Origin of the sequence: Haloferula rosea (genome assembly GCF_016595525.1) — a bacterium.
GTDB lineage: Bacteria > Verrucomicrobiota > Verrucomicrobiia > Verrucomicrobiales > Akkermansiaceae > Haloferula > Haloferula rosea.
Map to the genome: position 1 here is coordinate 115344 of NZ_JAENII010000011.1, position 50106 is coordinate 165449.

The 50106-nt window shown below is 59.8% G+C and carries 39 protein-coding genes (1 of these 39 cut by a window edge); 3 read left to right on the forward strand and 36 right to left on the reverse strand.

Annotation, left to right across the window (positions count from 1 at the left end):
- From JIN81_RS14160 to JIN81_RS14205, 10 genes are all read right to left on the reverse strand, one after another.
- Positions 1–1164 carry the 5' portion of a porin family protein gene (locus JIN81_RS14160; RefSeq protein WP_200281083.1) on the reverse strand. Its footprint begins 150 nt before the window's first position, so the window shows 1164 of its 1314 coding nt (coding positions 1–1164); its start codon is at positions 1162–1164; its stop codon lies off the left edge, out of view.
- Positions 1165–1173: 9 nt separating this feature from the next.
- A complete protein-coding gene (locus tag JIN81_RS14165; RefSeq protein ID WP_200281085.1) occupies positions 1174–2700 on the reverse strand; it encodes a tetratricopeptide repeat protein in 1527 nt (508 codons plus the stop codon).
- Entirely contained in the window at positions 2697–3350 is a 654-nt protein-coding gene (locus JIN81_RS19510; protein WP_200281087.1) for an energy transducer TonB, read from the reverse strand. Before JIN81_RS19510 ends, JIN81_RS14165 begins: the two co-directional genes overlap by 4 nt.
- Positions 3351–3761, reverse strand: coding sequence for an ExbD/TolR family protein (locus tag JIN81_RS14175; protein ID WP_200281089.1), 411 nt, complete (start codon positions 3759–3761; stop codon positions 3351–3353).
- Between the two features lie 11 nt (positions 3762–3772).
- The gene (locus tag JIN81_RS14180) at positions 3773–4369 is read right to left on the reverse strand and encodes a MotA/TolQ/ExbB proton channel family protein (RefSeq protein WP_200281091.1); all 597 of its coding nucleotides are present in this window, start codon (positions 4367–4369) and stop codon (positions 3773–3775) included.
- A gap of 6 nt (positions 4370–4375) precedes the next feature.
- Positions 4376–5809, reverse strand: coding sequence for a MotA/TolQ/ExbB proton channel family protein (locus JIN81_RS14185; protein ID WP_200281093.1), 1434 nt, complete (start codon positions 5807–5809; stop codon positions 4376–4378).
- Positions 5806–6591 (reverse strand): DUF3450 family protein, encoded by a 786-nt coding sequence (locus JIN81_RS14190; protein ID WP_200281096.1) that lies wholly within the window; start codon positions 6589–6591, stop codon positions 5806–5808. The genes JIN81_RS14185 and JIN81_RS14190 overlap by 4 nt, the downstream gene beginning before the upstream one ends.
- Positions 6592–6770: 179 nt before the next feature.
- Positions 6771–9758: a hypothetical protein gene (locus JIN81_RS14195; RefSeq protein ID WP_200281099.1), complete on the reverse strand. Its 2988-nt coding sequence runs from the start codon at positions 9756–9758 to the stop codon at positions 6771–6773.
- Between the two features lie 44 nt (positions 9759–9802).
- Complete coding sequence (locus tag JIN81_RS14200) at positions 9803–13444, reverse strand: outer membrane beta-barrel protein (RefSeq protein WP_200281102.1); 3642 nt, start codon at positions 13442–13444, stop codon at positions 9803–9805.
- A gap of 214 nt (positions 13445–13658) precedes the next feature.
- A complete protein-coding gene (locus JIN81_RS14205; RefSeq protein ID WP_200281105.1) occupies positions 13659–14006 on the reverse strand; it encodes a P-II family nitrogen regulator in 348 nt (115 codons plus the stop codon).
- A gap of 214 nt (positions 14007–14220) precedes the next feature.
- Between JIN81_RS14205 and JIN81_RS14210 the strand changes: the two genes are divergently transcribed.
- Positions 14221–15552, forward strand: coding sequence for a radical SAM protein (locus tag JIN81_RS14210; RefSeq protein ID WP_200281108.1), 1332 nt, complete (start codon positions 14221–14223; stop codon positions 15550–15552).
- A gap of 30 nt (positions 15553–15582) precedes the next feature.
- Here JIN81_RS14210 and JIN81_RS14215 read toward each other — a convergent pair whose 3' ends face one another.
- From JIN81_RS14215 to JIN81_RS14295, 17 genes are all read right to left on the reverse strand, one after another.
- A complete protein-coding gene (locus JIN81_RS14215; RefSeq protein WP_200281110.1) occupies positions 15583–16149 on the reverse strand; it encodes a ribonuclease H-like domain-containing protein in 567 nt (188 codons plus the stop codon).
- 98 nt (positions 16150–16247) lie between these two features.
- Positions 16248–21383: a DNA repair ATPase gene (locus JIN81_RS14220; protein WP_200281113.1), complete on the reverse strand. Its 5136-nt coding sequence runs from the start codon at positions 21381–21383 to the stop codon at positions 16248–16250.
- Between the two features lie 41 nt (positions 21384–21424).
- On the reverse strand, positions 21425–21799 hold the full coding sequence (locus JIN81_RS14225) for a GxxExxY protein (protein ID WP_200281116.1): 375 nt from the start codon (positions 21797–21799) through the stop codon (positions 21425–21427).
- A 60-nt stretch (positions 21800–21859) separates the two neighbouring features.
- Positions 21860–23935: a flotillin family protein gene (locus tag JIN81_RS14230; protein ID WP_200281118.1), complete on the reverse strand. Its 2076-nt coding sequence runs from the start codon at positions 23933–23935 to the stop codon at positions 21860–21862.
- 5 nt (positions 23936–23940) lie between these two features.
- Positions 23941–24507, reverse strand: coding sequence for a hypothetical protein (locus JIN81_RS14235; RefSeq protein ID WP_234044929.1), 567 nt, complete (start codon positions 24505–24507; stop codon positions 23941–23943).
- Between the two features lie 174 nt (positions 24508–24681).
- Complete coding sequence (locus tag JIN81_RS14240; RefSeq protein ID WP_200281122.1) at positions 24682–26307, reverse strand: FtsX-like permease family protein; 1626 nt, start codon at positions 26305–26307, stop codon at positions 24682–24684.
- Between the two features lie 57 nt (positions 26308–26364).
- A complete protein-coding gene (locus JIN81_RS14245) occupies positions 26365–27531 on the reverse strand; it encodes a class I SAM-dependent methyltransferase (protein ID WP_200281124.1) in 1167 nt (388 codons plus the stop codon).
- Positions 27532–27721: 190 nt separating this feature from the next.
- Positions 27722–28258: an RNA 2'-phosphotransferase gene (locus tag JIN81_RS14250; protein ID WP_200281126.1), complete on the reverse strand. Its 537-nt coding sequence runs from the start codon at positions 28256–28258 to the stop codon at positions 27722–27724.
- Positions 28255–28749 (reverse strand): O-acetyl-ADP-ribose deacetylase, encoded by a 495-nt coding sequence (locus JIN81_RS14255; RefSeq protein ID WP_200281128.1) that lies wholly within the window; start codon positions 28747–28749, stop codon positions 28255–28257. The genes JIN81_RS14250 and JIN81_RS14255 overlap by 4 nt, the downstream gene beginning before the upstream one ends.
- Positions 28746–29843 (reverse strand): ADP-ribosylglycohydrolase family protein, encoded by a 1098-nt coding sequence (locus JIN81_RS14260; RefSeq protein ID WP_200281130.1) that lies wholly within the window; start codon positions 29841–29843, stop codon positions 28746–28748. The genes JIN81_RS14255 and JIN81_RS14260 overlap by 4 nt, the downstream gene beginning before the upstream one ends.
- Complete coding sequence (locus JIN81_RS14265; protein WP_234044931.1) at positions 29840–30805, reverse strand: ADP-ribosylglycohydrolase family protein; 966 nt, start codon at positions 30803–30805, stop codon at positions 29840–29842. The genes JIN81_RS14260 and JIN81_RS14265 overlap by 4 nt, the downstream gene beginning before the upstream one ends.
- Positions 30802–32007, reverse strand: coding sequence for a hypothetical protein (locus JIN81_RS14270; protein WP_234044933.1), 1206 nt, complete (start codon positions 32005–32007; stop codon positions 30802–30804). The genes JIN81_RS14265 and JIN81_RS14270 overlap by 4 nt, the downstream gene beginning before the upstream one ends.
- Positions 32004–32963: a bifunctional nicotinamidase/pyrazinamidase gene (pncA, locus tag JIN81_RS14275; protein WP_200281134.1), complete on the reverse strand. Its 960-nt coding sequence runs from the start codon at positions 32961–32963 to the stop codon at positions 32004–32006. The genes JIN81_RS14270 and pncA overlap by 4 nt, the downstream gene beginning before the upstream one ends.
- Before the next feature lie 12 nt (positions 32964–32975).
- Entirely contained in the window at positions 32976–33665 is a 690-nt protein-coding gene (locus tag JIN81_RS14280) for an NUDIX hydrolase (protein ID WP_200281179.1), read from the reverse strand.
- 208 nt (positions 33666–33873) lie between these two features.
- Entirely contained in the window at positions 33874–34305 is a 432-nt protein-coding gene (locus JIN81_RS14285; protein ID WP_200281136.1) for an NUDIX domain-containing protein, read from the reverse strand.
- The gene (gene nadE / locus JIN81_RS14290) at positions 34302–36242 is read right to left on the reverse strand and encodes an NAD(+) synthase (RefSeq protein ID WP_200281139.1); all 1941 of its coding nucleotides are present in this window, start codon (positions 36240–36242) and stop codon (positions 34302–34304) included. Before nadE ends, JIN81_RS14285 begins: the two co-directional genes overlap by 4 nt.
- A complete protein-coding gene (locus tag JIN81_RS14295; protein ID WP_200281142.1) occupies positions 36239–37603 on the reverse strand; it encodes a nicotinate phosphoribosyltransferase in 1365 nt (454 codons plus the stop codon). The genes nadE and JIN81_RS14295 overlap by 4 nt, the downstream gene beginning before the upstream one ends.
- Positions 37604–37883: 280 nt before the next feature.
- Here JIN81_RS14295 and JIN81_RS14300 point away from each other — a divergent pair, with 280 nt between their 5' ends.
- Entirely contained in the window at positions 37884–38732 is an 849-nt protein-coding gene (locus JIN81_RS14300) for a sugar phosphate nucleotidyltransferase (protein WP_200281145.1), read from the forward strand.
- A gap of 12 nt (positions 38733–38744) precedes the next feature.
- Positions 38745–42077, forward strand: coding sequence for a UTP--glucose-1-phosphate uridylyltransferase (locus JIN81_RS14305; protein WP_200281148.1), 3333 nt, complete (start codon positions 38745–38747; stop codon positions 42075–42077).
- Positions 42078–42080: 3 nt separating this feature from the next.
- Here the strand turns inward: JIN81_RS14305 and JIN81_RS14310 are convergent, their stop codons facing one another.
- From JIN81_RS14310 to JIN81_RS14350, 9 genes are all read right to left on the reverse strand, one after another.
- Positions 42081–42926 (reverse strand): hypothetical protein, encoded by an 846-nt coding sequence (locus JIN81_RS14310; RefSeq protein ID WP_200281151.1) that lies wholly within the window; start codon positions 42924–42926, stop codon positions 42081–42083.
- Between the two features lie 128 nt (positions 42927–43054).
- Complete coding sequence (locus JIN81_RS14315) at positions 43055–44497, reverse strand: outer membrane protein assembly factor BamB family protein (RefSeq protein WP_200281154.1); 1443 nt, start codon at positions 44495–44497, stop codon at positions 43055–43057.
- A 111-nt stretch (positions 44498–44608) separates the two neighbouring features.
- Complete coding sequence (locus JIN81_RS14320) at positions 44609–45946, reverse strand: S1 family peptidase (protein ID WP_200281157.1); 1338 nt, start codon at positions 45944–45946, stop codon at positions 44609–44611.
- 131 nt (positions 45947–46077) lie between these two features.
- Positions 46078–46326 (reverse strand): hypothetical protein, encoded by a 249-nt coding sequence (locus JIN81_RS14325; RefSeq protein ID WP_200281160.1) that lies wholly within the window; start codon positions 46324–46326, stop codon positions 46078–46080.
- Positions 46327–46414: 88 nt separating this feature from the next.
- A complete protein-coding gene (locus JIN81_RS14330; protein WP_200281163.1) occupies positions 46415–47446 on the reverse strand; it encodes a metallophosphoesterase family protein in 1032 nt (343 codons plus the stop codon).
- 76 nt (positions 47447–47522) lie between these two features.
- Positions 47523–48023 carry a hypothetical protein gene (locus JIN81_RS14335; RefSeq protein WP_200281166.1) on the reverse strand — a complete coding sequence of 167 codons (501 nt, stop codon included), beginning with the start codon at positions 48021–48023 and terminating at the stop codon, positions 47523–47525.
- Positions 48024–48163: 140 nt separating this feature from the next.
- Positions 48164–48646: an arsenate reductase/protein-tyrosine-phosphatase family protein gene (locus JIN81_RS14340; RefSeq protein WP_200281169.1), complete on the reverse strand. Its 483-nt coding sequence runs from the start codon at positions 48644–48646 to the stop codon at positions 48164–48166.
- A 291-nt stretch (positions 48647–48937) separates the two neighbouring features.
- Positions 48938–49207 (reverse strand): PEP-CTERM sorting domain-containing protein, encoded by a 270-nt coding sequence (locus tag JIN81_RS19665; RefSeq protein WP_200281171.1) that lies wholly within the window; start codon positions 49205–49207, stop codon positions 48938–48940.
- 139 nt (positions 49208–49346) lie between these two features.
- Positions 49347–49772, reverse strand: a complete 426-nt coding sequence (locus JIN81_RS14350) for a hypothetical protein (protein ID WP_234044935.1) — start codon at positions 49770–49772, stop codon at positions 49347–49349.
- Positions 49773–50106 lie beyond the last annotated feature (334 nt).

A 50106-nucleotide genomic window follows, 5' to 3' on the forward strand; every position in this document is an offset into this window, starting at 1 on the left:
ATGGAACTCGTCTCCAATGAAGACCGGCGAGGCATCATAGAACGGATCACTCCCCGCACCCAGGCCACCCACCAAACCGCCCGCCTGGTCGGTATCCGCGTAGTGGTAACGCCCCACCACCTGCAGCGTACCCGGAATGGCCCAGTAGCTCGGTGTCAACGTCATGCCCCAGGCATTCAGATCACCGTTCGCCAGCTGGAAGTCACCCTCAAAGGCAAACCGATCCGCCTCAAGCTCCACACCGGTGGAGACCATGTGACGGAAGGCCGGATTCCGGTTGATCCGCTGTGCTCCGTTCGAAGCAAGCCGACCCGCCATCTGATAACGCGGAATCGAACGGCTCTCGTCCCCGTCCATGTTGTAGATGTAATCCAGATGCCAGCGCGTGCGCATCGCGCTTCCATCCTCAAGCCGCTCCGCGGACTCATAGGCCAGATTGGCCACCAGGAAGCCATTTCCCTGGATGCCCGGGATATACCGGTCCTGCGCACCCGAGAACCAACCCAGCCCCCAATCCCATGGCGCGCAATCCTGGGAGAAGGTCACGCCCAAGGTGCTCGCAGGCATCAACATGCTGCTCAGCAAACTGCGCTCCGGCGTCAACAACTCCTGAGGGTCCTTCGACTGCTCAATCCCGAACGTTGGCCGGAACTTACCGTAGTCGACGTAGTGGTTCGGCATCACCCGGGTCCGCCCCTTCAACCGCTCGATGCGCTGGAAGTTCGCATCTCCCGCGAACTCACCCACCGCCTCCAACTCGGTATTGCCGAAAATCTTCATTCGTGCCCCAAGCCGTGCACGACGGGTTCTCGTGGTGTCGAGGTTCACATTCGGCGCACCCTCCACCTCCGCCGTCCCCCAAGAGCCGCTCCAGTGAAACATTCCCATCACCGCCAACTGCTGCACCCAGGGGTTCGTCTCGTCCTCAAACAAGACGGCCCGTGACCAGACATCATCCAGCACCGGACTTTCCTGCCATGTCGGCGGGACGAAAACCGCAGGCTTCTCCTCCAGCAGCTCGTCCTCTTCCCCTTCAGGGGCAGGAGGCAACTGGATCTCACTGACATCCTTGTTGCCTTCGAGAATGTCGAGAGCCTCGTTGGCCGCGGCCTTCCCACCAAGCGAGCATACGCATGCTCCCGTCAAAATCAGAATTGTTCTCATCCGTATCAATCAGTTGGTTTTCCCTGCTTCTTCAGCCTTGGCAGCCTCCTTGGCGGCACGCTCTTCAGCTTCGCGCTCCTCGCGTTGCTGCTGCCTGTCAGCGGCGCGTTGTACCTTGCCGACATATCCCTTCAGATTCTCGCTGGGTTTGATCTCCAGAGCCCGCTGCAGGTGAGGCATCGCCTTCACGTACTGGAGTTCCCTAACAAACAATTGCCCAAGGGCGAGACTCGCTCCATACGAGACTCCCTCATCATGATTCCCGGATGCCAGCTGAAGCCGCGTCTTCGCTTCCATCAGCAGTTCGCCCTTCTTCTTCTCATCCTCTTCCAGCTTCGCCATCGAATCGTAGTGACGCCCCAGTTCAAGCAGGACCTCGCCATTTGAAGGGTCACCATCCGCAAGCACCTCAAGCAACCGGCCCACGCGCTCCATCTCGCCTGCCGTCCGGGCAATCTGAACTTCCACCAGATCCAGGTCAGTCTTCTCTTCCGCACTCAAGCCAGCTCCCGCACGCGATCGAAGTTTCTCGACGAATGCCTCCGCCTTCTCCGGATACCCATAATCGTTGAGAATCTTCGCCGACTTGAGCGTTCGTGCGATGTCGAGTTTCTCACTCTTGTCCATCGCTGCAAGGTAGGCAAACAAGGCCAACTGAGGCTCCCCCTGATCCATATAAAGGTTACCCAGCAGATTCAGTTCAGCCTCTCCCGCCAGCCCCTTCATGCGCAGCACTTCGAGATTCACTGCCGCCTCCATCTTCCGTTCCTGTCCAAGCAACGCATTCGTCTGCTGCAGCCACAGCTGACTGTCTTCGGGATACGCTTCGATCAAGGTATCAAGCAATGCCGTCGCTTCAGCCAATTTCTCCTGCTGCAGGAGTGCTTGAGCAAGACCCAGCTTCCAATCGCGGGACTCAGGATCCAGCAGATACGCCTGCCGGTAGGCATTCTCCGCAGCGAGGGCGTTCTTCTTGAGAAGATAGCAGTATCCCAGAAGCCCGAACACCCGGGGATTCCCCTCGCCCAATGAAACCGCCTCTTGGAAATGGCGCATCGCCTTGTCGAACTCCTCCTTCGAAATGTAGAGGTAGCCAAGATTCACGTGGGCCCGACGGAACTTCGGAAACCGCCGAATCGCCTCCAGAAACGCTCGACGCGCCTCATCCGTCCGCTCCGCGGAAAAATACAGATTGCCGAGCACGAATACCATGGCCGCACTGATCTCACGTGGCTGCTTCTCCGGATCACTTGGAGCTTCCGTTTCCTTGATGAATCTCACCAACTGCTGCTCCGCAGCAGAGAACTGATTCTTCTCAAACAACTCCCGGATCTTCACCAGCTCCCGACCTTCCGCCGCACTCACCTTCGGTTCGATCTCCGAGTGAAACCCATAACTCCCGACGAACTCTCGAATGAAGGTCGGGTCACGGAAGAGATTACTCGGTGGAATGATGCGATCGGCAGCAGCCGGCATGAGCGATGCACAGAACAATAGGAGTTGGAGGAACGGGCGCATGGGATATCTGAACTTCATCGTTTCACTTCGAAATTGAATGGCACCAACGCGGTGGCCTTGACCTTCTTGCCGCCTCGAACGGCCGGCTTGAACTTCCACTTGCGGACGGCCTTCAAGGCCGCACCATCGAGTTCCCCGTTGCCCGACGACTGGCGGATCTTGGCAGACGTCACACCGCCATTGGCGTCCACCATGACCGCGCATACCACCTTGCCGCCGACTCCCTTGCTGAGGAGCTTGTTCGGATAGACGGGCTGGGACTTCGAAAACGGCTGAGGCGGACTGTCCATCCCACCCGCACCGAACGGGTCATCGCCTCCTCCCATCGCGAACTTCGGGATCTCCACCACAAATGCCCCACCCGTCCCGACACTCAGATCCCCGAGATCCATGCCAAGATCCAGATTCGGCTGTTCATCCATCGGCTCCTCCGGTGGCTCCTCTTCGGTCTCTTCCGGTGGCGGCGGCTCGTCCAGCTCCGCGAACTCCGGGGGCTCGATCTCGAGCTCAGGGGGAGGGGCGGAGGTCGGACTCGTCATGTCCGACAACTTCTGCGAGAGAGGGATCGCCACGAATACCGCGATGGTTGCCACGAGACCACCGAGGATCGCAAAGATCCCGGTGTAGCGCCCCCGAGGCGGTCGATAGACGTGGAGTTCCTTCTTCACCTACTTCGTGGAGATCGAGATCTTGTCCTTTTGCGCCCCGGCGAGCATCGCCTGCCCATGGACCTTCTGGACGGTTCCGTGGGATGATTCCTGATCGCCCTGGATGATCACCGGCATGTCAGGCGTTTCGGTCAGCAGAGGCTTGATCTTCCCGATCACACCCTGAATCCCGATGCTCTCACCACCGTAGAACACCTTGTCGTCCTTCGTCACCGCCAGGAGAATCGAGTTGCTGTCCAAGGCACTCGCTGCCGCACCCACATCAGGCTTGTTCACCTCCACCCCCGTCTCCTCCACAAACACCGTCGAAACGATGAAGAAGATGAGCAGGATGAAGATGCAGTCGATCATCGGTGAGAGATCGACATGAACCTCTTCGTCGGCTTCTTCGCTGATACCGCGTCCAAACATGAGAATCGTCGTTAGTTCTTGAATCGCTTCGTTACGATCATGCTCTCCAGTTGGGTGAGGGCCGCGGCCACACCATCCCGCTTCCCTTTCACCACCAGAGCGATGAACAAACCGGGCAAGGCGATGGTCAGCCCGGTCTGGGTTGTGATCAGGGCTTCCTGCATGCCACTCGCCACAGCTTGCATGCCTCCCGCTCCCTGCCCCTTGGAAAGTCCGGCGAACATCGCGAGCATCCCCATCACCGTCCCCAACAAACCAGCGAGTGGGGCGGCGGCGGTGAGTGTGTTCACCACCATCAGTCGCCGATCAATTGCCGACACCGCATTCAACCGGATCTCGTTGAATCGCCTCTGAACGGTCTTGATCGTCAGGGTATCGCCATGAAGGACATAACGAATGGCTTCTCCCATCCGTCCCTCCGCCTGATCGGGATGCTTCAGCCAAGCTTCCCACTTCGCAGCATCCTTCTTGTTCAGATTGCCGTGGTTCACATAGGTCAATGCCGCGAAGGCCGTTGCGTAGAGAATGAATGCAACCCCGCCCAGCATGTACATGATCCCCCCTCCCGAAAGGAAGATCTGGAGCGCGTCTCGTAGGATACCCGGCATGACTTATCAGACAGGGTTGGCGATCAGTTCAGGATCCTCGTCGGGGGTATCATCCTCAGACACTGGGGCCGGGCTGCGACCCAACTCGGTTGTTCCGTTCATCAAGGCAATTGCCACACCTTCGACCTCACTGTATTTCCCCTTCGCTAGACTCTTCATCAACCCATGGAGAACGAGCACGGGGATTGCCACCACCAGACCCTCAGCCGTGGTGATCAGGGCTTCGGAAATGCCTTGCGTGAAGGCCTTCTGGTTACTGGAGCCATAGAGCGCCATGGCCTTGAAGGTCTTGATGATGCCCAGCACGGTTCCAAGCAGGCCCATCAAGGGCGCCGCGGCAGCCGTCAGGCCGAGGAAGGGCAGGAAGCGCTCCAACCGCGGCTTCACCACCACCAACTTCTCGAACATCGCCTCTTCCAGAACCCGGCGTTTGTCGTGGAAACGCTCCACCGCCACCTTCACCAGATCACCGGAAAGCCCACCGACACCCGATGCCTTGGCCATCGCCGCATCATTCCTGCCTTCCAACAAGTCATCGATGATCTCATTGATCAGGCGTCGGGATGGAACAGCGAAGCGAGTGATTTCCAACACCTTGAACAAGGTCAATCCCACCGCGATGAGCCCGAGACCCAGGATGGCATAACCCACGATCCCCCCCTTGGCGATGGTCTCATCAAGGCTCTCCTCGGCCGCAAGCACCTGGACGGCCTTGCCCATCGTCGGATCCAGCGGCAGCTCACCCGTCATGTTCGCCACAGCATCGGAAATCATGCCTCCTTCCACCGTGGTCAAGCCGACCACGGTCGGAAGCTCGGTGCCGGTCGCCCCGAAAGTCGCGACTCCTTCGAAGTTTCCATCATCGGACTTCATGTAAACCGATGGTCCCATGACCAACAGCTTGCCCCGGATTGCCTCGGTGCCATTGCGAAGGCCTTCGCCCTCGAACTGATGGCCACCGATCACCGCCTCCAAGCGGGCCAGACCCACCTCCGCCGCCACCAGACGCTCCTTCAGTTCCGTGGCCTGGTCGTCAGCAGACGCACCGGCCTTCGCGGTCGCGTCATCCAGTCTCGACTTGTACAGTTGGTTCTCCGCCGGGTGCAGACGGGTCAACATCGCACCGCTGTAGTTGTTCAGCACCCCCACCGCATAGTTGAACTCCGCCTCGCGCCCCTCGATCTCACGAGTGAGTGCAAGACGACTTGAGTTTCTCCGCTGCGCGGCCTTCTCCAGTGTGCGCAGTTCCCGCCCAAGCTCCAGCGCCTGATCATCGAGCGTGTTGATTTCCCGATACAAGGCACGCCGCATGGCGGTGTATTCCGCTCTGGTTTCCTCAAGCTCCTTGCGCGCATCGGCAAGTTGCTTCTCCGCCACCGTCTGGGCACCCAGACCGCCGAGCAGAACCACCGGAGCCAGCATTTGAATCACTCTTCTCATCTCAGATCAATGGGTAGGTTGATGAACTTCGCATCGGCATCACCGTTGAGCACGGTCACCATCTCGAGAACACGTGGCGCCAACTCGTTCCGTTCCTCGAACTTCCAACCCTCGACGGTGGGTGCTCCGACCATGGCATAAGTCCCGGAGTCATCGACCGCGTAGGCCGATCCCAGGCCGAAGTAGACCACGTTCATGTTGAGCTTCTTCCCGTCCTTGGTCTCATGAAGCTCAGGCTTCAAGTGAACCGTCTGTTGCCACTTCTCGGCCTCACTCAAAACGTTCAGCACGTTGTTCAGTCTCTTCGTAAGACCACTCTTCGCAGCATCTCCCTTCAAAGTGACGTCCTTCCTGACCTGAGCCATCAACTCCTTGACCCGGGGGTCCTCCACCAAGGGCTGAGGAAGAAACGGAAGCCGGGCGACAAGCTGCTCCTCAAGAGCCCGCACCTCTGTTTGCATCAACTCCTTGGCCTCGACCAAGGCATCACGTTTGGCCTCCTGATCCAGTGAATCCTTGTCGGCACCTTCCTTCTCGACCTTGGCTTCCGCCACCTGCCGGGTGAGCTGTTCGATCTCGGTCCGCAAGGCCGTCCGCTGGTCATCCAACAATTCCCGGTCCTGCTCCCATGAATCCTCCTCTTGCTGGATTTCCCGCATCGTTTCGATCCATTCCCGGACCGAATCCTTCAACTTCTCCGTGCGGGATTCCCCATCCTCCTGAGCAGAGGAAATCGCGGAGAATCCCGGGAGAAGGGCTATGATCAATGGAAGCGCACGCATGGTTTCGGAAGCGCGCGAATCAAATGGGTTTCTCCATGCTTTGCCGACTTCCACGATGTGACGGTTTCGTCAGTCAGCCCCCTGAACGAACGCGCCCAATCCGTAACAATCCACGTATCAACAAAAACCGCCCGATCCTTGCGGACCGGGCGGTTCGAATTCAGCAACCGATCCGTGGATCAGTTCCCGTCAGTGAAGCGATAGAACTTCGTTCCACTGGGGAGTGGCACATTGACGTCCTGCTCGAATGTCCAGCCACCGAGGGTGGTGGAACCTTCGAGTTGAAGCGTCAGGATCGACCCAGTGCCGTTGATGGTGTTCGCGAAGTAATCGATGTCCAGCAGCTGCTGGCTGGTCGAAAAGTCGGAGAACAGGCCCGAGTCGTCGCTTCCCACGGTGAAGCCTAGGTCGGCCAACTCCTGGGTTCCCTCGAGGGTGTCGGAGATGCCGTCGTTGTCGCTGTCGGCGAACGGAGGCGTGCCACCACCGGTGTCCTCGCTTGGCTTCGAAGCAGCGATCTGCTCCTTTGAAACGGCACTGAGATAGCCCGCCTTGTAGAGGTAGGACCAACCCCAGAGCCAGTTCGTGTCACCAAAGGCACCCCGGTAATCCACGGTTTCGTAGAAGTTCAGTGGAGCAACCGCCGGGAACGATGCAAGCGACGCACCGCGCAGCGGGCTGTCGATGGCCGGACGGGGGTCCAGACCACCATCTGCGATGCGGCTGATACCAGTGAACTTCGGATCGACGCCGATGACGCCATTGTTCGAGCCGGCTGGGTCAGCTGCGGTTCCACCACCGATGCTGGACTGCAGACCGGCCGAAGTGAAGTTCCCCCAAGTGTTGTACTGGAAGGTCGGCTTCGGGCTGCCAACTCCATCGTCCTGGTCACCGAGCGCCACGGCGGCTTCGGAAATCACGGAGTTGGAGAGCGTTCCCGCGTAGTTGTCCTTCATCTCGATCCCGTTGTTCACGCCCACACCGCCACCGATCAGGGTCGCGTTGTAGATGTTGTGGAGACTGAAGGGTGTGGCATTGTCAGGCGTACCGTTGCCACCGTCCCACTCACCCAACTTGTCACCGACCGAACCGTCGGCATTTTGAATGGCGAACCAGAACTGGTGATGACCCACGTGACCTTCATCAAGGTCGAAGGATTCGTCCCAGCAGAAGGCAACCGCGATGCGCTTGGTGTTCACCGTGCCACCGAAGATCTCGAGGCCGTCGTCGCTGTTGGCGAAGATCTCGACGTTCTCGATGGTGGTTTCGGAACCGACACCACCGAGGGTCAGGCCGTTGATCTCCTTACCAGGCGAGAACTCGAAGCCGCCCCAGCGGATGGAAACGTAGGTCAGGACACCGCTGTTGTCGGTCGCATCGTTGCCACCGTAGAGCGTGCTCTGGCCGAGCCCGGTCGGGAAGCCTTCGATCTCGTTCTCGGTCTGCTGGACGTTGCCATCGTAGAAGTTAATCGGTGCGTCACCGAGCAGGATAACACCACCCCAGTAGCTGGCGTCGAACTCGGGATCGAGCGGAAGCTGGCCGGGATCACCACCCGGTCCATCGCGCTCCTCGAGGGCGGTGAAGACGATGGGTTGCTCGCAGGTACCCTCGGCCATGATCTGCGCACCACGTGTGATGATGAGCGAGCCGAAGGTGCCACCAACGGTGTCCTCGGTGCCGTAGATCGTGGTGCCGGGCTCAATGGTGAGAACGGCGTTGTTGGTCACGAAGATCGGCTTCCTGAGGATGTAGCACTTGTCATTGGTCCAGGTGGTCGACGTGGTGATGTCGGCAGTGACTTCGACGTCGTTGCAGACTTCACCCAAGTAACCGGCCTGCGACAGATAGGACCAGCCGTCGAGCCAGGTCGTGTCGGTTCCGAAGGCACCACGGTAGTCGACCGTTTCGAAGAATCCGGCCGGAGCACCGCCCGGGAATCCCGCGAGAGGCGCGCCAAGCAGCGGGCTGTCCGCCTGCGGACGGGGGTCAAGGCCACCGTCGGCGACCCGGCTGATGCCGCGCAGCTTGATGTCCACGCCGATCGCACCGTTGTCCGAGCCGGCGGGATCGCCGGCACCGGCTCCACCGATGCTGGCCTGGAGGCCGGCCGAGCTGAAGTTGCCCCAGGTGTTGAACTGGAAGGTCGGCTTCGGGCTGCCGACACCGTCGTCTTGGTCGCCGAGAGCGATGGCGGCTTCGGAAATCACGGAGTCGGAAAGCGTTCCCGCGTAGTTGTCCTTCATCTCGATGCCGTTGTTCACGCCGACGCCGCCACCGATCAGGGTCGCGTTGTGAATGTGATGGAGGCTGAAGGGAGTCGAGTTGTCCGGCGTGCCGTTGCCGCCGTCCCATTCGCCCAGCTTGTCGCCGACCGAACCGTCGGCATTCTGGATGGCGAACCAGAACTGGTGGTAGCCGACGTGACCTTCGTCGAGGTCGAACGATTCGTCCCAGCAGAAGGCAACCGCGATGCGCTTGGTGTTCACCGTGCCACCGAAGATCTCGAGGCCGTCGTCACTGTTGGCGAAGATCTCGACGTTCTCGATGGTGGTTTCGGAACCGACTCCACCGAGGGTCAGGCCGTTGATCTCCTTGCCGGGCGAGAACTCGAAGCCGCCCCAGCGGATCGAAACGTAGGTCAGGGCGCCGCTGTTGTCGGTCGCGTCGCTACCACCGTAGAGCGTGCTCTGGCCGAGTCCGGTCGGGAAACCCTCAATCTCGTTCTCGGTCTGCTGGACGTTGCCGTCGTAGAAGTTGATCGGCGCGTCTCCGAGCAGGATGACACCACCCCAGTAGCTGGCGTCGAACTCGGGATCGAGCGGAAGCTGGCCGGGATCACCACCCGGTCCGTCGCGCTCCTCGAGAGCGGTGAAGACGATGGGCTCGTCGCAGGTGCCGTTGGCCCACAGCTTGGCGCCACGGGTGACGACGAGCGAGCCGAAGGTACCACCGACGGTATCCTCGGTGCCGTAGATGGTGGTGCCGGGCTCGATGGTGAGTTCCGCATCATTCGTCACGAAGATCGGCTTCTTGAGGATATACTCGTTGTCCTTCGTCCACGTCGTATTCTCAGTGACGTCTGTTGTGATCTCGACATCAGCTGCAAAGCTGATCGTCGGGATGGCCAAAGCACCCGCGAGGAGTAGTTTTCTGGTTCGTTTCATGTATCTTGGTAGTGGTTGATCCGATGTGGACCGCAACTCCAAGCTCAGTATTCGAACTTGAACGAGAGACTGAAATTGCGGCCAGGACTGTAGGACTCGTAAACGAGGTCCGTCCCGTCGAAGACCTGCTTATCGACCGAATCGAGAAGGTTCCCGCACTTTAGTTTGACGATTCCGACACCGTCCCACAGATCGAATCTTTTCTGCACCACCAGATCCAGGAGATCGAATGACTCCCTGCGAATCGCAGGATCGACATCACTCAAGGGAACGCCAGTGAGATACGAACCCGTGAAGTTATAGATCAGATTCGCCGACCACCCACTATCTGCATCATCCCATCCGAGGTTCATGTTGAAGATATGATTCGGCTGACCCTCGAATGTCGTGCTGATCTCATCAAACATCACACCACGACGCTGAAGATACACCAGCGATGAATCAATGTAGGTGAAGTTCGAACTGATGGACCAATCCTCCAGAAACCGGTGACTCACCTCGAACTCCACACCCTGCAAGGTCCCCTCTTCCCCGTTCACCCACGTCTTCCTGCCCAACTCATACGCCTGAGCGATCGGATCCGTCATGCTCTTGTGGAACAGACTGACCGCCACTGAGGTATCGTTGGTCGGACGCCAGCCAACCCGCAGATCATAGTTACTGATCCTTGTATCCGTCAGATCGGGATTTCCCTGTACCTCGTCACCACTGGCCTGATCCTCCGTGATCACCGGAGCGAACTCGTAGAAGGTCGGCCGGGCCACGGTCTTGGACCATCCCAAGGTGACATCAAATTGCTGGTCGCGCCCGAACTCCCGCCCGATCACAATCCCCGGAAGCCAGTAGGCGGAACTCTCGGAAACCGGACCCGGAGTCACGGCAAAGCTCGGATTCAGCCCGGCAAGCACATCATACGTCCGCTCCTCCTCTTCGTAGCGGACACCACCCACGATACTCCAACCGGCCAGACTCAGATCCCCCATCAGGTAGCCTGCGGCAAGGTCCGTCGAGGCATCCACATTCCGCACGGTTCGACCCGAGGTCGACTGCTCGAGAAGAATCAACTTATCGCTCCGATTGGGATTCCCCGACCAGCCATCGAATTTCGGAGTGCCATCCGGTTCATACAACGAGTCGTAGTTGTTCAGGTAGTCGACGCCATACTGACCGCCATCCCGGTCGAGCAGGTTCCCATTCAAGCCATTGCCCACCCGATTGATGAAGAACCGTCCCCTGACTTCACGATCCCGATCAAAATGATTCAGGCCGGTTGACAACTTGAACCAATCATTCTCGTTCCGGTCCCAGACAGGGAAGACGAGGTCGACCCTTTCATTGCCTGCTTCTTCGACGGTCTTCAGACTCTCACGGAAGCTCTCATTCTCCGGCGGGCTCAGGTCATACACATCCGCAGCGGTGAAGACGGTCCCGAGGCTGGGATCATAGACATCCCCTTGTTCCGTCACGATCCGGGGGTCGGCAAAGTCGAGCTGCGAGTAGAACAGGGTCCGTGTGTTCGCCCGGTCCTCAATGGCTTCACTCCTTGAGAACACCCAGTCGAACTCGATCGGGTTATCCTCATCACCAAACTCGTGACCACCCACGACCTGATTCAGGGTGAGCGTCCGCTGAAGCGGCGTGATGGTATCGAATGCCTGATAGGTATAGGCACCCGCACCGAACGGGTTTTGACTGGCCGGAAGATACGTCCCCGTTGTCGACCTTTCATCCAACAGATCGCGACCCCGCTGGACCTGGTCCTCACCACGATGATTCTGAAAGTACGTATACGAGATCTGATGCCGGTCACCCGCCCGGACCCCGATGCTACCGAGCAGGCCATAGCCGGCGAAGGCGGTGTATCGATCCTCGATCTGCGTCCGTTCCAATCGATCATCCGCGGTTCCAACCATGCCGTCTGCACCACCGTTGAAAACACGGCCAACTTCGACGCCTTGTCGGATCTGATCCCCCGCACCCCACACACCGGAACCGACAAACCCCACCTCGAGCCCATTGTCGAACTTGTGCGTGTTGCCGAAGGATGCCGAGAAACCCCGACCCAGTTCCGGGTCCCTTGCCGCGGGTCTCATGCCACCGCTCAGGTGCAGCGAATTCCACGCCCGGATGCCTTCTTCCGCAGCAGCGGCCTGGGTCGGGTTGTTGAGATTGGGTGGTCTCCGTCCGTCCCAACCTTCGGACAATCCACCACTGGCCAGATCACCCACCAAGGGACCCAAGCCATCATTGGGTTTTCCCAGCAGCCCCAGATCACGTCCGGGCACGGTGTAGAAGGTATCCGCGTCGAGATTCTCGTTGAACCCCGTTTCCATCTCGAACTCCGCGAACGCTTCTTCCGGAAACGAAAGGGTGTTGATGGCCACCAAACCACCCGCAAACTCACCGGGATAGTTCGGCGTGAAGGTCTTGAAGATGTTGATGGACTCCAACAGGTCGCTCGGGAACAGGTCGAGCTGGACTGACTTGCGCGAAGGGTCCGCGCTCGAAATGAGTGCCCCATTGACCGTCGTATTGGAGTAGCGGTCGCCCAGACCCCGAACCACCGCATACCTGCCGCCAACGATATTCGCCCCTGCGATCTTCGAAACCGCACCCGCGGCATCACTGATGCCGGACCGGGTGAACTCGGACTTGTCCAAACCCGATCCGATGTTCGCTCCCAGCTCGATCCCCAGGTCGAAGTCCGCCTGGTTCGACTCGTTGTATTCGCCGACAATGACCTCCTCCGCCAACAGGAACTCACCCTCGTCTGCCCCCGTCGGCTTCACCCTCAGCGCGAGTCGAACCTCTGCGGGAGAACCCGGACGCGGGCTGGCCGTCGTTTCACCCATGGAGTATCCCAGCTTCAGAACTTCGATGGAGTAGTCACCACTCGGCAGCCCACCGATCTCAAAACGCCCCTGAGCATCAGTCTCGTCCTCACGACCCGTGCCCACCACCGAGACGATCGCGCCGGCAATCGGCTCAAGCGTCGTGGCGTCCGACACCTCGCCCGCGACCGCACATTGCCCGACTTCCTGCTCCACCATGGTCGGGTTTCTTGGCCGCTCTCGCAGGATATCGTCCGGGATCTCCGGGTCCTCGCCCCCCTCGGGAGCGTCGGCAGGCACCCATCCTTCGCCATTTTCCTCGGGCGGATCCATCCCCACCTCGGCGTCCGGCAGCGGCAATTCCTCATCAAGATGCCCGGTGGCCACGGATTCCTCCACCTGGTCGGGATCAGATTCCTCCGCATAGACCTCCACCCAGTTCTGGGGATGAAGCGGCTGGCCCCACAACGAGCCACTCGTTTCCAACAGCAGCAGGTAGCTCACCCCGTCCGCCGCGAACGGAACGAACAAGAACGGCGGATCAATTTCGCACCCCACGTGACCCTCACGAAACGTCTCATCCACATCGCTTGACCTGCTCCCCTCTTCAACCCTTTCCGGAGTCTTGTCGGGAAGGAGGTCGGCTGAAACGGCGGATGCGGAACCCGCCGGCAGAAGGATCGCGGTTTCCAAGGCCAGCGACGGCCCGAGGCACATCCATGGCGCGGTCACGACCAGCACAAGGGCAGCCAACAGGCGATGCCGCAGGTTCCCGGCGCTGGGACTGAGCCCCTCCACCACGAACCATGAGGTGAGCCGACGAAACAACGATGGAAGGGACGATAATGAACTCATCAGCAAGGAAGCTGTGAGCCAATACCCTTCCTGCTCTATCCGACGAAGGGACAGGCAGTGACGCTTCCGTCACGGAACCATCACGGAGAAATCATCAGGATCGTAACAGTTCGCGCGAATCCTGTTAGACTCCGGCCGTTCGCCAAAAAAAATGGCCGGTTGCCACAGTGGGCAACCGGCCATGAAACAAGAACAACAGAACCAGGAAAACGGGTCAGTTCACGGCCACAGCCGACGAACCGGTTTCTCCAGTACGGATGCGGATGGCTTCCTCAACCGGAGAGATGAACACCTTGCCGTCACCGATCTTGCCGGTGTTGGCGCTCTTGACGATGGCCTCGGACACTGTGGGTGCCTGCTCATCATCAACGATGATTTCGATCTTCACCTTCGGAAGGAAGTCCACGGTGTACTCGGAACCACGGTAAATCTCCGTGTGGCCCTTCTGACGACCGAAGCCTTTCACTTCGGTCACCGTCATGCCCTGAATGCCCACTTCGGCGAGGGCTTCCTTCACTTCTTCCAGCTTGAATGGCTTAATGATCGCTTCGATTTTCTTCATTTTTGGCGGATGGTCTGAATGCGGAGAGCAGGGGGCGTGCCAACTGATTCCGTAAAATTTTTAGAACGCCCCGAATCTATCGCGGCGGCCCGCAGTTTGGCGAGAGCAAATCAAGGCAGCGCGCGCTTTCATGGCTTCCCAGTCTTGGTAGGGTCCCGCTAGTGCTCGCCCCATTCGTCCCCACACTGGATCTCTCTGCCGCCCACCCCAATCCATGATCCCTTCCCTTCGAGAGATTCTTAAAAAGACTACATCGAAGTGCCCGGTCTGCCACGAACTCTGCGCTGCCGAGGTCTGGAAGGACGGAGGCAAGCCGCCGAAAATCTGGATGAGCCGCACGTGCCCGATCCACGGCATTCACGACCACTGCATCGCCAGCGACGCTCGCTTCCACTGGCTCTCCACCGGCGATCCCTCAAATGCATGCGGACCCGGGTGCGCCTGCCCGACCGCGGACGGCGGCCCGCTGGGCACCCTCGGACAGAACGCCGACAAACCCGGAACTCCCGAAACGCTCGCAACCTGCCTCGCTCTGATCGAGATCGTCGACTCGTGCAATCTCGCCTGCCCCACCTGCTTCGCCGATTCCCCGGTCGGGGCGCATGCCGACCGCCTGCAGGCGCACCCTCTGGATGCCATCAAGACCCGCATCGAAGGCGTCCTCGAACGCAAAGGCGGCATCGAAATCCTCCAGCTGTCCGGTGGCGAGCCCACCCTCCATCCGGAGCTTTTCGAGTTGCTCGACTGGATCCACGAAGAACCGCGGATCGACTACTGCCTGCTGAATACCAACGGCCTTCGCATCGCCCGGGAACCTGACTTTCGCACCGCTCTGGGTGAACGAGCCAGACGCGGACACTTCCAGCTCTACCTTCAATACGACGGCCCCGAGGAAGCCGGACAGCGCGAGCTCAGAGGCACGGACCTGAGGCCCGTGAAGAATGAGGTGATGGCGCACTGCGACACCGAATGCATCCCCTTCACTCTGGCCATGACGGTGAACTCCCTGAACCTGAACCAGTGCTGGGGCACCGCCAAAGTGGGCCTGAGACATCCCAGTTGCCGCGGGGTGTCTTATCAACCGATGTTCACCAGCGGACGCTCCCCCGATGCCCAGCTCGAACGACTGAATGCCAGCGACATCCTGCTGGCCTTGCTCGATGCTGAAGCCAGCCCGCTGGATACCCGAGACTTCACCCCACTCCCCTGCGGTGACCCGAATTGCGCGACCATCGGCTACCTCCTACGCACCCCCCTCGGCCTCAAGAGCATCTCGGAGTTCATCGACTTCTCCGGCATGCACGACTTCCTCCGCGACAAGGTCCGCTACGAGCTGGAGGACCTGATCAAGTGCGGCTGTGAAAACACCGAGCTGGGTGAACTCCTCCACCGCTTTGAGATGGACGAAAGCCACGCCTTCCGCCTTTTCATCAAGCCCTTCATGGATGCCTGGGACTGGGATGAGGATCGCATCGACCGATGCTGCACCCACGTCATCCGACCGGACGGCCAGCTCGACTCGTTCTGTCGCTACTACGCCTCCTGAACGCACCAGCTCCGTGGGCGGGATCCCTCCCTACTTCCAATCGACCTCGACTTCCTGCAGCTGCCCACCCCGGTCGTGGTACTTCAGATGACCATGTTCCACCGCGTATTCGTGAACGCACTTGGTCACCTTCACGTCGAACGCGCAGTACTCCGCGATCTTCATCAGCGGCTCGATGTTCCCGGTCTTTTTGTGCTCCTGCCACCACTTCAGCGCATCCAGGCCATCGGCGGTCTTACCCATCCCGAGTGAACCCGCCGCAGCGGCATCCAGCTTCAGCCGGAATCCCAGGATCTCCTGCAAGGCCAGCATCATGTCCAGATTCAGCGTCTGGTTCGGCAGGTCGAAAACCGTGTACCCCTGAAGCACCGGGTAGTCGAATTCCACGTGGTTCCACCCGACCACCAGGTCGGCCTTGAGGAGTTCTTTGACGAGTTCGTCCACCTCGTCTTCCCCGTAGACCCGATAGCTCTCGTTGGCAGTGCTGTAGGTCACACCCACCGACATCATCATCTTGTCCTTGTGCGCGGAGCCGCCCACATCCGAGAAGCTGCGCTGCGTCTCCAGATCGAAATACACGATGTTCTTCTCGGCCACGCGCGAAGCCTAAAGGGCAAGTCGGCGAAAGACAAACCACGGAACGCCCCGAATACGCAGAATCTTCACAAGACCCGCTTTCTCCCCGCGGCGCACTCCTACTCCGGCGCCCTGTCCGCATCCTTGTCGCCCGCCGGCTTCTTCTTCGCCTTCCCGATCTTCTTCACCGTCTCCTGGCGGACCTCCGGCTGGATATCGATCGGTGACGACTTGGCGACCTTCTCGATCGAACCGTCCTCATCCTGAACCGGCACCACCTTGATATCCACCTGCACCGGGACGGCCCGCAGACCATCGATGATCTGCCGCAGTTGGTCGACCGAGGTCTCACTCAGCGACTGGGGTTTCGAGTAGCTCGAACCAACTTCCGTGATCGTTTCGCCAATGGCGGAAAGTCCGTCGTTGAACTGAGTGAGCTGCGCGACCACTCGCGCAATCGGATCGTCCTCGCCAGCACCCCCGAGCATCTTCTGGCGTCCGAACTCCTTCTTGATCTGCTGCCAACGCTCCGCCTGCACGCCGTCGAGAATCCCCTCCATCTCGTAAAACTTGAGCAGATTCGCCTCGGCCGCAGTCGTCAGGTTCTGCGACTCGCTCTTGTAGTGATCGAGCACGATCTGCCGCACCTCCTCCTCGGTCATCAGCGGGAGGACCTTTTCCGCGATGCGGTTCATGTTCCGATAGGAACCCTGCAGCTTGAAGGGGGGCTCGGTCCGGTAGTTGTCCTCCTGCGCCGCACTGCGGATGTACTCGAGGTTCACACGCAGAATCGTATCCCGGACGACCAGCAGGTGCTTGGTGGCCGCCACCATCTCGTCGATCTCCGCCGGAGTGTAGTTCCCTTCGAAATCCTCACCGTCCCGGGAGCCGGTCTCGGCGATCCGGATCAGCGTGAGCACATCCTTCTGCGAGCGGCTGGCCAGCCGCGACAGCGCGCCATTGGAAGTCAGCGAGTTCTCGATGTAGCTCGACTTGAAGGCCGCTTCGTGACCGCCGAGGATGTCACCCAGGTTGTAGGTGTCCGCCCGGTTCGCGAGCATGTCGGGAATCTGGAACTTGCCGCCACTCTCGGTGTACGGGTTCCCCGCCATGACGACCGCCACCTTGCGGCCACGCAGGTCGTAGGTCCGCGCCCGGCCCTGCCACACCCCTTCGATCTTCCGCTGCGCATCACACAGGCTGATGAACTTCTGCAGAAACTCAGAGTTCGTGTGCTGGATGTCATCGACGTAGATCATCACGTTGTCACCCATCTCCAGCGCCAGGTTCAGACGGATCACTTCCTGGCGCGCCGATGCATTCGGAGCATCCGCCGGATCGAGCGAAACCACATCGTGCCCGAGCGCCGGACCGTTGATCTTCACGAAAGTCAGGCCGAGCCGGTTCGCGACATACTCCATCAAGGTCGTCTTGCCGTAGCCCGGCGGAGAAATCAGCAGCAGCATACCCATCCGGTCGGTCCGCGTCTCGGATCCAGCCGTGCCGAGCTGCTTCGCCAGGTTGCCCCCGATCATCGGCAGGTAGACTTCATCGAGCAGACGGTTCCGCACGAACGCACTCATCACCTTCGGCTTGAACTCGTCGAGCCGCATCGACTCACGACGCTCCGTCGTCAGCTGATGCTTCATCCGCGACAGCGCGCGGAAAGACGAGGCCGGACCCGCTTCGTGGGCCGCCAGACGTTCGAGGAACTCACTGTAGTGCAATTCAAGCCGCCCGCCTTCAACACACTCGTGATCCGAGCGTAGACCATCGACGGAAACCGCCAACTCCACATCCTTCACCGACCGCTGCTCGAATCCACCCCGGGCCAGATGCACGGCAGCCTCATCCACCACCGAGCTCCGCAAACCGTCCGGTGTGCTCTCAACCACCGACGGATCGGTCACCACGAATCCATCCAGCCAGATCCGCGCGATCTCATAGCGCGGACCGGCAGCCACACCATCCTGCTGGAAGGGTGATTCGATCCGCTTGGACACCAGGGCATGCTCCAGCGCCTTGGCCAGCCGGGCCGCTTCCGATGAAACGATGAACTCCCCTCCTTCCGCCAACTCTTCGGCGAGATAATCCACCACCTGTTGGGGCGACACCTCGCCAAACAATCCGGTCTCCTCCTGCCACGCCGTGAAAGCACGCTGCAGTCGACCCTTCCACCGGCTCGGCCCTTCACCGCCGGGGAATGCACGGCGCCCCCTCCCGTAGGATTCAAACATGCCTGCCAGATCCTCCTTCGATGGAAGCTCCCACGATTCCCAGAAAAGGACCGCCGCCGCTCGGGTCCGCGGACCGAACCTCAACAAGCCCGCCTCCGCATGAATCGGCAACAGGGACTCCAACAGCCGCGCCGCATCCTCATCATGCACCCCCTTCGTGTATCCTTCCTCATAACGCGGCTGCATGAAGGACTGGACGCTCTTCAAAAGATCATCCGGCATCGCCCCCTCGAAGCGTTTCAGATACTGCCAAGCAAGATACTCGACCCTCGCCACCTGCGGCGACTCGCTCGGCACCTCCATGTCCCACACCTCCCTCGTCGCAAGAAATGCCTCATCGGTGACCGGCTCGAAAAACTTGGTTCCCGCGAGGTGAAAAGCCATGCCCTCATCATGGGGCACGATGGTCATCTCCAGCGGCTGGGTGTTCACGCTGAAGGAGTGCTTCCCGAAGCGCAGCACATTCTGCCCGTCGACATACAACTCCTTGCGATCCTTCAGCTGCCTCACCCCGTCCTCGCGAAGCGTCTTCAGCCGCGTGCGGATGTCATCCGCCTTCACCGAGTCCCCGAGGTCCTCGAGCTGCCCGATCACATCGCGCACCTTCTCGACCATCGCATCACTCGCGAAATAGGCATGGATCTCCTCCACCTCCTTGATGGCGGACAGCCGGTTCCCCACACTGGAGAGAATCCGCTCGGCCGACTTGAACAGGGAACCCGCCCTCTTCTGTCGTGCCTCGAGCAGCTGCGTCCGGCGACCTTCGAAAGCATCGTAGATCTCTTCGCGACGCCCCGTCAGTTCCTCGATGTACTCATCGAACTCGGCGAATCGGCCTTCCAGGTCCTCGACCTGAAGCATCAAGCGGCTCAGGGCCTCATCACACTTCTCCGGTGAGTCGCAGAGGTCGAGCTGATTGGCCAGCGCCTGCGCCAACAACTTCATCTGCGCCGAGAACTGCGCGTCGCCTTCACCACGGGCCAGTTCCTTGCGCCGATTCCGCAGCGTGCCCCGCGTGCCGTTGAGCTTCGCGAAGAGCCCCGAAATCCGCTCAATGATCGCCGTGGTCTCAGTCGCATCCGCGATCTTCAAGCCACCCACCACATCAATCAGCATCTCGAGCTCCTCACCCGCCTGATCGAGTGACTCCGCGACCTCATCGGCTTCAAGCACCGTCGCAATCTTCGGCACCCGTTCCTCCTGGTCCTGGATGGCCGCGGCATACTCACCCAACGAATCCTCGCCCAACAGGAAGTCGACCGTGCGCTGGGAAAGTGACTCGGTGCCCTCCACCACGCGCTGCTCGAAATCATCGATGTCTTCGGTAAGCACATAGCGGACGTCACGCAGCCCGATCACCTCACCACGGATCCGGCGCAGAGCCGCCAGGTTCGCCACCAACCCCTTCAGGTCATCGCCAGGCACCGTGGCCGCACTGCGGAGCGCTTCGTCCACGGATGCCCGAGCAGCCGCAGTCCGCTCTTCCGCCGTCCTGCGCAGCGCACGCACCTTCTCAAACTCACCGATCGCCGCCTCGGCCGTGCTGCGGATCGCCTTCAGCGGCTCTGCCAGTTTCCCGCAGTCCTCACGACCGAGCCAGAAATACGAGTCCAGCAGATCGCCAGACCGCTTGACCAGATCCAGATACAGCCCTCCAAACGAATCATCCTTCGACAGCAATCGCAGCAACTCTCGGGATTCCGCCATGCCCCGGACCAGCTCCGGATTGCCGATCTTGAACAGGTAGGAATCCTGGTTCGTCGCGGCCTCCGCCGATGCCTCGTCATCCAAATACGGGGTTTGCCATACTTGGAGCGAGTGGTGCTTCTGAGGTTCACCATCGGCGCGGAAGAGGACCAGCGAACCATCTCCGAAAAGCGAATAGCCCGAACACGTGATCGGCGTGTCGATCTCTTGCGCGATTCGGTTGTAGGACAGCAGCACATACTGGCCGTTCGGACGATTGTAGAACGAGTAGAGGACGTCCTCTCCATTCGAACTCATCACCTTGCGCTCGAAGCGCATGTCGACACGACCGTGGTCGAAGGTCTTCACCTCCCCGCTCTGCAGCAGGTAGCCATTGGCGAAGACGATGCCGTGATCATCCGGAAGCAGCACACAGGAATCCCCGATGGCATCCAGACGGTGCACCTTCTGGGTCTTCTCGTTGTAGACCAGATAACGATGCAGCTCCTCCCGGTAGGGAAGGATCTTCAGCAGGATCAGCGAGCCCACCGTGGCGTAGAATATCTCGGCGTCATCCAGCGTCTGATCGCTCTCCGTCACCGGCTCCTCGTAGATCCCCCGGCCCGACGCCGTGTTGTCCTCGACCTTGACCGTCAGATCACCACCCACGGTTTCGACGAACACGCGGTCTTCAATCGAGATGTGCGGATGCTCACCACCACGGTGCATCCCCCGGTGGGCACGCAGCCACTCGAACTCGTGCTGATCCGGATAGACGTATTCGTGATCGAAGCGATTGCCGACATACTCCAGCGATCCATCCATTCCGAGGACCCACTTGAACACCTTGATGTCCTCGAGCGTCTTCCCCGTCCGCATCGCAATGAAGAGATGCGGCCCGATGACCATGAATTTCTGGAAGACCGTCTCCCGATAATACTTGTACAGATAGAGGAAATCCTCCTTGAAGGCTGAAACCCCCAGCACTTCCTCGATCGCCACCGGGTGGAACGAATGATCCTCCGGATTGTAATCATACACCTTGAAGACATCGGCGATGTCCGTGGTCTGCTTGAGACCGAACTGGATGTTGTATCCAAAAAGGAAACGTCGCTTGCCGATCGCGATCAGATCCCGCGCGACGCAATTGTGTTCCGTCGAGATCCGCTCGGTGCCGAGCAGCATGGTCTCCACCCCGCCGAACACCTCGAGCCGGTCTTCGTTCAGGCGGTCCAGGCCGCCCTGCAAGGCTTCACCATGCTTCGCCAACCGGGCACGGATCACCTCATAGGCTCCGCCCTCAAGTTGGTCAGATTGTTGATCGTCGGACATTCAGTTAATAACCACAGAATACACAGAAAACACGGAATAGGTCAGACCACGAAGCGTTCATGTTCCACTTTGGGGAAATGCCCAAAATTCACCAATAAACCAACCTTCATGCGAGTTGCCTTGAGGTAGTTCATCAACTGCGCGCGATGGACATCCTCCAACTTCTTGACTGCTTTGATCTCAAGAACCACTTTCTGATAGCACAGAAAGTCCGGCTGATACCTTTGCCTTAGAAGGCGACCTTTGTATCCCAATTCCAGCTTGGGTTGGGATACGAACGGAACCGATTGATCCTCGAACTCGATCTCGAGGCACTCCTGATAAACATCTTCAAGAAAGCCACACCCCTTCTCGGTATAGACAGCAAAGCAAGAGCCTAGGATCCTGTAAGTCTCGTCTTTTAGCGGGAAACTCATGGCAATGGATTCAGAGACTCAAGCTTCGGTGTATTCCGTGTGTTCTGTGGTCGACAAGTGCTACTTCAACAGCTTGGAAGCCTTCTCATCGGCAAGACCCAAGCGTTCCGCTCCACCAAGAAGCCCAAGCAACTTCGTGCGCATTTCGCCCTTGGCATCGACCAACAGCTTGCCGAGCACCGCACCGACGGTCAGGTCCTTGACCTCTTCCGCCGTTACACCGAACTGCCCGGCCCACTCCCTGAGCTGACCTTTGAAGTACTCCGGGTCGCCATTGAAGAAGGTCTCCTTCACGTCGCTCAGGGCGTCGCTGTGCTCGAGCAGACGGTCGGCTGACTTGCCGCTCGAAATCGCCCCGGCGATCTGGTCAAAGAACTTCCCTTCACCGCCGATGATCTCGATCTTCGCCGCCTTCATCGCTTCGCCAAGCACGGCAGCCTGAGCCTCCGCGATGTCGCGCTGGACGTGAATCTCCGCAAGTTCGACCTGCTTCTCCTTCTCCAGCTCGAGCTTGAACTCCTCGTGGCCCTGTCCGGCTTCCTCGAAGAGCTTCATCGCACCAGCCTTCTTCTCGATGCCATCCGCTTCGGCCTGGAACTTCAGTCGCTCGACTTCGGCCTCGGCCGATCCCTGCTTCTCGGTCGCATCCGCCTTGGCAAGCATCACCTCGACCTCGCCCAGGCCAATCGCAGCCGCTTCCTTCGCCGTCGCTTCGGCCAGCATCTTCTTGGCGTTGGCCGACTTCTCGCTCGCGGTCTCTTCCGCCTCGGCGGCAACCACGACCTCCTCGGCCCTCAGATCCGCCGCCTTCTTCGAGGCTTCGGCTGCCTTGACCTCTTCATAGACATGCTGGTCGGCAGCAAGCTCGGCGGCCTGCTTCACCGCTTCCGCTTCCTTCACCCGGCGGATGACTTCCTCCTGAGCCTGGGCTTCAGCCAGCGTCACCTTGACCTGCTTCTCACGATCCGCACCGGCAAAAGCCTCGGTGTCCTTGATCCGCTCCTGCTCGATGACGACCAGCTTCTCGACCGCCACCCGTTCCTTGATGACGTCCTGGATCGCCTTCTTCTCGACCTCGACCGCCTTCTCCTTGTCGATGTCCTTGAGCTCCGTGAGGCGCTCACGCTCGATCGCTTCGAGGTGCTGGTCACGCTTCACACGCTCGACCTCGACCACATCCGTCCGCTCCTTGTTGCGCTGGGCAACGAGCACCTGACGCTGCTTGTTCTCTTCCGCCACCTGGATCTCCTCCTCGGCCGCAATGCGTGCCCGCTCCGCCTTCTGGCGTTCTTCCTCCTGCACCTTCTGCGTCTCCGCCTCTTCCCGGGCCTTGACCACTTCCACCTCACGGGCCTGCTTGGCTTCCGTCTCCGCCAACTGCCGCTCCAGTTCGAGGATCGCCTCACGGGCTTCCACATCCTGTTGCTTGATCACCTTCTGCTTGTCGCGCTGAATGTGGTTCGAAATCTTCGCCTGCTCCGCGGTCAGATTGTGGATCTTCTTGATGCCCTCGGCATCGAGGATGTTGTCCGGATCCAGCGACTCAATCGGCGTCTGTTCAAGGTAGTCGATCGCCGCGTCATCGAGCACGAAACCGTTCAGGTCGGTGCCGATCACCTTGAGGATCTCATCCCGGAAGGTGTCCCGGTCTTCATAAAGTGACGTGAAGTCAAAGCGCTTGCCCACCGTCTTGAGCGCCTCGGAGAACTTCGCATCGAAGAGCTCGCAAATCGCCTCCTGCGAACTCGCACGCTCACAACCCACCGACTGGGCCACGCGCAGCACGTCTTCATCGGCATGATTCACCCGTACGAAGAAGGCCACCTTGATGTCCGCCCGCATGTTGTCCTTACAGATCAGGCCGTTGCGCGCCGTCCGCGCGATCTCGATCCGCTTCAGCGAGATGTCCATGATCTCGAGTCGGTGGAAGACCGGGAATACAAGCATGCCGTTGAAGTTCACCCGCGTGCCCCCGAAACCGGTCCGGATCAAGGCAGTGCCCTTCTTCACCTTGCGGTAGAGCATCGCGTAGGCGAGGCCCACCAGCAGAACCACACTGCCCGCGATCAGAAACGTGAGGACGATGATACTGACCCATCCCGGCAGATCAAATATGGCTAATACATTCGGATTCATGATATTCAGTTGTCTAATTTTGTTAGGGAAGCGACGAGATAGGTGTCACGATCCGTGTCGTGACTGACCACGGTGACGAGATCCCCCCGCACCAGTGGTTTTGAAGTTTTGGAAACGTGGGCATTGATCAGCAGAGGCACCTCGGGATCCTCCACCTCGACCTGACCTGAACGGGCATCAAGGGTCCTGCTGCGCACCTTGCCACAGCGACCGATCACCGGCTTTGCCTGACCTTCCGAACCACGCAGTATCTTGAAGAACGGACTGATGCACAATCCCGTCAGGCGGGTCAGAACCAAGGCAGGCAGCAGTGCCGCCACGACGATGATCGCGGCCCGGATCATCCCTTCGTCCGGATTGAAGAAATAGTTCCCCAGCATCACGAACCCCCACTCGAAAATCAGGATGAAACTGAACAACGCGCTGACCGGAACATCATCCCCGTAAACCAGCCGTCGCAACCACCGCGTCGCACCATCGAGGACCGAAACATCCTCCACCCCATCGATCCCCGCATCCCCGGCATCAATGTTGAGAAAGTCGAAATCCAGGGCACCGAGAAAGCATGCCACCCAAAATAAGAACATGGGGACCATGAGAATGGTGAAGACCACCACTCCAGGGCTCATTGCCAAATCCCAAATCTCTTTCACGTGCCATGCATCCCAGCCGAATCCAGCAGCCGGCACCACTACAAAACCACCAGGGATTTCAACCCGGTTCCACCAGCCCTCGGCACGTGTTCGTTAGAGGTTCCTCAATGACCGCGCGGCATCGCTCCGGGCGGCAAAGAACGCCGGAAGGAAGGCCGCTCCCGCGCACAGCAGGAAGGCCGCCACCCCGATGATCCCGATCTCCGTGGGATTCACGTAGGCCGGAAGCACATTGAAGCCGTTGAACGACGCCGGAAACGGGTCGAAACCAAACTGGCGCAGGAATCCCTGGATCCCCTCACGGAACCGGATGACCAGCAGACCCAGACCGATCCCGATCGCCGATCCCGCCGCCCCCAGGATCATCCCCTGATAGACGAACACCCACACAATCTGCCCGGGAGCCGCCCCGAGGGCCTTCATTACCCCGATCTCGCGCCGCTTCTGGATCGTCACGGTGAACATCACCGCCGTCATCGAGAAAGCCGACACCAGAATGATGAACGAAAGCGCGAAGTACATCATCACCCGCTGCTGCTCGATCAACCGGGAAAAATCGCTGAGCTCGGTGATCCACGTGACCGGATACCATCCCATCGGCAGTTCCTTCATCATCATCTGCGCCACCACCCCGGCCTGATAGGGGTCATCCAGACGAACCCCGATCCCCTGCACCTTGTCCCCGATCCCCGCCAAATCCTGCGCGAGGTGGAGCGGCATGAACACATCCGGAGTCAGCGCCATCTGGGATGACTGATAGACCCCGATGATCTCCGCCTCTTTCGGCAGGACGATCTCCTCGACACTCTTCAGCACCGCGGCATCCATCTTCTCCACATCCGTCGTGTTGAGTTCGTCAAGGATGGCCAGAAACTCCGTCGGAGCCTCCTTGCCGAGCACCAGCTTGCCGGTGATCGCATTCTCCTCCGCCACATCGATCAGCATCACCGCCTGATGGATGAACTCGAACTCCGCCTCGCGGATCGCAGGCTCATCCTCATACATGACCATCAGCGATTCATAGATCGCGTTGAACGTCTCCTTGCTCAGCTCGGACACCTCACCCCTCACCGCCCAGCCGTCGGCGACCTGCTTGCGGATGGCCGCCAGCGCCTGCGCATGCTTCTCCCGCACCGGCGGCGCCTTCGTCTTCTCGAAGACCCGCTCGACTTCCTCAAAATTCCGCAAGGTCAGAAGCCGGATCGTATCACCCACACCCGCGCCGAAGGAACGTGCCACCTTCGAGGAAATCACCACCTTGTCATCCAAGCCCATGTCCGCCGCACTCTCCGGGTGGGCTTCCGTATCGAGCATCGCCCGGATGCCCTCCACCTCGAGCGGGTTCTCCGTATCCACCCCGCGGAAAGAGCCCGCCGAACGATAGGAATGGATGTCGATGAGCAGGCTGTCCTGCACGAACGGACCCGCTTCCTGAATGCCCGGGAGCTTGGCCACCTGCTCCGAAGTCTCGCGCCAATCCGCCACCGGCATCGGGAACCCACCCATTGGCGCGTAGTCCAGGCGGACATGCGGGATGAATCCCAGCAAGCGCCCCTTCACTTCCCGCTCGAGTCCATTGTAAACCGACATCACCACCACCAGCACAAGCACCCCGAGCATCACACCGGATACCGAGATGAGGGCCACCGCCGAAAGCATTGCACGGCGGGGATTGAGGTAGCGCCATGCAAGCATGAGGCTGAACGAGCGTCGGGCCATGCTTCTGCCTACCCGCCCCGAGCAGCGGGTGCAAGGCTCGCTGGTTCCCACCCCCCGCTATTCCACCTCGAGACAGATCGCCTTCAGATACTCCGCCTCGGCGAAGGCCGCCGGATGGTCCGGGGCATGCCCCGCCGTCCACAGCTCGTTCCAACGCCGCCCACTGCGACCCGCCTCACTGCGAACCGCCCCGAAGAACTCCGAACTCGAGACATGCGCCGAGCACGAGGCCGCCAGCAGCACCCCGCCGGATCGCACCCTCGCCATCGCCGCCGCATTCAGCCGCCGATACATCCGCACCGCGCCCTCACGGTCCCGCTCACGCTTCGCCAGCGACGGCGGATCCACGATCACCAGATCGAAGTCCTCCACACAGTCCTCGATCCACTCGAACACATCCGCCTGCACCCCCCGATGAATCGCCCCGTCCAAGGCCGGATTGAGCGCCATGTTCCGGCGCGCACTCTCCAAGGCATGCTCACTGATGTCCACATCCACCACCCGGCTCGCCCCGCCCCGCGCCGCGTAGAGCGAAAATCCACCCGAGAAACTGAACAAATTCAACACCTCGCGGCCCTCCGCCATCTCCCCGACCCGCGCGCGGTTGTCGCGCTGATCGAGGAAAAACCCCGTCTTCTGGCCATGCCGCACCGCCGATTCGAAGCTCAATCCATTCTCCTCAAACACCACCACCTCCTCGCCCGGCTCACCCCGGAATCCCTCCTCGATGCCGAACTCACCCGCTGCCTTCACCAGATTCCGGCTCAGCCTCAGCACCAGATGATCCGGAGCGAACACCTCGCGCAGCACCCCCTCGATCTCATCCCAACGCGGCAGCCAGATCGCCGAATACAGCTTCACCACCAGCGTCCCCGCATAGCGATCCACCACCATCCCCGGAAAACCCTCGCTCTCCCCATTGATCCACCGCCCACCGTTGGTTCCCGCTTTGAAAACCACACCCTCCCGCTTCCCGCGCGCCTCCATCGCCCGCTCCAACCACCAATCGCGGTCCACCGTCGCCGGCTTCCCCTGGTGCACCACCCGCACCCGGATCGGCGAATCCGGATCGTAAAGCCCGATCGCCATGAATCGGTCACGCCGATCATACATCACCACGAACTCGCCGGCCTTCCCATCCCGGTTCTGCGTCTTGATGCTTTCCCCGAACACCCACGGATGCCCCGCCCTCACCGCGGATTCAGCGCGGGGCAGCAAAGTCATGCGAAGTCGGGATCCACTCACCGCCCCAGCCTCTCGATTTCCCACCCCGCAACAACCCCGAATTCGGAACCTGCTGAAATCCCATCCTCAACGGGTTCCTCCTACCCCGGCATCACCCGGAGCATCAGACCTCACACTCGACGATACCATGATTCCACCTCGCACCCCTTGCAGGCGACAGGCCGATTGGTTACTCGAGCGCGAGGTACCGTCTGGCAACCCGGTCGGTCAGCCAGACCCCATTCTTCGATAGGAAAAAGGACAGACCTTCCCGGTGCATCTCACCAGACCGCACGACGAGCACCACGGGCTTGCCATGCCGCCGCCCGACCGCCACCGCGGTTGGCTCGTCCTGAGAAAGGTGCACGTGCTGTCGACTCCCTGGAATCACCCCTTTCTCGCGGATCGAATCCAAAAAACGCGTTGCGGTTCCGTGGTAGAGGATTTCAGGCGGCTCTTGCGGTGTCAGCCCGAGATCCACTCGAATCGAGTGCCCCTGATTGGCTCGAATGCGTTGCCCATCTCCGGAGAAAGCAAAGCGCTGCTTGTTGTTCTCGGAAACCACCATCTCAAGGTGCTCTCGGGTAACCTCCCCTGACCCAGTCGAAAGTCGAGCGAGCAACTCATCCACATCGACCCAACCGCCGGAGTCCAATTGGAGTCCCAGATGCTCTGGATCGTGCCGGAGCACCAGACTCAGTAATTTGCTTAATCGCAGGTTGTTCATGACTCACAGGAAAGTAGTTGCTGATAGAGCTGAAGATCGTCGAGGTTGAAGCAGCAGAACGTGATTTCCAGCTCAGCAAAGAGCTCCGAACCACATGTCTCGACCGCAATCCTAGCCGCGCGATCCTTCGGATAGCCAAAAATGCCTGTCGAGATGCAGGGAAACACCACGGAGCGGAGGGAACGATCGACACAGATCCTCAAACATTCCCGATAGCATGAAGCGAGAAGTTCGGGTTCTCTATGGTTCCCGTCCCTCCAGACAGGCCCGACCGTGTGAATGATGTGGCGGGAGGGAAGCCGGTATCCTCGGGTAATCTTCGCTTGGCCGGTCTTGCACCCACCCAGCAGCCGGCATTCGTGCAGCAACTCCGGACCTGCAGCCCTATGGATGGCCCCGTCGACACCACCTCCGCCAAGCAGACTCGAGTTCGCGGCGTTAACGATGGCATCGACTTCCAACCTTGTAATGTCACTCTGGATGGCCTTCATGGAAATGAATCGGTTGATGGTTTGGTTGCAGGACCGGCAGGAAAGATGCCGATGAAAGGACGAGCCACTCCGTGGGCAAGCACGATGATGAAGAACCACAGGTTCCTCAGCAGAAGTGTCGGAGACCAGGCAGCACGGACCCGCAACTTTCGCTCCGTGGTCAGGGCCTCCGCCAACCTGGAAAGATCATCCATCGAAGTCGGCCACTCGCAAACACCCTGGATCCATTCTTCCGGGATAGATTCCGGACCATGCATCGCTCCACATAGCGCTCCTGCAATCGCCCCTGCGGTGTCGGCATCGCCCCCGGCATCCAAAACACAACCCACGGTCTGCTCGTAATCCCAATGATGAAGATTCCCCGCGTGAATCACCGCTGGAACCGTCTGAAACGCAAAACCACTGATCCCCCTGGCACAGCTGCCACCTATGGAATTCAGTAGATCTCCCACGGAAAGCCGCCGCTGATGGGCCGTTCGAAGCTGCTCGAGGATCTCATCCCAATCCTCCGTGCCATTCGGATCCCTGATGAGTTCGAGCGTCTCTCCGACTGTGGTCCGCTGAGAAATCGAAAAATGAGCGGCCAATTCAACGACCGCTCGCGATGCAGTCAATGCACGTGGATCCCGATGGGTGATCTTGGTCTGGAGTTCGTTGAAGCGCGTCCTCTGCTCAGCATCATCAGCGAAGACCACTCCGATGATCGCCGCCCTCATGCACGGTCCATTTCCTGCAGAAAAGACACCGGACTTGGACATCGGAAACCCACACCACAACCTCAGGATGGATCGGGCCGTGGCGAGCCCCACACCGGCCGGCAGCCCCACCAGCCACCAACGCAACTGCCTCGCGAAGTCGCGACCAAACCGGACCTCTTCACCTCCACAGCAGCCCAATGCCTGAGCAAGCATCACGGAATGCTCGGTATCATCACTCCACATTCCTCGACCAAAAACGAAGCGATGCCTCCAGTCTCCCCTCCAGCCCCGCCTCTTGATCTGGGCGGGCGTCAGACCCTCCGCTGGAAGTCCCAAGGAATCTCCCACAGCCGTGCCCATCAGGACACCTTCGATCGAACGGCGGTCCATCGTCATGCCTCAACCGGATTCATGGTTGCTACCTGATGAAGCCTGTCCGCCGTTTTTTTGATGCGATCCTTCCACGCCAGCTTGTTCAGCCATTCACTGGGGATTCCCTCCTGTCCGTAGTATGCACCAGCCAACTGACCATACACTGCGCCCGTCGTGTCCGCATCATCACCAAGATTCACGGCGAGCAAGGCGCCCTCCCGAAAATTCTTGCCTCGATGAAATGCCCACAGCGCAGCTCGCAGGGACTCAACCACATACCCTGTTCCCCGAATCGTTGAGGATTCCGCCTCTCGATAGTCACCGTCGGCAATACTCCGGATCCTCGGTTCGAGCTCGCTCAAACGAAGCCCGGAAACCTCATACGCGTCTGAACCAAACAAGAGGTCTTCCTTCGAATAGCCCCTGATGGCACCGAGAATCAGGGAGCACAATAGACGACAGGCGTCCACCGCCTCGGTAGCACCATGAGTGGTGCGTGAAGACTCAGCAGATTGTTCGACTGCGCTGACTGGGTCAGCCGCATAGAAGAGAGGAACGGGCGCAAGCCTCATGATGGAGCCGTTTCCAGCAGCCATCCGATCCATGGAGCCCGAAGCCCCAGTTCCAGTCACTCGATAGCTCTGAAGGGCGGACCGGACGGTATTGCCAATATCAAAGCATTCCCCGGTGACCGATAGGTGACCCTCCAGCCACCAGCGGAGGTAGGTTTCGCATTGATCACCCAAGTCCATCCCTTTGCTGACCAGCAGGCTCTCTGCCAGGCACAGAGCCATCGACGTATCGTCGGTCCATTGCCCAGCCTCCAAGCCGAAGGGTCCTCCTCCAACCATGTCGTCAATCGGTTCGAAAGCGCCCGGCAACTTGAATTCAAGCGTGGTCCCCAGGGCATCCCCAACCGCCAGGCCTAAAAGGGAGCCTCTGAACTTATCCTTGGAGAGAGCATTCATCGCCAGGTTTTCGGTCATACTGCTTCATGAAGGTGGACTCCCGTCCCCTGAGACGCTTCCTGTTCAAGACGGATCACCTTGTCTGGGTTACGCTCCTTGGCGACCAGAACAGCGGTTAGATCAGCGCCGGCATCCTTGAGGCGAAGCCATTCGTCGGCTTGAAGTTCAATCATCCGTTGTCGGTGGACCACTTCCGCTTCCTGCTTCTGGGTCAGAAGCTCGAGTTCCAACTGCTCCTGCTCACGGGTGCCACTGAGTTCATCCAGGCGCGTGCGACGGCTCAGGTCAAGTCGGTGGCTCAGGTTGCGTTGTTCTTCTTCGCGATCCCGCGCAGCCCGCTCATGATCCCGGGCCTGCTGCAAGTCGGCGACCTCCTGCTTCCGTTGCTCCGTCTCGGACTCAAGCAGCAGCCGAGTCCGGGTTTCAATCGCATTGTCGTGCATCTGCTGCAGCTTCCCCGGTGCGAGATAGCCGCGATAGACCACTTTGTTGATTCGATAACCGATGCGCTTTGCACCCGTAGTGAGCTCCTGATAGGTCCTCAAATCATTCAACCTTTCAGCATCCGACTTGAAGGTTTCGAAATCACTGCCACAGGCAAACTGAATCACATCTGCGGTCAATGCATTGATGAAATCCGCAATGGGGTCATGGGTCGATGCCAGCATGCGCTCGATGTCCATGAGTTCGAAGAACACCATCAACTTCACTGTCACCAGCGCCTCATCAGACGTACGAACCCCCTCGACATCAAAGTACATCTGATCCGGAATGACCCTCAACTTCTGGAACTTCAGTGCACCCGGCACCTTGCGTCCCTTACCGTTGTCGGCATGCCAACGGAACTGGTGCAACCATTCGTTCGGTTCCGGAACGTGGACCGCCGGACCCCGAAGAATGCAGTGACGGACACCCTCCTTTCCTTCGCGGTAGATGACAACGGCTTCGTGCGAATCCAAATCGATTGCCCGCTCCACGTCCATGCGGCTGTGAAGCAAAGGATCAAACCAACGTTCGCAAGGCCCGGGAATGTGCTCGGTGGTCCCGTCCGCATGATGAACCACGAGGAATTCACCGTCCCGCGCGACGCGTCTTGGCAGCATCTCCATCCGCTCAAACGGCGCGAAGATGACGCTTGGTCCGGTGATGATTCGGCGCGTACCTTTGGGGCTCCATAAAATGGCAGCCTCACCGTCTCGGATGGTTCTTGGCAGAATCATGTTTCTTGGAGTTGTTTGATGACCTCAATCGGGCCATCAAGATTGCGATTGAATTCGTCGAGATCCTCCGCAGGGATCCAGTATTCCTCGTGCTCCCGACTTCCAACGATCTTACGTTCATACTTGCTGAGGAAACTTCGCTTCACCCTGAATCGGGTAACAGCAGCCGATCCGGAATCCGGAACGTTCCATTCTCGGGCGATCTGTTCAGCATAGCCTTCGTTGGTGACGGGATAGAAGATGGGCTGTTCTGGTAGGCGGGGCGGCCAGCTTCGAAAGCTGCCCTGCACAAGTTTCGTCAACTCCTCAGGCCCAACCGGGCGGTAAAGGGTTTCCGTTTCGGCCATCACCTCCTCCACAGAACAGATCTCAACCCCTCTACTCTCCATCGCCTCAATAGCCATCCGAACATCGCCACCTTTCAGGTCCACCCCCTCGCAGGCATCCTCCACCAACACAGTTCTGAATCCTTCATCAACGGCGTCCAGGGCAGTAAACTTGACACAGTAGTCAGTGGCCACGCCCACCAGATGAACTTCGGTCACCCCTTCACGTTTCAGAAGCCCTGCAAGTCCGGTTGAACGACGACGGCCGTTGTCAAAAAAGCCACTGTAGCTATCGACCCGAGTATCCCCGCCCTTGCGCACAATGTGGTCGATACGGTGAGTATGGAGTGACTCGGGAAACTCGGCACCTTCCGAACCAGCCACACAGTGAACGGGCCACAGGATCTGATCAAGCCCGTCGAGGTCAACGACTTCACCGGGACTTCGACCCTCGTGGTTGGCAGCAAAGCTCCCGTGATCCTTCGGGTGCCAGTCCTGAGTGGCGACAACGAGTTCATAGGACGGCATCAACTCGTTGATTAGCGGGATGACACGATCCGAACCAGACACGGCCAACGTGCCGCCCGGGAGAAAGTCGTTCTGGATATCGATGACTAAAAGCGCCTTCATATTAGCTTTTTGTTAGAGCTCGAAATTGAAACCCTTTTTGAGCAATGCCTTGTACTGCTTTTGGTCGAAGCGGTAGAGACGAGCAGCCCGATGAGCCACATCGCTCTGAACCTCTTCCGTCTCCTCAAGAATCCCGAGTTTTTTGACCTTCTTTCGGAAGTTCCGCTTGTCGATCTCCTCGTCGAGGATGCGCTCGTAGAGCTTCTGGAGTTCGGTAAGAGTGAATTTTTCGGGCAGCAGTTCGAAGCCAATCGGTTCGTATCGAAGCTTGCCCCGCAAGCGTTCGCGGGCGGTCTCGAGGATCTTGCCGTGGTCGAACGCGAGAGTCGGAAGATCATCGAGCGGAAACCAAGCCGCCTTGCGGGCGTCCGTATCGGCTCTTGGCTGATGCTCAAGCAGGTTGACCAAGGCGTAATAGGCGATGGTCACGACGTGCTCCCGTGGATCACGCCGCGGATGCCCGAAGCTGTAAAGTTGCTCAAGAAAGACGTTCTTGAGACTGGTCTCTTCACGCAACTCACGGCGTGCACTTTCATCAATGTCCTCGCCCACGCGAACAAAGCCGCCAGGCAGCGCCCATCGAGCTTCATAGGGCGGGATGTCCCGCTGGATCAACAAGACCTTCAGATCTTCGTCGTCCAATCCAAAGACCACACAGTCAGTCGTCAGGGCGGGGCGGGCGTATTCGTAGGTGTAGCTCATAGAAAATTTGGCCAAATATTGAACCCGGCTGAATGAGGACCTGCACCATCCAGCACTGCAGGCCCCCTCAAGGTTGACGGGAAGCAAGCTCGTGTAATATCAACACTAAGTCAACCCCTAAGTGTCAAAATAACACTTCTAGAAAATCAAGTAGGAATGAACCAGCACGATTGGGTCCGACCCTAGGCCTTCGCCGCACTTCACCGAGTTAGTCCAACTCACGGAATGCCCGCCGGAGGATCTCGGCATGATCAAAGGCCAGACGTGGTAGATATCGGACAGGGAACCAGTCGAGCGCCGCCGCATCATCAGCCGCTCGTGGGCAAACCGTCGCCGCATCAATCTTCGTCCAGAAGGCCAGCGACACCGTGTGTCCCCGGGGATCCCGCCCGGGATGCCCCCAGAATCCGAGCGGTTGAAACTTCAAGCCTGTCAGCTCGGTCTCTTCCTCCAGCTCTCGTTCAACCGCCCGATACGGATCTTCGTCCTCGTCGAGAAAGCCACCAGGAAGGGCCCAGTCACCCGCAAAAGGAGCGTGCTTTCGCTGGATCAGCAACACCTTCAAAGAGTCGCACTCACCGGAGAACACGATGGCATCCACAGTGACGGCGGGACGTGGATATTCGTAGGTGTAGCTCATGCCTTCAAGGTCAGCTCACGGAGTTCATCTTCGAAACCACTGCTCAGGATCGGGAATCGACACCAGGTTTTGGGATCCAAATTCTCATCGTCCAGGTGAAAGCTCGGGGCGTAGCGCTCCCTCTTCCATTGGTTTCTCGACCAGAGCATGAAGAACCGAACCACCCACTCCTTGATAACCTTCTCATCATACTCGGGAAAGCGATGGCAGGTGAGGCAAAGCACTTCGGCCGGTGCATTCTTGTCCCGAATGGCGAGGCGTTCGATGTGATCAAGCACTGCATAGGGCATGAGATCACCTTCGTCGGTTTGCTCCTGCTCCGCCGGGCGGAGCTCGGCGGTAGGTCGCTGACCGTTGACCGCCGACAGCGCAGGCACAGCCGGAATGCCGTGGCCACCCTCGGTCTCCAACCACCGCAACCAATGGAGAAGGAAAGCCTTATCAATTCCCGCGATGGGACTCAAACCTCCACATGTATCGCCATCCATGGTGGCGTAGCCTACAGCTGCCTCCGAACGGTTGCTGGTCGACAGCAAAAGGGCCTGCCGGAGGTTCGCCATCATCCAGATCCCTGGTGCCCGCACCCTGGCCTGAATGTTCTGCAAGGTGATATCATCCTGCTCCCAGTCGAGAGGACGTCCAAGCGTGTTCTCCGCGAGGCTGCGATACTGGTCAACCGCAGGTTGCACATCCCATTCGGCAAACTCAGCATCGAGTGCATCGGCCAACTGGCGGGCGGCATCTAGCGTAACAGCTCCACTATTCTCAGTCGCCTGATAGACGCATAGCAGGAGGTCCGCTGCATCAGTCTTCCCGCCGAGGTGGCCAAGTTTGCGATCGAATGCCTCACCGCCAAGCTCCTCCACGGCGAGCACGCGGGTAAGATGCACGAGACAGGCCACGGCGGAGGAATCCGCCCCACCGCTCAGCGACACCACGAAGCCGCCTGAACGGCTCTTTCTCAGGTAGTCAAAGAGACCAAGGCAGACCGCTCGCGTAAACTCCACTTCCTTGGTCAGGGTCGTCGCCACCTCAGGCAAACTCGGACAGTCGCCACAATTCCAACTGAAAGGCACACGCACAGCTGGCCCATCCTCCGGTCGCGGCTGCTGAGCCACCGTGCGGGCCTGAGCAAGGCGATTGCGGTCTAGGTCGACGACCGCGGAGCTCACCTCATGATCGAGGAAAGACAATCGACGGGTTGAACAAATCAGCTGCCCATTGCTGGCGATCATTCCACCTCCGTCGTAGATCACCCTGCCGGCCTCATTTCCCACCAAATTCGCGTAGACATAAGCCACGCCGAACGCCCGGGAACCCTCGCTCACGAATTGCTCGCGAATGCTGTGCTTGGCGAACGCGAAGTGGCTCGCGCTGGGATTCAGAATGATGTCGACACCAAGCCCTGCCAAATGCCGTCCAGGGCGATCAGCCACCCATGCATCTTCACAAATCTCGAAACCTATCCGCACCCCACCAAGGTCGAAGGTCAAGTCGCCCAGGGGGATGAGATCTCCGTCCACTTGCACAACGGCCTTCACCCCTGACGGCCATGGTTTGAACCAACGGGTCTCGTAGTGCAGCCCATCGCCGGCGAGATTCTGCTTCGCGTGAAAGCCGAGCAGCTTTCCTTTCGCGATCAAGGCCACAACGTTGTAAACCGCATTCTGGTGCCGGAGCGGGAGGCCAATGGCTACTGCCATTCCCCTGGTTTCAGGAAGCAGCTCCCGGAGCTGGTCCAGGGCTCGATCACAGATGTCCGGCGCGAGAAACTGGTCTTCGCATCCATAACCTGTGAGGGTGAGCTCCGGCAGGCAGAGAAGGTCCGCACGTTGCGCCCGTGCATCCGCAATGCAGTCACCAATGCGCCGCAGGTTGCCACTCCAATCAAGTGGCGTTTGATTCACAGTGGCCGTAGCGAGTCGAATCGTCTTCATGCAGCAAATCCGTTGGTTTTGAGAAGCTGGCCCTTGATCACCTCGATCCCCTCGTCGATCCTTACAACAGGAGACCCTTGGGCAAGTTGAGCCCAGGATTTCATCGCCTGCTCTCGGATTTCATCGATGGAGACATCCGGTAGAACCCGGCAACCACTACGAACCGCCGGAACCAGTAGCTCGCTGCTTCCTTCAGGCAGACGACTTTCGGCCTCATTGAACAGAAGGTCCTCGATCACCTTGCCCTCGGCATCTCGTGTACGGGCGACCTGAAGCACGCCGGGATTCGAAACCTTGATCCGATCATTCGACAGCTTGATTCGGTATTTCCAACTGCCGTCTCGATTTCTCAGGGCTCCCAACTTGTAAACGCCCCCGAGGGCCGGCTGCTCAGCCGCGGTAACGAGCATGGTGCCAACACCCCATATGTCGATTCGCGCACCCGCCGCCTTGAGATCACGGATCTTCGTAACGTCGAGGTCATTGCTGGCGATGATCTTGGTATCCGGCAATCCGGCCTCATCGAGGATTAGACGCGCCTCGATGCTCAAGGCAGCAAGATCACCAGAATCCAAACGAATCCCAAGCAGCTCGTAGCCACCCGCCCGGAGTTTATGCCCAACTTTGACCGCATTGCGTACTCCTTCAAGCGTATCGTAGGTATCCACGAGCAGGACCGCATTGTTTGGCATCGATGCCGCATAAGCTTCAAACGCCTCGAGTTCGGTATCGAAACTCATCACCCAGCTGTGGGCATGGGTCCCCTTGACGGGAATTCCATACAATTGACCCGCAAGAACATTCGAAGTGCCAACGCAGCCACCAATATAGGCCGCACGACTTGCACTTAGACCACCGTCCGGTCCTTGAGCACGGCGAAGCCCAAACTCGAAGATCGGATCTCCTCCAGCAGCCGCACAAAGCCGGGCTGCCTGGGTCGCGACAAGCGTCTGGAAGTTGACAAGATTCAAGAGGGCGGTCTCAACCAGCTGACACTGAAGCAAGGGACCGCGAATCCGCATCAACGGTTGGTTGGGGAACACCAACTCACCCTCCGGGATGGCATCAACCTCCAACTGCCAATCGAGCCCGGCGAGGTAGGCAAGATAGCCCGACTCGAAAAGCCCCTCCCCGTCGGCACCCTTGAGCAAACCTAGATAGGCGAGGTCGGACTCACTAAAACGAAGCCCATCAAGAAACTCTGAGGCGGGCCCGGTACCAGCAACAATGGCAGCATCACCACCAAACGGCGCCCTCCTGAAAAACAGATGGAAGACTGCTTCCTGCTCGGCCATGCCTTGCTTCCAGTAGCTGTAACCCATGGTCAGCTGGTAAAGATCTGTGAGGAGGGGTGACTTCATGCCAAACCTATATAGTGTATTTTTTACACTTACAACAATTTTGTGCGATGCAGCCCTCCCCTTGGGACATCCCAACACCCCATCGAGGGCAAGACCCAGATCGTGTCGGGACCTTTCCCACCGGACCGGTGATTGCTTCAGATCATAGGTCTTCTTCGAGTTGTGACTGATTCGCGAAACGTCCTCCCCAGTCCAGCGAACCCACCCGCAATCCCTTTTTGCCATCGCCCTGACGCCGCAGTCTGCCCAAGCTCGCCGCAGCCACCTCTCCCGCGTATTCATGAAAATCAACAAGGCGGTGATCACCGCTGCCAGCCCGGAACATCGGACGCTCCCCATCCAGTCCCTCATCGACCACGATGGCGTCGAGCGAAGCGTCATCGAAATCCTCCTCAATGAAGTCCAGTCCGCCGGCATCGAAGACGTCTGCGTGATCGTCCACCCCGGCGACGCCGAGGCCTATCAGCAGGCCGCCTCCGGCACCTCGCTCAAGCTCCATTTCATCGAGCAGACCGAGCGCCGCGGATACGGCCACGCCCTTTCGCTGGCCGCCGACTTCACCGCCGGTGAAAGCTTCCTCCACAGCGTCTGCGATCACCTCTTCATCAGCCGGGATCCGGACAAGTCCTGCGCCCGCCAGCTCGTCGAGTCCGCCAAGCGCGAGGGCTGCGCCATCTCAGCCGTGCAATCGACCCGCGAAACCGAAATCCAGCACTACGGCGCCGTCGCCGGTGACCTGCAACGCGGCAGCTCCGCCCATCCGCTCTACGCGATTCGTGAGGTCATCGAGAAGCCCACACCAACCATCGCCGAGCAGAAACTCATCGTGCCCGGCCTGCGCAGCGGCCGCTACCTGACCTTCTTCGGCATGCATGTCCTCACCCCCACGGTCATGACCCTGCTGAAACACCAGACCGACTCCGGCGCCGACAACATCCAGCTCTCCCCCGTCCTCGCCGAGCTCGCCAAGCGCGAACAGTACGGGGCCCTTCTAATCCAGGGTGACCGCCACCACGTCAGCCTGAAGTACGGCCTCTTCCGTGCCCAACTCGCTCTCGCCCTCGCCGGCCAAGAACGTGAGCAGATCCTCAGCGACCTGCTCGAACTCGTCGCCCACTCCCGCCGCTGACCCCCGATGACGATGCCCGGCACACTCATCGAGTTGATCACCTCAGAGAGCGAGGAAATCAGAAACCGCTCCCTGGACGAAGCATGCCGCCCACTGGGCCTCACCGAGCTTGTCGCCGAGTGCCTCGCGCTCGACGCCTTCCGCAAGTCCTCCGGCAATCTCTACGACAGCGTTCGCGCGCTCTTCTTCCTCTCCAACATCCACCGCTTCCACCTGCCGAAACAGGATGGCGTCGGCGCCAGCGGCCACGTCCCCTACCACGGCTACGTCCACCTGCTGGAAAGACGCTTTGAAGAGGCCATCGAGACCTTCCTTGCCCGAGCGGAAGCCGATGGCTGGAACGAGACCATCTGCAGCGCCCTCGCCAAGGCCTACCACCAACTTGCCTTCCAGCTTCTCGCCGACCAGGTCCGCACCAGCGTGCGCTCCGTCGCTGGCAACCAGTGGATGTTCCGCCTCGGCCACCCCCAGGACCAACCACTATCGATCCGGCGTGAGCTTCTCGACTCCGCCGACCCGACCCACCCCGTTTTTCCCGTCCTGCGCGAACGCACCCCGGTCCGCATGGACCTCACCCACAGTGCGTGGAGTGACATCTTCTTCCTCGGCATGGACTTCCCCGCCGGAGCCCAGGTCATCAATGTCTCGGTGGACCTCGGAATCCGCGGCCGGGATCCCTCTCCGGAACCCCCGATCGAGTCCTACCTCCGCGTCATCGACGAACCAGTCATCCGACTCGTCAGCGTCGACCTCGAAGCCCACAAGGACATCACCCAGCTCGACGAGATCTTCGACTACGCCGCCGACTACCTCGGCCTGCTCAAGGCGGCCCTGGTGGCCTCCGGGCTGGTCCCTCCCGGACTCGAAGGATCCGGCCAGAAACTCGTCGACCTGTTGGAAAAGCTCGTCGGCCCCGGACGCGGCATCGAACTCGCCAGCCACGTGCGCGGGATTCCGAAAGGATCACGCCTCGCCGTCTCCACCAACCTGCTCGCCTCCCTCATCTCGCTGTGCATGCGCGCCACCGGGCAGACCACCCGACTTACCGGCCCGCTCGACGAAGACGGCCGCCGCCTGGTCGCCGCACGCGCCATCCTCGGCGAATGGCTCGGCGGCTCCGGCGGAGGTTGGCAGGACTCCGGCGGCGTCTGGCCCGGGATCAAGGTGATCCGCGGCCAGCAGTCCGCCCAAGGCGACCCGGAGCACGGCATCAGCCGCGGGCGACTCATGCCCGATCATGAGATCCTCACGCCGCCGAAACTCCACACCGACATCGCGAGGAAGCTGCAGGACAGCCTCGTCGTCGTGCACGGCGGCATGGCTCAGAACGTCGGCCCCATCCTCGAGATGGTGACCGAGAAATACCTCCTCCGCTGCGGCGACGAATGGACCGCCCGCCTGGAAGCCATCGACCTGCTGGGCGAAGTCCTCGACGGCCTCGGGAAGGGTGACATCCAGCAGCTCGGCGACACCACCACCCGTAACTTCTTTAGTCCCCTGCAAACCATCATTCCATGGTGCAGTAACCTCTTCACCGAAAGGCTGATCCAGAAATGCCGCGCCCAGTATGGCGACCGCTTCTGGGGATTCTGGATGCTCGGCGGCATGGCCGGCGGCGGGATGGGCTTCGTCTTCGACCCCACCATCAAAGCCGAAGCGCAGGACTGGCTTCAGGAGGAAATGCTCAAGACCAAGCAGGAACTCGGCAAAGCGCTCCCCTTCGCCATCGATCCGGTCGTCTATGAATTCGCCATCAATGACGACGGCACCGCCGCCAAGTTGTTGGAAGGGACGCATGCACTCCTCGGCCGCCCCTACTACCGGGTCATGCTCCCCACCATCATCCGACAGGATCCCAAGACCCTCAGCCGCGCCCGCCGCGAGGAACTGCAGCGTCTAGGCGAGGCATTCTCCAGCGACGACACCTTCCGCTCACTCGTCCCGCAGATCTTCCAGCGACTTTTTCCCGAGCACAACGAGCAGCAATCCAGCGGCGACCTCCGAGGTCTGTTGGAAGCCAATGGCTTCGACAGCATCCAGCACGAACAAATCCGCGATGAGCTCAAGACCGGTCGCATCGGCCTCGCCCAGAACCGCATGCCCAGCGGCACCCGCATCGAGGATGTCGCCCCCCATGAAATCAGCCGCCTGACCGGCAAGGACACCGGCCACCCCGACGAGCTCGCCCTCGGACGCGAAGCACTCGCCCGTGGCGAAGCCGCCGTCATCACCCTCGCCGCCGGCATCGGCAGTCGTTGGACCCAGGGCGCCGGCGTCGTCAAAGGCCTGCACCCCTTCTGCAAGTTCAGCGGAAAACACCGGAGCTTCATGGAAACCCACCTCGCCAAGAGCCGCCGAACCGGCCTTGAGCACGGTCATTTCCCGGCCCACATCTTCACCGCCAGTTATCTCACGGAGCGCTCGCTCAGTGATTTCCTTGAGAGCCATGAGAACTTCGCCTACCCCGGCGAAACCCTCGTCTCAGGCGGCAGGTCCATCGGACTGCGCATGGTGCCGACCGAGCGCGACCTGCGCTTTGCGTGGGAGGAACTCCCCCAGCAGGCACTCGATGAACAGGCCCAGAAGGTTCGCGAAAGCAGCCACGCCGCCCTCATCGGCTGGGCACGCGAAGCGGGGGAAGCCAGCGATTACACCGACAATCTGCCCGACCAGTGCCTGCACCCCGTCGGCCACTGGTATGAAGTCCCGAACCTCCTGCTCAACGGCACCCTGTCCGCCCTGCTCAAGCGCCAGCCACAGCTGAAGCACCTCATGCTTCACAACATCGATACCGTGGGCGCCAACCTCGACCCCGGAATCCTCGGACATCACATCGCCGCAGGATCCACCCTGAGCTTCGAGGTCATCAGCCGCCACATCGACGACCGCGGCGGCGGCCTCGCCCGCGTCAATGGCCGGCTCGAACTCGTCGAAGGCCTGGCCATGCCCAACGAACAGGCCGAGTTCGCGCTCTCCTACTACAACTCCATGACCACATGGATCGATATCGACGGCCTGCTGCTCGCCTTCGGACTGACCCGGGACACCCTCGACGATACCGCCGCTGTCGTGCAGGGCGTCCGCCGTGTCGCCCGCCGCATGCCCACCTACGTCACCCTGAAGGACGTCAAGAAACGGTGGGGCAGCGGACAAGAGGACATCTTCCCCGTCACCCAGTTCGAGAAATTGTGGAGCGACATGACCCGCCTCGATGAAGTCCGCTCCGACTTCATCCTCGTCGATCGCCCCCGAGGTCAGCAGCTCAAGGAGCAGGCCCAGCTCGACGGCTGGCTGCGCGACGGCTCGGCGCACTACGTCGATCAACGGTGCACCTGGGATTCCTGAAACCTACTCCTTCTTGATCTGTACCTTGCGCAGTCGCTCCGGCCACTCGAATGTCGGCGCACTCGTCGGATCGTATCCCTCGAGGTGCCCCGTCAGGCGGGTCGCAGGCTTCGTGTAGGTCAGCTCGGTCCTGCCGAAGACCTCTTCACACAACTTCGCCAGTTCCGGATCATACTCGATCAGTTCCTTGCGCGTATTGACGTGGTTGTGGTCGTGGTCCGGCTCGCGGTTGTTGTCGAACCAACTCTGCACTCCTTCCGCCCAGTACTCCCGGCTGTTGGTCGCCGCATACTTCCCCTTCCACAGACCCTTCTTCATCGCCGCTTCGTAGGCCTTCTCCAGTCGCGCATCGAAGGTGGGATCCACATGGATCAGCCCGCGCAGGTGAATGTTGTGCGCGAACTCGTGGATGAGGATGTTCTCCGTCGAGTACGGGTCGCCCTCGAATCCCAACAGATTCTCCTCACCGCACGAACACACCGGGTCCGTCTCCGAACCACCCAGTCCCCGGGCACGCCGGTCCCACCAGTCCTTCGGCTTCAAGTGCGCATGTCCCGGGATGTCGGTCGTGAATTCGTCATGCGCCATCACCGCCATGCGGGACTCATGCTCGATCATCGCCTTGCGGACATCCGGCCGCTCGGCGAGCATCAGATTGATCAGGTAAGCCGCTTCCTTCAGCGCATAGTCATTCACCTTCGCGGAACCGACCACCGGATAGCCCGTCGCACTCACATGCTTCTGGTAAAAGTCCGGCAGCTTCAGCTCGGCCGGCACCGGCCCCACCTCGAGCGGCTCCGCCGTCAAGACCGCTCCACAGAAGCACCCGGCAATTCCAAGAAATTTCATCCGCAGCCATACCACCCCCACCGGCCCATCCTTTCGCCCATCGACTCCGGAAAGGATGACAGGAAGAAACAATCCGCGTCCGCCAGCGCAACCAGAACGACCCACAGACTTGCCAACATGATGCCGGGTCAGCCCTTCACATCGAAGCAGAACAACAGGTCCTGATCCCTCAGATACATGCGCCCACCGATCACCACCGGGTGAGCCCAGACCTTCCCCTGCGTCCCGTCCCGGAGCTTCGTCTTCCCGGGCATCGGGAAGCGACCCTTCTCACGGAATCCATCGGGAGTCGCTTCGACGAGGAAGACCGAGCCCTCCTCTTCATCCACGCAGTAGAGCATGCCGTCGGCATAATGGACCGCCCCCTTCTGGATGCCCTCGCCTTTCTCACTCCACACCCGCTCACCGGATTTCAGCTCCTGACAGGTCAGCCCGCCTCCATCGGAAAACCCATAGATGTGACCCTCGTCGAGCACCACACCACCATGGTGGTTCTTCATCACCTTGTTGTCCCAGAGCACCTCCGCCTCGGCCCCATCGATCTTCACCAGCTGACTCCCCGAGCCATAGCCCGCCGTCATGTAAACCATGCCATCGTGAGGGATCGGAGTCGGGATCACCGCCGTCCGTCCTGCGGCCCATGGCGCCGACCAGAGCAACTTGCCGTCCTCCGCCGACACCCCGACGAGCTTCTTCATGAACAACTGCACATACTGACGCTTGCCATTCACCTCGGCCACCGTCACCGAGGAATACTGGGCATCATCCGTCACCTCCTTGCTGCGCCAGATCTCCTTCCCCGTCTTCTTGTCCAAGGCGACGATCGCCCCCTGGTCACCACCCGGCGTGACGATCAGCTTCTCTCCATCGACAAGAGGCGACTCGGAAAAACCCCAGCTCGGCTCGGCACCGCCGAAGTCGTCGACCAGACTCTTGCTCCACTGCTTCGATCCATCCTCGGCACTCACGCACACCAGTTCACCATTCGCATTCATCGCGTAGGCCAGCCCATCGTCGATCGTCACCGCACCGCGAGGTCCACCACCCCAGCCGGTGTTGTATCCCTTCCCCTTGTCAGGGCCGATCGGCGAACTCCACAACTCCTTCCCGTTGGCCGCATCGAGACAGATGATCTCGGCCGCGCCATCGCGGGTCCCGGTGAAAAACAGTTTGCCGCCGACCAGACTCACACAGCTGTAGCCAGTCCCACCGTCCTTGAAAGTCCACAGCAATTCAGGCCCATCCTTCGGCCACTCCTTCAACAAGCCCGTGTCCGGCGAGCGGTTGTCCCGCTTCGGCCCACGCCAGCCCGGCCACTCGCCCGCCACCGCCGCGGGTGCCGCCACCTTCGCCGTTTCGAGGAAAGCCTGATCCTCCTTCGACAGCCGGCTGATCGCCACCTTCGCGACCTTGCCGGACTTCAGCTTCAGTTGGACCTCCCCCTCACCAACCCCCACCAGTTCCGCATCAATCGTCCGCCCCGTCTCCGCATCGGTCCACGTTCGGGCATCGGCGGATGAAAGGGTCACCCCGAGGAGGCACAGCGATAAAAAAGCAGCGGTCGGTTTCATGGCACAATGAGTTGGCGAAGCGTAGCCAACCATGTCCCTACGCCAGCATCGCGAAAGGTTTAACGAAAAAGCGCCACAAAACGCTCAGGTCACCCCACCGGAAACCCGGGATCAGCGCAGGTTGTTGATCGCATCGTCGCAGGTCTCATCGATCTCGTCGCGCAACAGCACCACCTGCTGCGCCATCTCACGGTGGAACCATACAAACCTCTCCGGCTTGAAGTCCCGCATCTGCTGCTTGGACGATGTCCTCAGACCCGAGAAAAACGACGCGATCTTCTTCTTTCGGTCCGACTCACTCACGCCCGTGCTGCTCCGGCTCCGCTTCTCGAACCACTCCTGCAGCACACGGATCTCCTTCACCACCCGGTGGTCCTCATACTCGCGCAGCTCCCCACTGTCCCACTCCTCCGGCTGCAGCGCCAGAATCATCAGGTTGTTCAGATCCGTCAGCTCCTTGATCTGCTGACCTTCCTTGAGGAAACTCCCGATCGGCACTTCGTCCCAGTCCCATCGACGGTCGACCCGGCAGCCAAACCTCCGAATCTCGGAAAATCGCGTCTCCTTCGCCCACTGATCCTTCCGCGCCGCCACCAGATGCGTCACGACCCCCAGCACCTCATGGGTCACTCCGTCGATGATCGGCCCTCCACTGTTTCCCTGGATCACATCCGCATCGATCTCGATCGACTCCGCCCCGACCCCCTGGATCTTGCCTTCCAGGAAGCCCACCGTGCCGCCACCCCCGGAATTCCCCGCAGCGAAGACCGGCATCTCCTGCTTCGATTGGCCACCCGCATCCCCGAGCTGCAGCGGACCCGCAAACTCCTCCAGCACCTCGATCCGAACCAGATCCGCCCCACCGGATGCCTCGAACTTCCCGAACTTCGTGATCCTCCGGCCGCTCTGGAGCTTCACCGCCAACTTCTGGTTGCCCGAAAGTACGTGAGCCGCCGTATAAAGATAAAGCTTCCCTCCCGACTCGGCGAGGAACCCCGTCCCCACACCCGCGTCACCCTCGATCACCACGATCGCCTGAGCCACCTTGTCGCCCGGCTGCACCACCCTCCCCTTGCTCGCATCCACCGAGGTGATCTTCAACCTGCTGGACGGCACCAGCACCGACCACGCCTCCGGCCCCTCCTCCACATCCAGCATCGTCACCCGGTCCAGACCCTCATCGGAATAGCCGATCTCCACCGTCCGGCCACTCGCCCCCTTCACCACCGCATCCTTGAAAACCTTTCCCGTCTTCGTTTCCAGCGCGTCATAGCGCCGCCCGATCAAGCCCTCGAGGGCGAAGACCCGCAGCGCCTCATGCGACTTCGCCAGCTCCTCGATCGCCACCTCCGCCTCGCTCAAACTCATCGACCCCACCTCCTCGGAAAACGCCGCCACACACAGCGAAACACTCGCCACTCCAATCCATCCGATACCCCTGATCATCATCGAAGAATCCTCAGCAGAACCCGCACCATCAAGCTCAAAACAATACCACAAGTGACACACGCAGGTCTCTTATCCAAACCTCCCGCCACATCACACGGAGATACCGCCGACTCCCCGGAGCAAAATCCGGCCTACTCCTTCCCAAGCTCGCGCGCGACGGCAAAGAAGAACAAAGCGATCAGGAAGAAGATCACCGAGAAGCCCGAAACCTGCTGGGGCCCGAACAGGCTCGTGACCTGATTGATCCCCCACGGCCCCGTGCCACCCGCAAGCGCGATCCCAACCGGCTTCACGATCAGCATGATGCCGAAACCCACGAAGACGAGCCCCGCAGAGCCGAACGCCAACACACCGCCCCGATACTTCCCCCGAAATCTCATACTCTCCCTGATCCAGACTTCAAACTCCCGTCCCGACGGACCCGGAATGTCCAACCCATGCCATTCCTCCCGCAGCTCGATGCCCCACTCACTTCACACTCTTCTCGATCTTCCGGTCACGAATCCCCGCCAAGATCGCATCTCCACTGGATAGGCTGGGATCCACTTCCACCCCGAGCTCCGCAGGCGACTTGCCGACCCATTCACTGCGGCGTCCCGTCACCTGGATCGTCAGGCATTCCGGGTCGATGACCAGGGTAGCAAACACGCAGTCACGATACGGACAGGTGTAAGAAATCGACGGGTGCTTGGCGTGAATGGCTTCGGGATAACTCTCGTGCTGGTACTTGCCACCCACCCACAGATACGAAGCAGAGTTCACATGCAAATAGCTCACTCCGTGGATCCGCACCACCTCGTCCACATGCGAATGCCCGTTGACCGCCAGAATCACCCGGTCCGACGCCTTCCCCAGCAGCTCCTGAATCTCCTCCGCATTGTCCACCGCCGCATAGCCCGCGAGCGGCTGGTGGGAGACGACGATGATCGGCCCCTTCAGCGTTCCCAATTTCTCCTTCAACCACCCGACCTGCTCCTTTCCGAGGTACGACACATACCCACCCTTGTAGCTTGGTGAGCCCTTCTCGTTTCCATCGAGAACGATCAAGTCGATCCCTTCGATGTTCCGATGGTAGTAGCGCGCCGGCATGCCCCACTCCGTGAGGCACGCCTGCTTCGTATGCCCGCGGTCCGTGTCGTGATTCCCCAGTACATGCAGCGAATGCTCATGGATGCCGTTGAACCATTGGATCACGTCGCGGTTCTCATCATTGGGATACGCGAAATCCCCAAGCTGCATGACCGCATCCGGCCCGAAGTTTTCCATCTCCTTGGCGAAGACCTCCATTCGTTCCCGACCATCGTGCATCACATCATGGTGAAGATCAGCAATCACCCCGATCTTCACCGCCTTCTTCAGCCGACCCACCTCGGACTTCGCCGCACATGGCAGCGCAAAGGAAGCGGTCGCGACAGACCCACGAATAAGAAAGTCGCGGCGCGTCTGCCCGACTCCAGACGGCTCAAGTGAGGCCGCTCGGGTGGATTCGGAGGGATTCATGCTCATGCGGTTTGAGGAGGGATGCTGGATGGGTCGTCAGAGCTCTGCACCGCGGATACCGATGCGCTCCACCCACTTACCCGTCCGGTCGACCACGCCTTTCAGTCGTGGAATTGAGGGCATCATCAGAAGTGCCATCGAACCGAGCCAAGCAGCATGCTTCCCTGAAAGCCTCGAGAGACTCAGGCTGCTCTTCGGAAGAGAGGACCATCATTCCCACACAGAAATGGTAGTCCGAGAAATACCAATGCCCATCCGATGCCTTCGCGATGAAAATGTCATGCACCTTCGGATCCACCTTGTGGGTTTGGGCCCGATAAACCAACCACGCGCCATCCCTGAAAACCATGGTGTCGGAAGTCAACCAATTCGGATCCGACATCGCGAACTCACCCAGCGACTGGGGAACCCGTCCAAACCGCTCGATAGGAAAATCGGGATTCTCAAGGTCTTTGCGGATTTGCTCAATGGCACTGTCCTTCCACGCCCGGCGCTCCTTGGTGCGATGGATGCCGTCCCTCCTCGTCGCAACGACAACCGCTCCTGCCAGTACGAAAAAGGCAAGGATCGCTGCCATACTTGCTATGCGTGATTTCAGGGTTCGACTCATACTTGGCGCGCGTTACACCGGAAAGCCGACGCGGCAAGCCGGCCCACAGCTACAAAAATCAATCAACAGACCGAAGAATTCACAAGGTGCCTTCTAGCATCACCCCTTCACCCCGGATCAGGCAACGCAGCATCCTGGTCACCTTCCGATATCTGAGCTAGAAAACCCTCCATGCATCTCTCAATCCGCTCGAAGCATTCTTGAAATGCCGCCTTGGGTTGATGGATCGGATCCGCGATCTCCAACTCCAGATCCATCTCGTCGTAAGCTCCGAGCAATTGCACCTTCTGCTCATCGACTCCGTACGTCGACACCAGGACATCCCGATGGCGAATTTCCATCGCAAGAAAGCGGTCGATGCCATCCAAGTCGAGACGCCCCACGAAAAGCGACTCCATCTTCGAAATGGAGGTGCCGTTCCTGAGGCAGGTGATCCAGGCATTGTCTGCTGGCGGAGTCCCGGTGAAATCAAGGATACCGGCGGATGTCACTTCGAGGTCAAGGTGACGCTCCCGGGCCATCCTTTCGAGGATCGCATGGGCCATCACGCTCCGACAAACGTTGGCCGTACAGATGAAAGCAATGCGCATGTTTCCTAGCCGACAAGAAATTCGGGAAACCCGACGCTTCCATCGCGCCGAATCCAACGACATAAAAACAGATCGAAAGGCCATCGGCAAGCGTCAACAATTTTTCTGTTAGGTCATCTCTCTTCCGACTTGCCCATCATGATTCTCTTGGGCCAGAGAGGAAAAAAGCGCACCCGCGGAGCTCACCACGAACCTCAAGGACACTGGCTTATCCACATGAAACGAGCAACCGGTCAGGAGAACACGCCCAATGCTGCATCACGCTTTCAAGGCAGGCGTTCACACCCCTGGTCAGTGTGCGCGACGCCTGCGCAACGCAGTTGCACCCGCAAACGCCAGTAATACCACCGCACTCGGCTCAGGAACTTGCACCGCTGAACCGAAGACATCGATCTTACGGGAGACGTCAGTAATCATGGTGGCGCTACGATGCGGGTATCGTCCAAGCGCACCGGTGTTGTCTGTGTAGCCGGTAGATTCCAGGAATGCTTGGAAGATCGAATCGACCCGTCTGAGGTGCTCGCCCAAACGCCCATATGCTTCTGGAGAGTCCAGTGCCATTCTTCTAGCCAACGTAAAAGCTGTGGCGACCCCGGTAACCGCACCAGAGAGGCCGGGAACAATCAATCAGGTCCCGAAGCTGGCGGCAAGAATTCAACAAAGCCGCTGATAGGGATCGTCCACCAGCGTCTTGTTCGCGTTACTCGTTCCCGATGGTCGGCGGTGCCCTGAATACGACCAGGTCATCTCCATTGCCGGGATGATCCGAGAAGACTTGGTCCTCTCCGGCTGACCAAACCAGAACCCCTGCACTGCTGGTGAATATTCTGTAGCGGATTCCCCAAGCGTCCATGCCCCATGATCTGTCCCCTTGCTGCTGGGTATAGAGATACTCGATTCCCCTCGGGTTCCCTCCAAGAAGCGCTTCGAAAAGGGAATCGTAGTCTTGGGGTGGCAATGATCCAAACTCGTCCGAATAAGACTCGATACCACGCGCGATCTGGCTCATCCGACTGTGGGTCCAATCCCCGACGCTACGGGGGAGCGAACCCGTCATCCAAGTCAGCCAAGCTAGCAACAATCCGCCTGACAGAATGCCGATAGCGATACCTACTTTGCGGTTCATAAGGCGCTAGATCCATTCCATCGCGAGACCCTATGGCTGCCGGTTGATCTGGGCGCAGCATTTCGGGCCGATTTCAGGTTGGTAAGAGAGGTGGTGGGTCTGGTTCAACTCGTGGGCTACCCCGACAGGTCGGGGCCTTTCCACATTCAATGCATTACGAACAACGAAAACAAACTCAGACACACCGCAGAAACTCTATCTTGGACTCGACATCGATAAAGCACAAACCACCGTCGCCGTCGCCGATCCCGGCGCCGGAGGGGAGGTCCGCCACTACAGTTCGGTCGCGACCACCCACACCACCTTCGAGCGGGTGGTGCGGCGAATCGCCAAA

Excerpts from the sequence above, each read along its gene's own strand:
- JIN81_RS14165 (WP_200281085.1), bottom strand. The coding sequence starts at position 2,700 with ATGAAGTTCAGATATCCCATGCGCCCGTTCCTCCAACTCCTATTGTTC.
- JIN81_RS14175 (WP_200281089.1), bottom strand. The coding sequence starts at position 3,761 with ATGTTTGGACGCGGTATCAGCGAAGAAGCCGACGAAGAGGTTCATGTC.
- JIN81_RS14180 (WP_200281091.1), bottom strand. The coding sequence starts at position 4,369 with ATGCCGGGTATCCTACGAGACGCGCTCCAGATCTTCCTTTCGGGAGGG.
- JIN81_RS14185 (WP_200281093.1), bottom strand. The coding sequence starts at position 5,809 with ATGAGAAGAGTGATTCAAATGCTGGCTCCGGTGGTTCTGCTCGGCGGT.
- JIN81_RS14190 (WP_200281096.1), bottom strand. The coding sequence starts at position 6,591 with ATGCGTGCGCTTCCATTGATCATAGCCCTTCTCCCGGGATTCTCCGCG.
- JIN81_RS14195 (WP_200281099.1), bottom strand. The coding sequence starts at position 9,758 with ATGAAACGAACCAGAAAACTACTCCTCGCGGGTGCTTTGGCCATCCCG.
- JIN81_RS14200 (WP_200281102.1), bottom strand. The coding sequence starts at position 13,444 with ATGAGTTCATTATCGTCCCTTCCATCGTTGTTTCGTCGGCTCACCTCA.
- JIN81_RS14205 (WP_200281105.1), bottom strand. The coding sequence starts at position 14,006 with ATGAAGAAAATCGAAGCGATCATTAAGCCATTCAAGCTGGAAGAAGTG.
- JIN81_RS14210 (WP_200281108.1), top strand. The coding sequence starts at position 14,221 with ATGATCCCTTCCCTTCGAGAGATTCTTAAAAAGACTACATCGAAGTGC.
- JIN81_RS14220 (WP_200281113.1), bottom strand. The coding sequence starts at position 21,383 with ATGTCCGACGATCAACAATCTGACCAACTTGAGGGCGGAGCCTATGAG.
- JIN81_RS14225 (WP_200281116.1), bottom strand. The coding sequence starts at position 21,799 with ATGAGTTTCCCGCTAAAAGACGAGACTTACAGGATCCTAGGCTCTTGC.
- JIN81_RS14230 (WP_200281118.1), bottom strand. The coding sequence starts at position 23,935 with ATGAATCCGAATGTATTAGCCATATTTGATCTGCCGGGATGGGTCAGT.
- JIN81_RS14240 (WP_200281122.1), bottom strand. The coding sequence starts at position 26,307 with ATGGCCCGACGCTCGTTCAGCCTCATGCTTGCATGGCGCTACCTCAAT.
- JIN81_RS14245 (WP_200281124.1), bottom strand. The coding sequence starts at position 27,531 with ATGACTTTGCTGCCCCGCGCTGAATCCGCGGTGAGGGCGGGGCATCCG.
- JIN81_RS14250 (WP_200281126.1), bottom strand. The coding sequence starts at position 28,258 with ATGAACAACCTGCGATTAAGCAAATTACTGAGTCTGGTGCTCCGGCAC.
- JIN81_RS14255 (WP_200281128.1), bottom strand. The coding sequence starts at position 28,749 with ATGAAGGCCATCCAGAGTGACATTACAAGGTTGGAAGTCGATGCCATC.
- JIN81_RS14260 (WP_200281130.1), bottom strand. The coding sequence starts at position 29,843 with ATGACGATGGACCGCCGTTCGATCGAAGGTGTCCTGATGGGCACGGCT.
- JIN81_RS14265 (WP_234044931.1), bottom strand. The coding sequence starts at position 30,805 with ATGACCGAAAACCTGGCGATGAATGCTCTCTCCAAGGATAAGTTCAGA.
- JIN81_RS14270 (WP_234044933.1), bottom strand. The coding sequence starts at position 32,007 with ATGATTCTGCCAAGAACCATCCGAGACGGTGAGGCTGCCATTTTATGG.
- pncA (WP_200281134.1), bottom strand. The coding sequence starts at position 32,963 with ATGAAGGCGCTTTTAGTCATCGATATCCAGAACGACTTTCTCCCGGGC.
- JIN81_RS14280 (WP_200281179.1), bottom strand. The coding sequence starts at position 33,665 with ATGAGCTACACCTACGAATACGCCCGCCCCGCCCTGACGACTGACTGT.
- JIN81_RS14285 (WP_200281136.1), bottom strand. The coding sequence starts at position 34,305 with ATGAGCTACACCTACGAATATCCACGTCCCGCCGTCACTGTGGATGCC.
- nadE (WP_200281139.1), bottom strand. The coding sequence starts at position 36,242 with ATGAAGACGATTCGACTCGCTACGGCCACTGTGAATCAAACGCCACTT.
- JIN81_RS14295 (WP_200281142.1), bottom strand. The coding sequence starts at position 37,603 with ATGAAGTCACCCCTCCTCACAGATCTTTACCAGCTGACCATGGGTTAC.
- JIN81_RS14300 (WP_200281145.1), top strand. The coding sequence starts at position 37,884 with ATGAAAATCAACAAGGCGGTGATCACCGCTGCCAGCCCGGAACATCGG.
- JIN81_RS14305 (WP_200281148.1), top strand. The coding sequence starts at position 38,745 with ATGCCCGGCACACTCATCGAGTTGATCACCTCAGAGAGCGAGGAAATC.
- JIN81_RS14310 (WP_200281151.1), bottom strand. The coding sequence starts at position 42,926 with ATGAAATTTCTTGGAATTGCCGGGTGCTTCTGTGGAGCGGTCTTGACG.
- JIN81_RS14315 (WP_200281154.1), bottom strand. The coding sequence starts at position 44,497 with ATGAAACCGACCGCTGCTTTTTTATCGCTGTGCCTCCTCGGGGTGACC.
- JIN81_RS14320 (WP_200281157.1), bottom strand. The coding sequence starts at position 45,946 with ATGATGATCAGGGGTATCGGATGGATTGGAGTGGCGAGTGTTTCGCTG.
- JIN81_RS14325 (WP_200281160.1), bottom strand. The coding sequence starts at position 46,326 with ATGAGATTTCGGGGGAAGTATCGGGGCGGTGTGTTGGCGTTCGGCTCT.
- JIN81_RS14330 (WP_200281163.1), bottom strand. The coding sequence starts at position 47,446 with ATGAATCCCTCCGAATCCACCCGAGCGGCCTCACTTGAGCCGTCTGGA.
- JIN81_RS14335 (WP_200281166.1), bottom strand. The coding sequence starts at position 48,023 with ATGGCAGCGATCCTTGCCTTTTTCGTACTGGCAGGAGCGGTTGTCGTT.
- JIN81_RS14340 (WP_200281169.1), bottom strand. The coding sequence starts at position 48,646 with ATGCGCATTGCTTTCATCTGTACGGCCAACGTTTGTCGGAGCGTGATG.
- JIN81_RS19665 (WP_200281171.1), bottom strand. The coding sequence starts at position 49,207 with ATGGCACTGGACTCTCCAGAAGCATATGGGCGTTTGGGCGAGCACCTC.
- JIN81_RS14350 (WP_234044935.1), bottom strand. The coding sequence starts at position 49,772 with ATGAACCGCAAAGTAGGTATCGCTATCGGCATTCTGTCAGGCGGATTG.